This window comes from Streptococcus sp. V913 (assembly GCF_054353455.1).
Genome location: NZ_JBTHHX010000001.1, coordinates 689,511 through 747,181 on the forward strand (window position 1 = coordinate 689,511; position 57,671 = coordinate 747,181).

Annotated in this window: 46 protein-coding genes (2 of these 46 cut by a window edge); 12 read left to right on the forward strand and 34 right to left on the reverse strand. The window is 41.3% G+C overall.

From position 1 onward, the window contains the following. Positions 1-544 carry the 3' portion of a GNAT family N-acetyltransferase gene (locus tag ACXYSL_RS03415; protein WP_000060287.1) on the forward strand. It extends 11 nt beyond the left edge of the window, so only the last 544 of its 555 coding nucleotides appear in the window; its start codon lies beyond the left edge, outside the window; its stop codon occupies positions 542-544. Between the two features lie 119 nt (positions 545-663). On the opposite strand, the gene recA is transcribed toward ACXYSL_RS03415, so the two are convergent. From recA to rpoB, 9 genes are all read right to left on the reverse strand, one after another. Further along, complete coding sequence (recA, locus tag ACXYSL_RS03420) at positions 664-1,812, reverse strand: recombinase RecA (RefSeq protein ID WP_033585774.1); 1,149 nt, start codon at positions 1,810-1,812, stop codon at positions 664-666. Positions 1,813-1,866: 54 nt separating this feature from the next. After that, entirely contained in the window at positions 1,867-3,123 is a 1,257-nt protein-coding gene (locus tag ACXYSL_RS03425) for a competence/damage-inducible protein A (RefSeq protein WP_458623972.1), read from the reverse strand. 73 nt (positions 3,124-3,196) lie between these two features. Then, the gene (gene lytR / locus ACXYSL_RS03430; protein ID WP_000592173.1) at positions 3,197-4,237 is read right to left on the reverse strand and encodes a glycopolymer--peptidoglycan transferase LytR; all 1,041 of its coding nucleotides are present in this window, start codon (positions 4,235-4,237) and stop codon (positions 3,197-3,199) included. Positions 4,238-4,241: 4 nt separating this feature from the next. Further along, positions 4,242-4,763 carry an N-acetyltransferase family protein gene (locus ACXYSL_RS03435; protein ID WP_458623973.1) on the reverse strand — a complete coding sequence of 174 codons (522 nt, stop codon included), beginning with the start codon at positions 4,761-4,763 and terminating at the stop codon, positions 4,242-4,244. Next, positions 4,753-5,196, reverse strand: coding sequence for a tRNA (adenosine(37)-N6)-threonylcarbamoyltransferase complex ATPase subunit type 1 TsaE (gene tsaE, locus ACXYSL_RS03440; protein ID WP_458623974.1), 444 nt, complete (start codon positions 5,194-5,196; stop codon positions 4,753-4,755). The genes ACXYSL_RS03435 and tsaE overlap by 11 nt, the downstream gene beginning before the upstream one ends. An 85-nt stretch (positions 5,197-5,281) precedes the next feature. Beyond that, on the reverse strand, positions 5,282-5,905 hold the full coding sequence (locus tag ACXYSL_RS03445; RefSeq protein ID WP_458623975.1) for a hypothetical protein: 624 nt from the start codon (positions 5,903-5,905) through the stop codon (positions 5,282-5,284). Positions 5,906-6,041: 136 nt separating this feature from the next. After that, complete coding sequence (gene ndk, locus ACXYSL_RS03450; RefSeq protein ID WP_000438306.1) at positions 6,042-6,461, reverse strand: nucleoside-diphosphate kinase; 420 nt, start codon at positions 6,459-6,461, stop codon at positions 6,042-6,044. Positions 6,462-6,569: 108 nt separating this feature from the next. Further along, entirely contained in the window at positions 6,570-10,235 is a 3,666-nt protein-coding gene (gene rpoC / locus ACXYSL_RS03455) for a DNA-directed RNA polymerase subunit beta' (RefSeq protein WP_458623976.1), read from the reverse strand. A 32-nt stretch (positions 10,236-10,267) separates the two neighbouring features. Further along, positions 10,268-13,879, reverse strand: coding sequence for a DNA-directed RNA polymerase subunit beta (rpoB, locus tag ACXYSL_RS03460; RefSeq protein WP_458623977.1), 3,612 nt, complete (start codon positions 13,877-13,879; stop codon positions 10,268-10,270). Between the two features lie 442 nt (positions 13,880-14,321). On the opposite strand from rpoB, the gene ACXYSL_RS03465 reads away from it, so the two are divergent. Continuing rightward, positions 14,322-18,080: a pullulanase gene (locus ACXYSL_RS03465; protein ID WP_458623978.1), complete on the forward strand. Its 3,759-nt coding sequence runs from the start codon at positions 14,322-14,324 to the stop codon at positions 18,078-18,080. 202 nt (positions 18,081-18,282) lie between these two features. On the opposite strand, the gene ACXYSL_RS03470 is transcribed toward ACXYSL_RS03465, so the two are convergent. Genes ACXYSL_RS03470 through ACXYSL_RS03500 form a run of 7 tightly spaced genes read right to left on the reverse strand, consistent with a single transcriptional unit; the run spans position 18,283 to position 23,618 of the window. Beyond that, a complete protein-coding gene (locus tag ACXYSL_RS03470; RefSeq protein WP_458623979.1) occupies positions 18,283-19,047 on the reverse strand; it encodes an amino acid ABC transporter ATP-binding protein in 765 nt (254 codons plus the stop codon). A gap of 9 nt (positions 19,048-19,056) precedes the next feature. Further along, positions 19,057-19,779: an amino acid ABC transporter permease gene (locus ACXYSL_RS03475; protein WP_000350567.1), complete on the reverse strand. Its 723-nt coding sequence runs from the start codon at positions 19,777-19,779 to the stop codon at positions 19,057-19,059. A 3-nt stretch (positions 19,780-19,782) separates the two neighbouring features. Continuing rightward, positions 19,783-20,475 (reverse strand): amino acid ABC transporter permease, encoded by a 693-nt coding sequence (locus ACXYSL_RS03480; protein ID WP_000255460.1) that lies wholly within the window; start codon positions 20,473-20,475, stop codon positions 19,783-19,785. A gap of 32 nt (positions 20,476-20,507) precedes the next feature. Further along, positions 20,508-21,386: a transporter substrate-binding domain-containing protein gene (locus tag ACXYSL_RS03485; protein WP_000037003.1), complete on the reverse strand. Its 879-nt coding sequence runs from the start codon at positions 21,384-21,386 to the stop codon at positions 20,508-20,510. A gap of 11 nt (positions 21,387-21,397) precedes the next feature. Next, positions 21,398-22,396 (reverse strand): uroporphyrinogen decarboxylase family protein, encoded by a 999-nt coding sequence (locus tag ACXYSL_RS03490; protein WP_458623980.1) that lies wholly within the window; start codon positions 22,394-22,396, stop codon positions 21,398-21,400. A gap of 2 nt (positions 22,397-22,398) precedes the next feature. After that, on the reverse strand, positions 22,399-22,602 hold the full coding sequence (locus ACXYSL_RS03495) for a hypothetical protein (protein ID WP_000837737.1): 204 nt from the start codon (positions 22,600-22,602) through the stop codon (positions 22,399-22,401). A gap of 11 nt (positions 22,603-22,613) precedes the next feature. Continuing rightward, positions 22,614-23,618, reverse strand: coding sequence for a uroporphyrinogen decarboxylase family protein (locus ACXYSL_RS03500; protein ID WP_458623981.1), 1,005 nt, complete (start codon positions 23,616-23,618; stop codon positions 22,614-22,616). A gap of 367 nt (positions 23,619-23,985) precedes the next feature. Between ACXYSL_RS03500 and ACXYSL_RS03505 the strand changes: the two genes are divergently transcribed. The 3 genes from ACXYSL_RS03505 (at position 23,986) to ACXYSL_RS03515 (ending at position 29,977) form a co-directional block, all read left to right on the forward strand. Beyond that, on the forward strand, positions 23,986-24,843 hold the full coding sequence (locus tag ACXYSL_RS03505; protein ID WP_000703383.1) for a 5'-nucleotidase, lipoprotein e(P4) family: 858 nt from the start codon (positions 23,986-23,988) through the stop codon (positions 24,841-24,843). A gap of 458 nt (positions 24,844-25,301) precedes the next feature. After that, positions 25,302-27,239 carry a DNA methyltransferase gene (locus ACXYSL_RS03510; RefSeq protein WP_458623982.1) on the forward strand — a complete coding sequence of 646 codons (1,938 nt, stop codon included), beginning with the start codon at positions 25,302-25,304 and terminating at the stop codon, positions 27,237-27,239. Then, a complete protein-coding gene (locus ACXYSL_RS03515; protein ID WP_458623983.1) occupies positions 27,239-29,977 on the forward strand; it encodes a DEAD/DEAH box helicase family protein in 2,739 nt (912 codons plus the stop codon). Before ACXYSL_RS03510 ends, ACXYSL_RS03515 begins: the two co-directional genes overlap by 1 nt. Positions 29,978-30,338: 361 nt before the next feature. Here ACXYSL_RS03515 and glmS read toward each other — a convergent pair whose 3' ends face one another. Continuing rightward, positions 30,339-32,147, reverse strand: coding sequence for a glutamine--fructose-6-phosphate transaminase (isomerizing) (glmS, locus tag ACXYSL_RS03520; RefSeq protein WP_458623984.1), 1,809 nt, complete (start codon positions 32,145-32,147; stop codon positions 30,339-30,341). A 215-nt stretch (positions 32,148-32,362) separates the two neighbouring features. On the opposite strand from glmS, the gene ACXYSL_RS03525 reads away from it, so the two are divergent. Then, complete coding sequence (locus tag ACXYSL_RS03525; RefSeq protein ID WP_250315411.1) at positions 32,363-32,776, forward strand: EamA family transporter; 414 nt, start codon at positions 32,363-32,365, stop codon at positions 32,774-32,776. Positions 32,777-32,814: 38 nt separating this feature from the next. On the opposite strand, the gene ACXYSL_RS03530 is transcribed toward ACXYSL_RS03525, so the two are convergent. The 15 genes from ACXYSL_RS03530 to leuS form a co-directional block, all read right to left on the reverse strand. Next, positions 32,815-34,194 (reverse strand): glycoside hydrolase family 1 protein, encoded by a 1,380-nt coding sequence (locus ACXYSL_RS03530; RefSeq protein WP_458623985.1) that lies wholly within the window; start codon positions 34,192-34,194, stop codon positions 32,815-32,817. A 107-nt stretch (positions 34,195-34,301) separates the two neighbouring features. Continuing rightward, positions 34,302-36,155, reverse strand: a complete 1,854-nt coding sequence (locus ACXYSL_RS03535; RefSeq protein ID WP_458623986.1) for a proline--tRNA ligase — start codon at positions 36,153-36,155, stop codon at positions 34,302-34,304. 16 nt (positions 36,156-36,171) lie between these two features. Then, a complete protein-coding gene (gene rseP / locus ACXYSL_RS03540) occupies positions 36,172-37,428 on the reverse strand; it encodes an RIP metalloprotease RseP (RefSeq protein ID WP_458623987.1) in 1,257 nt (418 codons plus the stop codon). 15 nt (positions 37,429-37,443) lie between these two features. Next, positions 37,444-38,247, reverse strand: coding sequence for a phosphatidate cytidylyltransferase (locus ACXYSL_RS03545; RefSeq protein ID WP_458623988.1), 804 nt, complete (start codon positions 38,245-38,247; stop codon positions 37,444-37,446). 8 nt (positions 38,248-38,255) lie between these two features. After that, positions 38,256-39,014 carry an isoprenyl transferase gene (locus ACXYSL_RS03550; RefSeq protein WP_458623989.1) on the reverse strand — a complete coding sequence of 253 codons (759 nt, stop codon included), beginning with the start codon at positions 39,012-39,014 and terminating at the stop codon, positions 38,256-38,258. Positions 39,015-39,223: 209 nt separating this feature from the next. Beyond that, the gene (locus ACXYSL_RS03555) at positions 39,224-39,808 is read right to left on the reverse strand and encodes a nucleotidyltransferase family protein (RefSeq protein ID WP_458623990.1); all 585 of its coding nucleotides are present in this window, start codon (positions 39,806-39,808) and stop codon (positions 39,224-39,226) included. After that, positions 39,789-40,787 (reverse strand): Holliday junction branch migration DNA helicase RuvB, encoded by a 999-nt coding sequence (gene ruvB, locus ACXYSL_RS03560; RefSeq protein ID WP_458623991.1) that lies wholly within the window; start codon positions 40,785-40,787, stop codon positions 39,789-39,791. The genes ACXYSL_RS03555 and ruvB overlap by 20 nt, the downstream gene beginning before the upstream one ends. Positions 40,788-41,171: 384 nt before the next feature. Then, positions 41,172-41,588, reverse strand: coding sequence for a GNAT family N-acetyltransferase (locus ACXYSL_RS03565; protein WP_458623992.1), 417 nt, complete (start codon positions 41,586-41,588; stop codon positions 41,172-41,174). A gap of 11 nt (positions 41,589-41,599) precedes the next feature. Next, positions 41,600-42,295: a GNAT family N-acetyltransferase gene (locus ACXYSL_RS03570; protein ID WP_458623993.1), complete on the reverse strand. Its 696-nt coding sequence runs from the start codon at positions 42,293-42,295 to the stop codon at positions 41,600-41,602. A gap of 94 nt (positions 42,296-42,389) precedes the next feature. Beyond that, on the reverse strand, positions 42,390-42,809 hold the full coding sequence (locus ACXYSL_RS03575) for a DUF3021 domain-containing protein (RefSeq protein WP_458623994.1): 420 nt from the start codon (positions 42,807-42,809) through the stop codon (positions 42,390-42,392). A 9-nt stretch (positions 42,810-42,818) separates the two neighbouring features. Next, on the reverse strand, positions 42,819-43,274 hold the full coding sequence (locus tag ACXYSL_RS03580) for a LytTR family DNA-binding domain-containing protein (protein WP_000701939.1): 456 nt from the start codon (positions 43,272-43,274) through the stop codon (positions 42,819-42,821). 18 nt (positions 43,275-43,292) lie between these two features. Continuing rightward, the gene (locus tag ACXYSL_RS03585) at positions 43,293-44,135 is read right to left on the reverse strand and encodes an ABC transporter permease (protein ID WP_458623995.1); all 843 of its coding nucleotides are present in this window, start codon (positions 44,133-44,135) and stop codon (positions 43,293-43,295) included. Further along, on the reverse strand, positions 44,135-45,001 hold the full coding sequence (locus ACXYSL_RS03590; protein ID WP_458623996.1) for an ABC transporter ATP-binding protein: 867 nt from the start codon (positions 44,999-45,001) through the stop codon (positions 44,135-44,137). Before ACXYSL_RS03590 ends, ACXYSL_RS03585 begins: the two co-directional genes overlap by 1 nt. Before the next feature lie 511 nt (positions 45,002-45,512). Beyond that, positions 45,513-45,926, reverse strand: a complete 414-nt coding sequence (locus tag ACXYSL_RS03595) for a YjdF family protein (protein ID WP_000407103.1) — start codon at positions 45,924-45,926, stop codon at positions 45,513-45,515. A gap of 257 nt (positions 45,927-46,183) precedes the next feature. Next, positions 46,184-48,685: a leucine--tRNA ligase gene (gene leuS, locus ACXYSL_RS03600; RefSeq protein WP_458623997.1), complete on the reverse strand. Its 2,502-nt coding sequence runs from the start codon at positions 48,683-48,685 to the stop codon at positions 46,184-46,186. Positions 48,686-48,833: 148 nt separating this feature from the next. On the opposite strand from leuS, the gene ACXYSL_RS03605 reads away from it, so the two are divergent. The 6 genes from ACXYSL_RS03605 (at position 48,834) to ACXYSL_RS03630 (ending at position 56,464) form a co-directional block, all read left to right on the forward strand. After that, on the forward strand, positions 48,834-50,483 hold the full coding sequence (locus ACXYSL_RS03605) for a sensor histidine kinase (protein ID WP_458623998.1): 1,650 nt from the start codon (positions 48,834-48,836) through the stop codon (positions 50,481-50,483). Beyond that, the gene (locus ACXYSL_RS03610; RefSeq protein ID WP_021164622.1) at positions 50,476-51,246 is read left to right on the forward strand and encodes a response regulator transcription factor; all 771 of its coding nucleotides are present in this window, start codon (positions 50,476-50,478) and stop codon (positions 51,244-51,246) included. Before ACXYSL_RS03605 ends, ACXYSL_RS03610 begins: the two co-directional genes overlap by 8 nt. A gap of 216 nt (positions 51,247-51,462) precedes the next feature. Beyond that, positions 51,463-52,503: an ABC transporter substrate-binding protein gene (locus tag ACXYSL_RS03615; RefSeq protein ID WP_096421613.1), complete on the forward strand. Its 1,041-nt coding sequence runs from the start codon at positions 51,463-51,465 to the stop codon at positions 52,501-52,503. A 162-nt stretch (positions 52,504-52,665) separates the two neighbouring features. Then, a complete protein-coding gene (locus ACXYSL_RS03620; RefSeq protein ID WP_007520793.1) occupies positions 52,666-53,712 on the forward strand; it encodes an ABC transporter substrate-binding protein in 1,047 nt (348 codons plus the stop codon). A gap of 12 nt (positions 53,713-53,724) precedes the next feature. Beyond that, entirely contained in the window at positions 53,725-54,816 is a 1,092-nt protein-coding gene (locus tag ACXYSL_RS03625; RefSeq protein WP_007520794.1) for an ABC transporter ATP-binding protein, read from the forward strand. Beyond that, positions 54,806-56,464 (forward strand): ABC transporter permease, encoded by a 1,659-nt coding sequence (locus tag ACXYSL_RS03630; protein ID WP_458623999.1) that lies wholly within the window; start codon positions 54,806-54,808, stop codon positions 56,462-56,464. The genes ACXYSL_RS03625 and ACXYSL_RS03630 overlap by 11 nt, the downstream gene beginning before the upstream one ends. A gap of 94 nt (positions 56,465-56,558) precedes the next feature. Here the strand turns inward: ACXYSL_RS03630 and ACXYSL_RS03635 are convergent, their stop codons facing one another. Further along, a complete protein-coding gene (locus ACXYSL_RS03635) occupies positions 56,559-57,260 on the reverse strand; it encodes a histidine phosphatase family protein (RefSeq protein WP_096421609.1) in 702 nt (233 codons plus the stop codon). 236 nt (positions 57,261-57,496) lie between these two features. Continuing rightward, positions 57,497-57,671, reverse strand: partial view of a PFL family protein gene (locus ACXYSL_RS03640; RefSeq protein WP_096421607.1) — the final stretch only. The gene runs 1,163 nt beyond the window's last position; the window shows 175 of its 1,338 coding nt (coding positions 1,164-1,338); the start codon falls outside the window, past its right edge; its stop codon occupies positions 57,497-57,499.

Below are 57,671 nucleotides of genomic sequence, written 5' to 3' on the forward strand. Positions count from 1 at the left end.
CAGTCAATTAATAACCGATGTGTTTCCAGATCTTGATAAAGTTGAAAAGCTAAATAACGAAGCTTTCCCCGAGGAAGAACGGGTCCCCCTTTCTGAGTTTTTGCGCTATCAGGACCGAGATGACGCCCACTTTTTTGCTTTTTATAACGAAGAAGAATTTGTTGGCTTTGCTTTTGCCATCTCCAACCAAAAGGCCTTCTATATTAGCTTTTTTGCCATCATGCCTCACTTAAGAAGTCATGGGTATGGGAAGGAAATTATCGACAAACTAACTGATTTTTACCAGCGAACCATGTTGCTTGAAGTAGAGCGACTGGATGAAGAATGCGATAACTTGGAACAAAGAAAAGCTCGTATGAGCTTCTATCAACAAAATGGCTTCAAAACAGCTAACGCTTTTCTAGAGTATGATGGCTTGAGTTTTGAAATTCTCTACCGCGGTGACCATTTCGACGAGGAAGCCTATCGCGACATCTTCCAAAAATTACAAGATGAACATTATTTTGACTTTCACATCAAATACAGGCGCTTTAGTGATCATTAGTTGTTTCAAGGAAGAGAAATCTAGAGAGTTTTCTCACGATAAAAACGCATAATACCAAGGTTCTGAATACCTGATATTATGCGTTTTTATGATTTTGAAAACTTTCCCTAGTTTTATCTTTAATCTTCAATTTCGATTTCAAGTCCATCACCTAGGTCAAGCGTCACTTCTTGGTTAGGTGCCAAATCTTCAGCGACAGAAGTAGGAGTGGATCCCTCTTCATCTTCAATCAAACCATATTGAACACGAACCTGATGGTCAATCTCATCAAAAATCTCTGGGTGATCTGCCAAGTATTTCTTAGCATTCTCCGATCCTTGCCCGATTTTTTCACCCTTGTAAGAGTACCATGCTCCTGCTTTTTGGATGATATCGAGATCACTTGCGATCTTCAAGAGTTCACCAGTCTTAGAAATCCCTTCTCCGTACATGATTTCAACGAAGGCTTCCTTAAATGGTGGAGCCACCTTGTTTTTCACGACCTTGATCTTGGTTTCTTTACCGACATTGGTATCTTTTTGGTCACCAGTTCCTTTGATTTGTGTGCTTCCACGAACATCCAAACGGACTGAAGCGTAGAATTTCAGAGCACGTCCACCAGGTGTTGTTTCTGGATTTCCAAACATAACCCCAACTTTTTCACGCAACTGGTTGATAAAGATGGCAATTGTTTTGGTTTTATTGATAGAAGCACCAAGTTTACGCATGGCCTGGCTCATCATACGAGCTTGCAAACCAACGTGACTATCTCCAATATCCCCATCAATTTCCGCACGTGGTACAAGGGCCGCAACCGAGTCGATAACGACAAGGTCAACTGCACCTGAGTCAATCAATTTCCCTGCAATTTCAAGACCTTGCTCACCTGAGTCTGGTTGTGACAAAAGCAATTCGTCAATGTTCACACCAAGGGCTGCTGCATAGGCTGGATCAAGGGCATGTTCCGCATCGATAAAGGCAGCGATACCGCCTTCTTTTTGTGCTTGCGCGACAGCGTGAAGGGCAACCGTTGTCTTACCAGAAGACTCTGGCCCGTAGATTTCGATGATACGTCCCTTAGGATAACCACCTGAACCAAGAGCAATATCCAGAGCCAATGAGCCTGAGCTCATGACTTGCACTTTTTGCTCCGCGCGCTCGCCCAAACGCATGATTGAGCCTTTACCAAAGTCTTTCTCAATCAACTTAAGAGCATCGTTCAAGGCTTTTTCACGATCCGCTCCAAACTTTTTTGAAATTTCATCTAATTTTTTTGGTTTTTTCGCCATTCTATTCTCCTATATTCTACTGGTCCTTAGACCTATCCACTATTATATCAAAAGTTAGTCACTTAATAAAGCCTTGCGAACTAGGTTAAAGGCATGCATAGCTGCGATGTGACGTACATCTGCTCGACTTCTGCCTCCAATATTAACTTTGATGACCTCAGTTCCTTGCTCCTGTGCCAATCCTATAAAGACTGTCCCAGCTGGATGCCCCTCTAAGCTATCTGGTCCTGCCACACCCGTCAAACTAACTCCATAGTCAGACTGAGTCTTGAGACGTGCCCGCTCTGCCATTTTTCGAGCTGTAAACTCTGAAACGACACCATGTTTTTTCAGTTCTCGCTCGGAAATATCCAACATCTTGGACTTTTCCTCTAGGCTGTAGGTGACAAATCCTCCATTAAAGATAGCTGACACACCTGAAAAGTCTGCTAATGTCGCTTGAAAGAGACCTGCCGTCAAGCTTTCTGCCGCAGTAATGCTTTTCTGTCTCTTCTTTAGCCCTTCTACAACGACACTTGCGAGACTGGTTTCTTCCCCATATCCATAACAGATGTCTCGCAGTGAATGTCCATCGAAAGTCTGACGATCCAAGATTTGATTTTCTAGGATATCCAGCACTCGATCAGCCTTTTCTTGACTGACTGCTTTTGTGGACAAGCGCAAGGTCACTTCTCCCGTCTTGGCATATGGCGCCAAAGTCGGATCCGTTTGATGGTCAATCAAATCCGCCAAAATGGTCACCAACTGACTCTCCCCAATCCCAAAGAAACGAAGCACTCGGGAATACAGTTTGGTGCCAGTCATCAGCTTGGGTAAAAGTTGATTTAAGACCATGGGTTTCAACTCACTTGGCGGTCCTGGAAGGACTACGTAGGTCACGCCATTCACTTCCGACACTCCTCCTACTGCTAAACCTGTCTCATTTGGCAGTGGGGTCGCCCCTTCTACAATTTGGGCTTGGCGCTCATTATTCGGTGTCCGAGCATAGTCAGGTCTATGAGCAAAGAAAATATCCAATTTCTCTTGTGCTTGAGGGTCAAACACTAGAGCTTTTCCTAAAAATTTTGCCAGAGTTTGTTTGGTCAAATCATCCTCGGTTGGTCCCAACCCCCCTGTCAAAATCACAAGATTGCTACGTTGACTCGCAATCTCAAGCAGGGACAAAAGACGAGCTTCATTGTCTCCGACAGCTGTTTGAAAATAAACATCTACCCCGATTTCGGCTAACTTCTCTGATAAAAACTGAGCATTGGTATTGACGATCTGCCCTGTTAAAATTTCTGTTCCGACAGCAATAATTTCTGCTTTCATTTTTCCTCCTATTTATCTATTCGAATTTTTTTGAAAAAATCGCAGGAAATTTCCCACGATTTGATTCTTTGTTTTATTCTACCTCTTCGTTTGAAACACTAGTACTGGTTGAAGGCGCTGTCCGACCAAAGGCTGTTTCGTACAGTACCGCATTGGTTTCCAATTCTGTCACTGGCTCTTTACCCAGTGAACTACGCAAGAGATTTTGCATTTCGAGCATATGTTCTGAAGTGACAATCTGATAAGAAATCCCTTGTAGCTCAGCATCTTCTCCGCGCAATTGATGCGTCTCAATATTTTTGAAAGAATCTTGATAGCCGAGCAATTGTGGAATGCTCTTAGCTGATAAGTCCACATTGGTCTGCATGTTATCACTCAAAGCTTTGAGGATACCTTGATAATGACTCACACTGTTTAGGCTCAAAACCTTCTCAACGATTTTTTGAATGACTTCACGTTGACGCTTTTGACGGCCGTAGTCTCCTTCAGGGTCTTGGTAACGCATCCGCGAATACACCAAGGCTTCCTCACCATTCAAGTTTTGTTCCCCAACACCAATGGAAATCTTATTAAACTCTTCTTGGTCAGTGATAGAAATTGGAAAACCAAGTGTATTGTTGACGGTGATCCCACCAACTGCATCCACCAATTGTTGAAGGCCTTGCATGTTGACCATTACATAGCGGTCAATGTGGATATTCATCATCTTTTGAATAGTAGAAATTGCAAGTTCCGCACCACCATTAGCATAGGCCGCATTGAGTTTGGCTTCCTGAACTTGGCCATTTTCATTCTCGATCTTGGTCAAAATATCCCGTTCCAAACTCATCATAGTGGTTTTCTTTGTTTTGGGATTAACCGTCAGGAGTATCATAGAATCACTATTCCCTGCCCACGGATCTGTACGTTCCGAATTTCCCGTATCTACCCCCATCAAGAGGATAGTCAGTGGCTCCGTCGCTTCGATAACGTTGGTTTCTTCCCCGATTTTTTTGTAAGTCTTTTTACTTAGGGTTTCTGTTCCCTGCTGGTAGATGGTATAGCCATAAACCGCTACACCTAAAACTGTTACTGCTAGGAAACCTAGAACCATTCCAATTAATTTTTTAATCATCTTGTTATTCATCTATCAATTTGCCCATCAGACAAACATCTAAAAATATCCCTTCTGCTAAATAGGCTCCTCTTTCTTGCAAGCCTTCTATGATAAATCCCATTTTTGAATAGAGGTGGATAGCAGCCTCATTTCGTTTTTGTACACTAAGTTGCAAACGGCGCAAGACACCACTGGCTTTAGCCCACTCGATGCCTTCTTCTAGAAGTATTGTAGCCAATCCTTGGTTCCAGAATTTCTTTCGAACCGCTAAAAAAACATCACCAATATGTCGAACCCTTAAATGTTGATCCGCTGTGATATTTAAGACTCCTGCAATCTCATCATTCAGTAAGGCGAGGAGAGTAATTTGATTCTCTGATGCAGCTTGCTTTTCAATAAAAAGAGCCATTTCAGAAGCTGTCATCATAATACCATTTTTATCTAGGCTAGTGAAGTCTGTCTCTTGACCGACATAATCTAAAAATGCAATCAAAGCTATAGCATCTGAAGTCTCTGCCTCACGAATGCACAACTCATACTCCATCCTGAAGCTCCTTGATGAGTTGTTCAGCCCGAGGGCCATGAGCTGTAAAATGAAGGCAACGACCCTCAGCTTCTTTCAAGATTTTCAATTCCAAGTAAGAATCTGGCAAATCTTCACCCAAAAGATGCCCCCACTCAATAACAGTCACACCACCACCAAAGAGAAACTCATCCAAGTCAATAGAATCAGCGTCTCCTTCGATACGGTAGACATCCAAATGGTAAAGTGGCAGACGCCCTTCATACTCTCTCACGATAGTATAAGTTGGACTTTTAATCATCTGACGGATATCCAAGCCCTTGGCAAGGCCTTTTGTAAAGGTTGTTTTACCCGCACCCAACTCTCCCGTCAAGATCAGAACATCGTCTTTTTGAAGCAAATGACCTAATCTTTCTCCGAGAGCTAGAAGCTCTTCTTCATTTTTTGTGTGCATGTTACTATTATACCAAAAAGTTTTCTTTTGTGTGAATTTTCTTTATAGACTTACTATGCTAAATTTATAGTTCTCCTTTCCTTTCTTAGAAAAAGGTAAAAATACAAATAACAAATAAAACATCGCGAATCACATGTCCGTAAAATGAAATTTCCCTTTGCACGGATTTTGGAAAGAGGAAACGCGCACATAAAAAACCAAGACCGATATAAAGGAGAATGGAGGAGATCGTTACGGGATTTCTCAAGAAAATAATCGTGCCTAAAACGGAAATCACAACCGTTCTCTTCTTGTTGAGATGGTTGTCCATATCCCGAATATATTTATCAAAAGGTAAGAAAATCCATAGATCTACTCCCAGCAAGAAAAAGAATGAAGGCAAAAAGAGGTCAACCAGATCCTGCTGAAGCTCAGTACCAACTTGGATACTTTCTGATAAAATGAAACAGCTGGCTAAAAGATTGATGATTAAAAGAAGATTATGGATAAGCTTCACTTTCTCTGCAGAATGCAAAATACTATGACTTTTCTGACCCAAGGTATGGAAGTAATTAATCCCAGAACAAAAACCAGAAACTCCCACTATGAGAATTAAAAAATAGACATTTCCTTCTCTTAAGGATAAAAATGATTCCTCCCACAATAAACAACTTCCAAATAAAATTTGAGCGACAGCTAATAATAATAAAACACGAATTGATTTCATCATTTCCTTTTCTTCCTCCGTATAAGAAATTATACTCTGACAGGATTAGAAAATGATAAATGACTTCCGAAATGTCACATTAGGACGCTGAACGGTACTAAAAACAGTTCCGTCATTCACAGAACTGTTCTCTTCTAATCTAATCCTTAAACCAGAGGGCGATTTCTCGTTTAGCTGACTCTTCTGAATCTGATCCATGTACGACGTTTTGAATGGCTTGATTTTCTCCTGCCGCCTTAGCAAAATCTCCCCGGATGGTCCCCGGAAGAGCCTCTTCTGGACGAGTGGCCCCCATCATGTCACGCCAGCTTTCAATTACCTTGGGACCTGAAATGATTCCCACAATTATTGGACCTGAGGTCATAAATTGGCGGATAGGAGGATAAAAACTTTTTCCAACTAAGTCGCGATAGTGTTGGTCAATCAAATCTTCTGAAACTGTTGAACGTAACTCTAATTTTTCGAGTTTGAAACCACGTCGCTCAATTCTTTTCAAAACCTCGCCAACTAGACCTCTCTTCACACCATCTGGCTTAATGATAAAGAATGTTTGTTCCATATAAATCCCCTTGTCATTTTAGTTCTTCTATTCTACCACACTTTATGAAAAAGTGGGAAAATTTTCTGAAACAAAGAAAAGAGAACCCGGAGGTTCTCTTATTTGCTTTTATTCTACAGTTTCTTCAGATTGGATTTCCACAGTTTCATCTACTGGAGTAAGTTCTGCCTCTTCTTGTTCAGGAGCCAGATATTCTGCGTCATTGATTGCCTGTGGTTCAAGGTTACGGTAGCGAGCCATACCAGTACCAGCTGGGATGATCTTACCGATGATAACATTTTCCTTGAGTCCAAGGAGATGATCTTTCTTACCACGGATGGCCGCATCAGTAAGGACACGAGTTGTTTCCTGGAAGGAAGCCGCTGACAAGAAACTGTTTGTTTCAAGTGAGGCTTTGGTAATTCCCATAAGAACTGGGCGACCAGTCGCTGGAACTCCACCTGCGATAAGGACATCTTTATTAGCATCTGTAAAATCGTTGATGTCTAAAAGGGTACCCATGAGAAGATCTGTATCACCTGGATCCATGACACGGACTTTACGGATCATTTGACGAACCATAACCTCGATGTGTTTGTCACCGATTTCTACCCCTTGGCTACGGTAAACTTTTTGGACTTCACCGAGAAGGTAGGTTTCAACTGACAAGACATCACGAACAGCAAGGAGATGTTTTGGTTGGATAGAACCCTCTGTCAATGCTGCACCACGAGAAACTTGGTCTCCAACTTCAACACGCATACGTGCTGTAAATGGAACGACGTATTCACCTTCGCCAGTTTCACCCTTAACAAAGACTTTCTTCGTACGAGTTGACGCGTCTTCTTCAATGGCGGTAACTTGTCCCTTGACCTCTGTGATGACCGCTTCCCCTTTTGGATTGCGGGCTTCAAAGATTTCTTGGACACGAGGAAGACCTTGAGTGATATCGGTATTTGAGGCAACTCCACCCGTGTGGAAGGTACGCATTGTAAGTTGTGTACCAGGTTCCCCGATAGATTGGGCAGCGATTGTACCAACTGCTTCACCAACTTCAACCGCATCACCAGTCGCCAAGTTGATACCGTAACAGTGACGGCAGACACCATGACGAGTGTTACATGTAAATACGGAACGGATAGTCACTTCTTCCACACCAGCATTGACAATCTCGCGCGCCTTGTCTTCTGTGATTAACTCATTTGGACCAATGATGACTTCGCCAGTTTCTGGGTGTTTAACAGTTTTCTTAGTATAACGACCATTGAGACGTTCTTCGAGAGACTCGATCATCTCTTTTCCTTCTGCGATAGAGCGGATTAAGAGACCACGGTCTGTTCCACAGTCGTCCTCACGGATGATAACGTCTTGGGCAACGTCAACCAAACGACGAGTCAAGTAACCTGAGTCGGCTGTCTTAAGGGCCGTATCGGTCATACCTTTACGCGCACCGTGAGTTGAGAAGAACATTTCGAGTACTGACAAACCTTCGCGGAAGTTTGAAAGGATTGGCAATTCCATGATACGTCCGTTCGGAGCGGCCATCAGACCACGCATACCGGCAAGTTGTGAGAAGTTCGAGATGTTACCACGGGCTCCTGAGTCCATCATCATAACGATTGGGTTCTTCGGATCTTGATTATCAACCAAGCGTTTTTCCAATTTCTCACGAGCTGCACGCCATTCAGCTGTAACGGCATTGTAACGTTCATCATCAGTGATCAAACCACGACGGAACTGTTTTGTGATCTGCTCTACACGCTTATGAGATTCTTCGATGATTTCAGCCTTGTCTTCAACCACTGGGATATCAGCAATCCCCACTGTCAATCCAGCAAGTGTTGAATGATGGTAGCCTAAGTCTTTCAATCGGTCCAAGAATGCAGAAGTTTCTGTTGTACGGAAACGTTTGAAAATCTCAGCGATGATATTTCCAAGGTTTTTCTTCTTGAATGGAGGATTGAGTTCAAGGTTGCGAATGGCTTCCTTGATATCGCCACCTAGTGGCAAGAAGTACTTAGCTGGGAGTCCTTCTGTCAAGTTCGCATTATTTGGTTCTTGCAAGTAAGGTAGACCCTCTGGCATGATGTCGTTGAAGAGGATTTTACCAACTGTTGTAAGCAAGACCTTGTGTTTTTGCTCTTCTGTCCATGGTTTATTGAGGCTGTCTGTCGCGATACCAACACGTGAGTGGAGGTGAACATAGCCATTGCGGTAAGCCATAACCGCTTCGTCACGGTCTTTGAAGACCATTCCTTCACCTTCACGACCAGCTTCTTCCATGGTCAAGTAGTAGTTACCCAAAACCATGTCCTGAGATGGGGTAACAACTGGTTTACCATCTTTCGGGTTCAAGATGTGCTCAGCAGCGAGCATGAGGATACGAGCTTCTGCTTGAGCCTCTTCTGAAAGCGGTACGTGGATGGCCATTTGGTCACCGTCAAAGTCGGCATTGTAGGCTTCACAGACAAGCGGGTGCAAACGAAGGGCCTTACCATCGATCAAGACTGGCTCGAAGGCTTGGATACCCAAACGGTGAAGGGTCGGTGCGCGGTTCAAAAGGACTGGGTGTTCTTTGATTACTTCTTCGAGGATATCCCAGATACGTTCATCTCCACGTTCTACCAAGCGTTTAGCCGCTTTAACGTTTTGCACGATGTCACGGGCAACGATTTCGCGCATGACAAATGGTTTAAAGAGCTCGATCGCCATTTCGCGTGGCACACCACATTGGTACATCTTAAGAGTTGGACCAACGGCGATAACGGAACGTCCTGAGAAGTCAACACGTTTACCGAGCAAGTTTTGACGGAAGCGTCCTTGTTTACCTTTGAGCATGTGGCTCAATGATTTTAGTGGACGGCTACCTGGTCCTGTGATTGGACGACCACGACGACCATTATCAATCAAAGCGTCAACCGCTTCTTGAAGCATACGCTTCTCATTTTGAACGATGATACCTGGTGCATTCAACTCAAGCAAACGAGCCAAACGGTTGTTACGGTTGATGACACGACGGTAAAGGTCGTTCAAGTCAGATGAGGCAAAACGGCCACCATCCAACTGCAACATTGGACGGAGATCTGGTGGAATAACTGGGAGGATGTTAAGAACCATCCATTCAGGTTTGTTCCCAGACTTGTAAAAGGCATCCAAAACATCCAAACGACGGATAGCTTTGACACGTTTTTGTCCAGTAGCTGTTTTCAACTCTTCTTTGAGTTCAGCAATTTCTTTTTCAAGATCTACTTGTTTCAAAAGGTCTTGGATGGCTTCGGCACCCATCTTGGCAACGAATGATCCATAGCCATACTCACGCAAGCGCTCACGGTATTCGCGCTCTGTCATGATAGACTTGTGCTCAAGTGGTGTATCCTTAGGATCAATCACCACATAAGCCGCAAAGTAGATAACTTCCTCGAGGGCACGAGGGCTCATATCAAGGGTCAAGCCCATACGGCTTGGAATCCCCTTGAAATACCAGATGTGAGATACAGGAGCTTTCAACTCGATGTGCCCCATACGCTCACGACGAACTTTTGTACGCGTTACTTCAACCCCACAACGGTCACAAACAATCCCTCTGTAACGAATGCGTTTGTACTTACCACAAGCACATTCCCAGTCTTTTGTAGGACCAAAGATGACTTCGTCAAAGAGTCCTTCACGTTCTGGTTTCAACGTACGGTAATTGATTGTTTCAGGTTTTTTGACTTCTCCATAAGACCATGAACGGACTTTGCTTGGAGAAGCTAGGGTGATTTGCATACTTTTAAAACGATTTACATCAACCACTATTTCTTCCCTTTCTATTCTAAGTGAACTGCTTATTCTTGTTCAGCAGTTTCTTCTGTTGCTTCCGCTTTTGTTGCTTTCTCTGCTTCTTCAGCTTCAAAGGCTGCTTTAGCCTCTTGGGCTGCTTTTTCGCGGGCTTTTTCAAGGTCATCTACGTGGATGACATCTTCGTCCATTCCTTCATCCAAGTCGCGAAGTTCCACTTCTTGGTCATCTTCGTCAAGGACACGCATGTCAAGACCAAGAGATTGCAATTCTTTCACAAGAACTCGGAATGATTCTGGAACACCTGGTTTTGGAATTGGTTTTCCTTTTGTAATAGCTTCATAAGCTCTCAAACGTCCGTTAATATCGTCAGACTTGTAAGTCAAGATTTCTTGAAGGACATTTGACGCACCGTAGGCTTCAAGGGCCCAAACCTCCATCTCACCGAAACGTTGTCCACCAAACTGAGCTTTACCTCCGAGTGGCTGTTGAGTAACGGTTGAGTAAGGCCCGACTGAACGCGCGTGCAATTTATCATCAACCATGTGGTGGAGTTTAATCATGTACATGACACCAACTGATACACGGTTGTCAAATGGTTCACCAGTACGTCCATCATAAAGGATAGTCTTGGCATCGCTATCCATACCTGCTTCTTTGACAGTGTCCCAAAGATCTTCAGAACTTGCTCCGTCAAAGACTGGTGTTGCGATGTGGATACCAAGAGTACGTGCTGCCATACCAAGGTGAAGCTCCATAACCTGACCGATATTCATACGTGATGGTACCCCAAGTGGGTTCAACATGATATCAACTGGAGTTCCGTCTGGAAGGTAAGGCATGTCTTCTACAGGAACGATACGAGAGACAACCCCCTTGTTTCCGTGACGTCCGGCCATCTTATCTCCGACCTTGATCTTACGTTTTTGAGCGATGTAGACGCGAACCAGCATGTTAACGCCTGATTGCAACTCATCTCCATTTGCACGTGTAAAGATCTTAACATCACGAACGACACCATCGGCACCGTGTGGTACACGAAGAGAAGTATCACGTACTTCACGAGACTTGTCTCCGAAGATAGCGTGCAAGAGGCGTTCTTCAGCTGAAAGATCTTTTTCACCCTTAGGTGTGACTTTACCTACAAGGATATCGCCTTCTTTAACCTCGGCACCAATACGGATAATTCCCATTTCGTCAAGGTTTTTAAGGGCATCTTCCCCAACGTTTGGAATCTCACGAGTAATTTCCTCAGGCCCAAGCTTTGTATCGCGCGTTTCTGATTCGTATTCTTCGAGGTGGACAGATGTGTAGACATCGTCTTTCACCAGGCGTTCGCTCATGATAACGGCATCTTCGAAGTTGTAACCTTCCCAAGTCATGTAGGCAACGATTGGGTTTTGTCCAAGCGCCATTTCTCCATTTTCCATAGAAGGTCCGTCAGCGATAAAGTCGCCTTTTTCAACGACATCACCAACTTTAACGAGGGTACGTTGGTTGTAGGCAGTACCTGAGTTTGAACGGCGGAATTTTTGAATGTGATAAACATCTAGGGAACCATCTTCACGGCGAACTTCTACCTTGTCCGCATCTGCGTAGGTAACTTTACCATCATGCTGAGCAATAACCGCAGCTCCAGAGTCATGGGCTGCTTGGTATTCCATACCAGTACCAACGTAAGGTGCTTTTGGATCAATCAATGGCACAGCCTGACGTTGCATGTTGGCACCCATGAGGGCACGGTTGGAGTCATCGTTTTCCAAGAAAGGAATACATGCAGTCGCAACGGCAACTACCTGTTTTGGTGAAACGTCCATGTAGTCAACTACTTCTGCTGGATACTCTTGGTTGACCCCTTGGTGACGTCCCATGACAACCTTCTCAGCAAAAGTACCATCTTCGTTGAGGCGAGAGTTAGCCTGTGCTACAGTAAATTCATCTTCTTCATCGGCTGTCAACCAAACGATTTCGTTTGTGACTACACCAGTTTCACGGTCAACCTTACGATATGGTGTTTGAACAAATCCATACTTGTTCAAGTGACCGTATGATGACAAGTTATTGATCAAACCGATGTTAGGTCCTTCAGGTGTCTCGATTGGACACATACGACCGTAGTGAGTGTAATGCACGTCACGTACTTCATATCCAGCACGGTCACGAGTCAAACCACCAGGTCCTAAGGCTGACAAACGACGTTTGTGAGACAACTCAGAAAGTGGGTTGTGTTGGTCCATGAACTGGGACAATTGTGAAGAACCAAAGAATTCTTTGATCGCAGCTGTCACCGGGCGGATGTTGATAATTTGTTGCGGTGTCAAAACTTCATTGTCCTGAACAGACATACGTTCACGGACATTACGTTCCATACGAGAAAGTCCAAGACGTACTTGGTTTGCAAGCAATTCACCAACTGCACGGATACGACGGTTTCCAAGGTGGTCGATATCATCCACACGTCCGATACCTTCCGCCAAGTTGAGGAAGTAGCTCATCTCTGCAAGGATATCCGCAGGAGTTACAACACGAACCTTGTCGTCAGGATTGGCATTTCCGATGATGGTTACAACACGGTCTGGGTCCGTTGGGGCAACAACCTTGAATTTTTGAAGGACAACCGGTTCAGTCAAAACAGCTGCATCGTTTGGAATATAAACAATCTTGTTCAAGTCGCCATCCAAGTGGTGCTCGATGCTTTCAATCACGCTACGAGTCATAACTGTATTAGCTTCTACCAAAATTTCACCGGTTTCAGGATCTACCAATGGCTCAGCGATGGTTTGGTTGAGCAAGCGTGTTTTGATGTTCAATTTTTTATTAATCTTGTAACGACCAACGACTGCTAAGTCATAGCGACGTGGATCAAAGAAACGTGCCACAAGCAAGCTACGTGAGCTTTCAGCAGTTTTAGGCTCACCTGGACGAAGGCGTTCGTAAATTTCTTTCAAGGCTTCGTCTGTACGAGAGTCCATTGGATTCTTGTGGATATCTTTTTCAACAGTATTGCGAACCAATTCGCTATCACCAAAGATGTCAAAGATTTCATCATCACCTGAGAAACCAAGCGCACGAACCAAGGTCGTAAATGGAATCTTACGAGTACGGTCGATACGAGTATAAGCGATGTCTTTTGAGTCGCTTTCAAGTTCCAACCAAGCTCCACGGTTAGGGATAACAGTAGAACCGTAACCCACTTTACCGTTCTTGTCTACTTTGTCATTAAAGTAAACACCTGGTGAGCGAACCAACTGAGAAACGATAATACGTTCACCACCATTGATGATGAAAGTACCCATCTCAGTCATGATTGGGAAATCACCAAAGAAGACTTCTTGAGTCTTGATTTCGCCTGTTTCTTTATTGATCAAGCGGAAGGTTACAAAAATTGGGGCTGAGTAGCTAGCATCGTGGATACGAGCTTCTTCGAGCGTGTATTTTGGTTCCTTGATTTCATAGCCAACAAATTCCAACTCCATTGTGTCTGTGAAGTTTGAAATTGGCAATACATCTTCAAATACTTCCTTAAGTCCGTGGTCTAGGAAATCTTTGAATGAATCCGTTTGAATTTCAATCAAATTTGGTAAGTCAAGAACTTCTTTGATTCTTGAAAAACTACGACGGGTACGATGTTTCCCGTATTGAACGTCATGTCCTGCCAAGATGATTCTCCTTTGTAAATAAATTCCAAGCCTTATCAATCAGGCTTTTCTAATCGTCATATGGTTTTAAAAACCCCTATCACCGTGTCCCTTTGATGAATTTTCAGAATCTTTAAATCTTTGTTACAAACACTCAAAAACCTGAAAAAAAGCACAAAAAGAGCAGCTAAATCTGACTTTTTCAGAAGATTTAACTGCTGTGAGCCTTGTCTGGACAATATTTCAGACAAAACCTACGACAAATGATTACTCATATTATACCTTATTTAGCCAGATTTTTCAAGGTTTTTTTACTACTTTTTAAACAATCTTTTCCTATATATTATTTTAAAATTTCAAGAGAATGAAGCATTATATTTTCTCTTAAAAACTAGGAAAACGCTTGCACCAATGTTTACCTCGTGCTATACTGTTAGGGAACAACTACACAAGGAGAATTGTGATGAAAAAGATCCCATCTCAAACTGAGAAAAAAATGATTTATGGTATCCGTTCCTTGAAGAACGGAACTGGTTCTGTCCTTATTGGTGCCAGCATTGTCTTGCTTTCTGCTACAATGCCAACTATTTCAGCTAACGAAAACCTTCCTCAAACTCAGGAAAATACTAGCGCTGTGACCAAGGCTCCTACTGAGACTGAAACGAGTCAAACTCAAAAGGAAACGCCTATTTCTGAGCAAAAGAATGCAAACGCTTCCCTTGATACTAAAAAGGACGCCCCAGCAACTGACGCTGTTCTAGCATCTGAAACACCTAAAAAAGAAGCTCCTGCTGTGGAAACTACTACAGCACCAGAAACACCTAGAACAGAAGATGCTAGCACAAGCCAGGCTAACAGCAAGGGAGAAAAGGCTGATACTCCGACTTCGACGCCAACTTCAGGCCAAAAACCACAAGCAGACACATCTTCTGAAGAACCCATCGCAGACAACTACTTCCGCATTCATGTGAAAAAACTTCCTGAGGAAAACAAGGATTCTCAAGGTCTTTGGACTTGGGATGATGTTGAAAAGCCGTCTGAAAACTGGCCAAATGGAGCCAAGTCCTTCAAGGATGCCAAGCAAGATGACTACGGCTATTACCTTGATGTCAAACTCAAAAATGAGCAAGCCAAGAAAGTCAGCTTCCTTATCAACAATGCCAAGGGGGATAACCTGACAGGGGACCGTTCGGTAGAGCGCCTCTCTCCAAAAATGAACGAGGCCTGGCTAGATGAAAACTACAAGGTATACAACTACCGCCCTCAACCAGCAGGAACTGTCCGTGTCAACTACTATCGCACCGACGGGAACTATGACAAAAAATCTCTCTGGTATTGGGGCGATGTCAAAAACCCAAGCAGTGGAGAATGGCCTGACGGAACAGACTTCACTGCAACTGGAAAATATGGCCGTTACATTGATATTCCACTCAATGAAGCTGCAAGAGAATTTGGATTTTTATTACTAGACGAAAGCAAGAAAGGCGATGATGTGAAAATCCGAAAAGAGGATTACAAATTTACAGATTTGAAAAATCACAGTCAAATCTTTCTCAAAGATGATGACGAAACCATCTACACCAACCCCTATTATGTGCACGACATCCGCATGACTGGTGCTCAACACGTAGCTAAGTCTCGTATTGAAAGCAGCTTTTCTACCCTAGTCGGAGCCAAGAAAGAAGATATTCTTAAGCACTCCAACATCACTGACCATCAAGGGAACAAAGTAGCCATCACAGACGTGGAAGTAGATGAAGCTGGTAAGAAAGTGACCTACATTGGCGACTTCTCTGATACCCAACACCCTTACACTGTCAGCTACAATTCAGACCGTTTTACCACACGTTCAAGCTGGCGCCTCAAGGATGAGACCTACAGTTATGACGGTCCACTCGGCGCAACCCTAAAAGAAGATGGCAAGCGTGTCGACCTTACCCTCTGGTCTCCAAGTGCTGATAAGGTTTCCGTTGTCGTCTATGACAAGAAAGACCCTGAAAAAGTGGTCGGAACTGTCGCTCTTGAAAAAGGAGAAAAAGGAACCTGGAAACAAATTTTGGACGCAAACTCAGGTCTAGGTATCAGCAACTACACTGGCTACTACTACCACTACCAAATCGAGCGCCAAGGTAAAACTGTCCTCGTTCTTGACCCTTATGCCAAATCATTAGCGGCTTGGAATAGCGACCTAGCAAAAACAGATGCCGCTCATAAGGTCGCTAAAGCTGCCTTCGTCGATCCAGCAAAGTTAGGTCCGCAAGACTTGACCTATGGGAAGATTCGAAACTTCAAATCGCGTGAAGATGCCGTTATCTACGAAGCTCATGTTCGTGACTTCACTTCGGATCCTGCCATCGCAAAAGACTTGACCAAGCCATTTGGTACCTTTGAAGCCTTTATCGAAAAACTAGACTATCTAAAAGACTTGGGTGTGACTCATATCCAACTCCTTCCAGTCTTGTCCTACTACTTTGTCAACGAATTGAAGAACCAAGAACGTTTGTCTGCCTATGCTTCAAGCAATAGCAATTACAACTGGGGATATGACCCTCAAAACTACTTCTCCTTGACTGGTATGTACTCAAGCGATCCTAAGGATCCAGAAAAACGTATTGCCGAATTCAAAAATCTCATCAACGAAATCCATAAACGTGGTATGGGGGCTATCTTGGATGTGGTCTACAACCATACTGCCAATCTCGACATCTTTGAAGACTTAGAGCCAAACTACTACCACTTTATGGACGCAGACGGAACTCCTCGTACTAGCTTTGGAGGTGGCCGTTTGGGAACAACCCACTACATGTCTAAGCGTGTCTTGGTAGACTCCATCAAGTATTTAGTCGAAACCTACAAAGTGGATGGTTTCCGTTTCGATATGATGGGTGATCACGATGCGGCTTCAATCGAAGAAGCTTACAAGGCTGCACGCGCCCTCAATCCAAACCTTATCATGCTAGGTGAAGGCTGGAGAACCTATACTGGTGATGAAAATACGCCTGTACAACCTGCTGACCAAGATTGGATGAAACATACCGATACTGTCGCTGTCTTTTCAGATGATATCCGTAACAACCTCAAGTCTGGTTATCCAAACGAAGGCCAACCTGCCTTTATCACAGGTGGAAAACGCGATATCAATACCATCTTTAAAAATCTGATTGCTCAACCAACTAACTTTGAAGCAGACAGTCCTGGAGATGTTATCCAGTATATCGCAGCCCATGATAACTTGACCCTCTTTGACATCATTGCTCAGTCTATCAAAAAAGACCCAAGCAAGGCTGAAAACTACGCTGAAATCCATCGCCGTTTGCGACTTGGAAACCTCATGATCTTGACTGCTCAAGGAACTCCGTTTATCCACTCTGGTCAGGAATACGGACGTACCAAACAATTCCTTGACCCAGCCTACAAGACTCCTGTTCCTGAAGATAAGGTTCCAAACAAGTCTCACTTGTTGCGCGACAAGGACGGCAAGCCATTTGTCTATCCTTACTTTATCCATGACTCTTACGACTCAAGTGATGCTGTCAATAAGTTTGATTGGACCAAAGCAACTGATGGCAAAGCATATCCTGAAAATGTCAAGAGCCGTGACTACATGAAAGGATTGATCGCTCTTCGTCAATCTACAGACGCCTTCCGACTCAAGAGTCTACAAGATATCAAAGAACGCGTCCAACTCATTACTGTCCCAGGCCAAAATGGTGTTGAAAAAGAAGATGTGGTCATCGGCTACCAAATCACTGCTCCAAACGGTGATGTCTACGCTGTCTTTGTCAATGCAGATGATAAGGCTCGCGAATTTACTCTAGGAACTGCCTTTGCTCACTTGAGAAAGGCTGAAGTCCTGGCAGATGAAAATCAAGCCGGACCAGTAGGAATCGCTAAACCTCAAGGTCTCGAATGGACTGAAAAAGGCTTGAAATTGAACGCTCTCACTGCCGTTGTTCTCCGCTTGTCTCAAGGTGGTGCCATCGTTGCCCCAGCTGTGGAAGAAAAACCAGAATTTAATCTTTCTAGCTTGGAAACCCAACAAGACCAAGCCCAAAACCTAGTAGCCAATCCTGACTCTCAAGAAACTGCTACAGAGGCTCTTGCTCAGAAAGTCCTTCCAAACACAGGTACTGAGAGCAAATCCCTTCTTGCCCTAGCTGGATTCAGCATCCTCGCCCTTCTCGGACTTGGATGGTTGATGAAAAACAAGAAAAAGAACTAATACTCAATGAAAATCAAAGAGTAAACTAGGAAGCTAGTCGCAGGCTGCTCAAAGCACTGTTTTGAGGTTGTGGATAAGGCAAAGCTGACGTGGTTTGAAGAGATTTTCAAAGAGTATAACCTAGCCCTCCTATAGAAACAACACCCCATGGTCAGAGGAATCTTCTAGTCATGGGGTGTTGTTTTTATGATACACTTATCTATCAAATCATATATTCTACACTATAGCTAGCGTCTGATAAGATACGAGCCAGGAACTGCTTGGTTCGTTCTTCCTGTGGACGACTAAAGAAATCGTGGGGATTATTCTCCTCTACGATACGGCCTCCGTCCATAAAAATAACGTGGTTGGCGACATCTCTAGCAAATCCCATCTCATGCGTAACGACTACCATGGTCACACCTTCTCCCGCCAACTGTTTCAGAACATCCAAAACATCTCCAACCAACTCAGGGTCTAGTGCAGATGTTGGTTCATCCAGCAAAATGACCTCGGGCTTGACGGTAATAGCACGCGCAATTCCTATTCGTTGTTGTTGTCCTCCAGATAGTTGTGAAGGGTAGTAGTCTTTATAGGCAAGTAAACCAACTTTTTCCAAGGCAGATTCTGCACGTTTGAGCGCTTCTTCCTTGGGAACTTTACGAGCTACGATTAGGCCTTCTAGAATATTTTCCAGAGCAGTTTTATTCGCAAAAAGATTGTAGTGCTGGAAAACAAAGGCTGTTTTTTGGCGAATTTCTAGAATGTCTTTCTTGCTCAATTTGGATAAGTCATAGGTTTTTCCTGCCAAGGTCAAACGGCCACTATCAGCTTTTTCTAAGTGGTTGAGACAACGGAGAAAGGTCGTTTTCCCCGAACCTGATGGTCCTAAGATAACGACGACATCCCCTTGGTTAACCTGGAGATTGACATCCTCCAGCACCTGCCTCTCACCAAATGTTTTTGCGATATGTTCTACTTGTAACATCCTGTCCTCCTATACAAAACGCGCGCTAGATGCTTTTGCACTCTTTTCTTTTTTCAAATAGCCTTTCTCCAGTAGGGAGAAGCCCCACTGAATCAAACCACAGATCAAAATATACTGCAAAAAGATCACAAAATAAGACTCGAAATACTGGTAGCCGTAGGATGCTTCCACACGGGCAATAGCGGTGATGTCCTTGATGGTCATGACAAAGACCAGGGAGGTCCCTTTGACGATATTGATCACCAGATTGGCCAAGTTAGGCAAGGCTGAGCGCAAGGCTTGAGGAAAAACAATCCTTAGATAGGCCTGGGTTGTAGTCAGCCCAATCGCATGCGCTGCCTCTAGTTGTCCCTTGTCCACCGTCAAGATAGCTGAACGCAAAATCTCCGATAAACTCCCGACTGTCATCAAACTATAAATGATAAAGGCATAGTAGAGAGGATCAAGCTTGAAAATATTAAAGTCACTTCCTATGCTTTTGAGAAATTGATTCAGCAAACTTGGAAACAAACTATAAAAGAAGAGAATCAATAAAATCGGAGGAGTCGCTCGGATAAAAGCCAGATAGACCAGAGAAAAACTCCTCACCCCTCGAACCTTGTAAATCTGCCCCAAGGCTAAAAATAGAGCTGGTAAAAAGCTTAGGACCATAGCCACAATCATGATAATCAAGGTGATTGGCACACCCTTCAAGGTCTCCAGAAAGGTCTTTACAATATAGTCTATATCCATTTCTTACCTCCCTTTTGTTTCCAAAGACTTCTCAAGCAAACGACTCAAACTAGAAATAACCAAGGCAATCCCCCAATAAAGAAGTGCAACTGCCGTATAGGTTTCCAGAGAGTAGTTCCCTAAATTGCGACTAATCAAGAGATTGCCTGCCCCCATAACATCAACGAAACCAATCGTATAAGCCAAGGCAGCATCCCGCATGAGATTGAGAATAGCAGTCGTTATATTGGGAAGAGCAACTTGAAAAGCTTGAGGAAAAATGATTCTCCAAAAAGTCTGACTTGGAGTCAAACCAATACTAAGCCCAGCCTCTGTCTGCCCCTTTGGAATAGCTTGATAGGCCGCCTTGAAAACCTCGGCAACAATAGCGGCAAACAAGAGAATCATCGTCAAGAGAACAAAAATAGTTTTAGACCAGTTGTTGATATCTAAACCAAGCCACCATTTCAGAAATTCTGGCAAGCCATAAAAGACTAGAAAAAGCAAGACAATCGGCGGTGTACAACGAAGGGTAAAGATATAGCCTTTGGAAATCGCTGCAAAACTCTTGTCTTCTCCTACTTGTGCCCAGGCCAAGAGACCTCCAAAAAGGGACCCAAGAAGAGTGGTAAAAAAGAGAATGGACAAGGTCATAGGAAGTGCCTGCCATAAGGTCGGCAAAAACTGAAAGACCTTGGAAAAATCATAAGAAACCATGCAAAACCCTTTCTAGTCTTGGAATTTCTGTCCTAGTCTTTGTCTACATAACTAAAGACATCTTCTTTAAAGTATTGCTGAGATAGCTTAGCAAGCGTACCATCTTCTTTCAACTCTTTGATTGCTTTTTCATATTCTTTAGCGAATTTCTCACCCTTTTCATCACGGTGAATCAAGGGATAAGTTGGGATGCCCTTGTATGGGAACCAGCTGAGTTTATCCGCATATTGGTGGTAAGGGCCATCTTCTGCAGTAACTGCTTTTTCAAAGGACAGTTTGATATCAAAGAAGGCGTCATAACGTCCTTCTAAGACCCAGGCATAGGCATCTGCCACTTTAAAGGATTCAGCAGCTGTTAGCTCAATCGGTGCATCCTGATGTTTTTCATTGTAGCTGGTGATGACATTCCATTGAGCATTCTGTGGAGAGATGGGAACCAATTTCCCTTTATTCTTAGCAAAGTCATCAATGGTTTTGTATTTCTGTTCATCTTCTTTTCTGACCGTAAATCCGATGATGCTCGCTCCGACTGGTTCAGATGGAATGACAAACTTTTTAGCTCGTTCATCTGTGTACCAAGCTCCCTTGGTTCCGATGTCATACTTACCTGATTCCAGACCAATCAAGAGGTCATCATCACTGGTACCCGTATATTCAAATTGATAGTTTGCCAACTTCTCATCAACAGCCTTCAAAACAGCTACTTCATAACCATCTGATTCCCCTTTTTCATTTACAAAGTCATAAGGTACGTAGTTTTGTGTATGGGCAACCTTCAAGGTTATGACTTCAGCAGACGAAGCCGTTTCTCCCTCTTTGGCTGGAGCACCAGCTAAACTTCTCCCGATAATCGTCGCCCCAATTACTGCAACAACTGCTACACCACCGATAATCCATGCTTTTTTACTCATCTTTTTCTCCTTTAGTTTTCAAGCGCTTCTCTCACCCACTGGATACGTTCAACTGCGATATCACTTGGAATGGTACAATCTGCCCCAAGTACCAAGCCCTGTTCCCCAGCTTCTGCAACTAGTTTCTTTGCCTCAGCCTGAATGGCATCCTTGCTACCAGTATACAGCAAGCCTGTCTTGCCATTTTCAAATCCTCCAAGAACCGTACGTCCTTTGAAAACCTCACGACCTTCCTTGAGAGTGATTCCCTCTGGCCCTACAGCCCAGTTAAAGACTTGGGCTGGATAGTCTGCAAAAAGGTGAATATCATTTCGCGCTCCCTCGTAGCCACAGATATGAAGAACAGTGACACCACCAACAGCACTAGCTGCTTCCAGAACAGTTATCTCGCTAGGTGCAATGACGGCTTGATAATCTGCTGCCGACACTCGTTGATCTTGGATACTTTGCACGCTGAGGTAGATTCCATCAGCACCAGCCTCCTCGATGACAGCTCGGCTGAGACTCGCAATATCCTCTGCAATCACATCCAACACCTTCTTAAGAGCTTTAGGATCTTCCACCAAAAAATCAGCAATGAGGTCATCTCCACCAGACACTTCCCCAAGCAACCACTTGAGATAGGTCACAGGAGCAAAAATATTGTAAATCGCAACGATATCTTCTGTAAACTCTTGCTTGATTTTCTTAACCAAGTCAACCTGCTCTTTTATCCAAGCGTGATCTGGTCCGAGTGGTTGAATGGTCGCCAATTCTTGAAGTGATTTTCCTTTGGTAATCGCTGGATTTGGATAAGCAAAGTAGCCATCACTCATGAGTTTGATAAAGTCTGGCTGAACTTCTCGGATAAAGCGCTTATGGCCCTCGATATTCTTCTCGATAATGGCTGGATTTGAGAAACCGTGTAGCCATTCGTCTTCGGATGTGAAATGGTGCCAAAAGCCAACTGGCACATGATCAACTTTTTCTCCTCTAAATGCTTTTAAAACCCATTCTTTTTTTTCTGACATTCTTATTCTCCATTTCTTACTTTTTCAACTAATAAACTGCTTGCGATATCATTCGAGCGGAGAAAGGGGAGACTGGACTTGGAAAAATCCTGAACTCCACGACATCTCTCTCCATTTTTGCAGTGCCCATTTTTTACGACGCTTATGGCGACCAAGGCCAGCAAACCGACAACTGCAATGAAGATGCCCCATCTTTTACTTTTCATAGCTCCTCCTTTTAGAGAACAGCTGCCTGCCGAATCCAGTCCAACCTCTCTAAGTCAAAGTCATCTGGAACAGTACAGTCAGCTCCCAGAAGAACGCCTTTACTACCAGCTTCAGCTAGCAACCGTCTTGTTTCATGTTGCAATTCCGCTTTAGAACCTCGATAAAGCAAGCTTTTCTTACCATTTTCAAATCCACCTAAAACGGCCTTTCCTTGAAATAACTCCTGACCCTGTGTCAAACTAACTTCCTCATGGTGGGTCGCCCAGTTGACAACTTGCGCTGGATAGTCCTTAAATATCGTCACATCATTACTCGCACCTTCAAAACCACAGATATGAAGGATATTGGTCCCACCAACCTGATTGGCTGCCTCCAAAACTGCTATGTTGCTCGGTTCGATATAGGTTTGGTAGAGTGCTGGTGTGATGCGCTCATCTTGAATTTCCTGGGTGCTGAGATAAATCCCATCAACTCCACCTTGCTGGATGATTTTCTGAGTTAGGATAGCAATATCTCCTGCAATCACATCTAGAATCGCTCTGAATTGCTCAGGATTTTCAAGCAATAGGTCAGCCACTTCCCTATCTCCTCGAGAAGTTTCTGTACGGAACCAGCGCTTGAGGTAGGAGATCGGTGAAAAGATATTGTAGAAAGAAGCAATCTCTTCGGTAAAGGTCTCTCGAATCGCTTGTACCACTTCCACCTGTTGCTGAATCCATGGGTGTTCCTCACCAATCGACTCAATAGAAGTCAGCTCCTGAATGCTTGCAATCTTAGTACTATAGACATTACTTGGATAAAGGAAAAAACCATCGCTCATAATTTTGACAAAATCAGGGTGAATCCTTTCCACATAGTTGCGATGCCCATCAACACTTTTTTGAAAGATACGTGGATTATTTAATCCCTGTCCCTTTTCTTCAAGTGTTACAAAATGAAACCAAAATCCCACAGGAACTCTTTCCACTTCATCGCCTCGAATCGCTCTAAAGACTATATCTCTTTTACTTGCCATACCTTTCTCCTTCCATTTGGATTGAAACCATCTTACCACTCCTTTTTCCCTTTTCCCAATATATATTGACTATCAACATGATTGGAAATTTTTATATCTATAAAGAAAAAAATCTCTGGAAAACTTGATTTTACAAGCCTTTCAGAGATTCTCTTTATTTTCATCTGTTTTTCAAAAAGGAGCTGATATAGATTTTCTATCAAGCCGATTGGATTTTTTTATAACCATCTTCATTCCCAAATTAAGTACATAATTTTATCCTAATACCAAATTACTACTGAAAAATCTATTTTCTCCCGATATTCCCTTGCACAAATCCCATGAAAACGCTACAATATTAATAGACTATTATTAGGAGGATGGGATTATGAAAATATCCAAAGTTACCATTACAATTGCTTCTACACTTGCTTCCGTCATTTTACTGACTGGCTGTGGCACAAATTCGGCAAATTCACAGACAACACAAAGTAGTACATCTGATAATCAGGTTACAATGACCTATGATCAGTTGCGTTCAAGAGAAAATACTATGTCAACTCTTTGGTATCAAAAAGCAGCTGAAACCAAGGCACTCTATCTACAAGGTTACAATGTCGCTACTGATCGTTTGAAAGAACTACTAAAAACACAGACAGATAAACCCTACTCTATCGTTTTGGACTTGGACGAAACCGTACTAGACAACAGTCCTTATCAAGCACAAAATGTCAAAGACGGAACAGCATTTACCCCAGAAAACTGGGATGTCTGGGTAAAAAAAGCCGCAGCCAAGGCTGTACCAGGTGCTAAAGACTTCCTCCAATTTGCAGACCAAAACGGTGTCCAAATTTACTATGTATCTGACCGCACGATAGATCAGGTAGATGATACAATCAAAAACCTAGAAAATGAAGGGATTCCTGTACAAAGCCGCGATCATCTCATGTTCTTAGAAAAAGGCGTCAAATCTAAAGAAGGTCGTAGACAAGCAGTCCAAGAAAAAACCAACTTAGTCATGCTACTAGGAGACAATCTTGTGGACTTTGCAGAGTTTTCAAAGACCTCTGAAACTGAGCGCGACCAAAAATTAGAGGAATTACAAAAAGAGTTTGGTGAGAAATTCATCATTTTCCCTAACCCAATGTACGGATCATGGGAAAGCACTGTCTACAATGGTAATAAATTGGATGCCAAGGGTCAAACTGAAGAGCGCCAAAAAAACTTACAAGGTTTTGATAAATAAAATAAGGGAGCTATATACCAGTTTACACCAACCACAAGATATCGTATTTGCAAGAATATCAAAAAAAGACGACTTCCAAGCGGAAATCGTCTTTTAATAGGACAGACTTCTCCAATTCAAAATGTACTTCATTTAGTATAGATGTAACCATAAATCATATTTTCTAAGTGGTTTATACATGACTGTTCGTCAGGGAAAGCAAATCTGCAAAATTTAGAAATTTTGATATAATAGAACTATCAAAAAGTAAAGGAACGATTGGTATGAAAGCAATCACAGCTCACAGCTCACAGCTCACAGCTCACAGCTCACAGCTCACAGCTCACAGCTCACAGCTCACAGCTCACAGCTCACGCTGATTATGTAATCAAGCGTATTTTTTGTCAAGCCCTAAAACAGACTTTTTCACATTTTTGTGAGAAGGTCTTTTCTGTTGTGTATGAAAGTGAGGGACTTGTATGAGTCAGGCATTCGAAACAGCGATTCAACAAGCCCTACGAGAGGTGGTAGAAAGCTTTGATGAACAGTATGTAGCTGAAGGACTATTAAAAAAAGATGCTATTATAGTAGATTTAGATAATTATAAACCTGAGTTGGTTGAAAAGATTTTGACAAATGCAATTCTAAATGAAGCATTTACCGAGGATATTGCTAGTGCGACAATTTTGAAAATCAATGATATCATTCAAATGCTTGAAGTTGATGAATATTGGTCAAACTCTTACACACGTTACACCAACAAAATCGGATTAGCGGTAAATAATCGCTATTTAGATGAAACAACAGATGTTGTCCTAAATTTCCCTTACAAAGATAGTATCTTAAAAGCTGGTATGACTAAAGATGATGTATCGAGGGAAGATGCTGAAGAATCCTTTTTAAATGAGATAGTTGCTAGAGAGGAGATTGATGTCCTCCTTGATGAAAAGATTTTTAAAAATGCTAAGAAATATGACAAAAACGGTTCTTCCCCTGTATCAGAAATCAAGGATACGGATAACCTGATTATCAAGGGAAATAATCTATTAGCACTCCACAGTTTGAAAAAACGATTTGCAGAGAAGGTGAAATTGATTTATATCGATCCACCGTATTATTTTGAGGGGACAAAAGACGCCGATACCTTTTCTTATAATTCGAATTTTAAGTTATCCACTTGGTTAACGTTTATGAAGAATAGACTAGAAGTTGCAAGAGACTTATTGGACGACGGTGGAGTGTTGCTTGTTTCTATGGCAGAAGATGGTCAAGCCTATTTAAAAGTGTTGATGGATGATGTTTTTGCGAAGAATGATTTTGTTGAAACTTTTATTTGGCGGAATACTGATAACGCTGACTCACTTGGGAAAAAAAGTCGTAGCGGTGTAGAATATATCCATGCTTATGAAAAGAAGAAAGACCCAAGTGTTCGTTGGATTGGTAAGGATGCAGAAAATGGAGACGCACCATTATTAAATTCAAGTAATTCTATTGGAACACTTAACTTCAAAGCAGGAGTTATTCGATTTAATATTCCAGATGGACATTATTTTGCTGGGCAAAAATCGTCAGTAGTTCTTGAGGACGATTTAATAATTGAAAATGGTAAAAATAAAAATGCCATTCGGTTGACTGGTAAGTTTAAATGGGGACAAGACTATCTTGATAACGAAGTTTCAAAAGGAGGAGACTTTGTTATTAAATCAGATAAGTTTTCTATTCGATATCAAAAAGCAGAAGCAGGCAATGTTGCCCCAGAAAAATTTATTGATGAACGCTATCTATCAAAAATTTTTGGAGTGGGCACAAATGAGGATGCTAAAACTCATTTGAAAGAATTAGGTTTTGACTTTTCATACTCTAAACCAGAAAGTTTATTAGCATTTTTTATTAGAGCGGTAACTTCTGAAAACGATATTGTCCTTGACTTCTTCATGGGTAGTGGGACAACACAAGCAGTTGCTCACAAGATGAATCGTCAGTACATCGGTATTGAACAAATGGATTATATTGAAACCGTAGCGGTAGAGAGATTAAAGAAAGTTATTGATGGAGAACAAGGTGGCATTTCTCAAGATGTTGCTTGGTCTGGCGGTGGTTCATTCATTTATGCTGAATTAATGGACAAAAATGCAACCTTTATTGATGCTGTTCTTAACTCTAAACATTCTGATGAATTAAAGGCTATCTTTGACGACATGAAAGCCACACTTGATTTTGATTTCAGAGTGGATTTACAAGAAGTTGACCAATCTATCTGGGATGAAGATTTTGAAATGCAGAAAAAAATTCTTGTGAAGATTATTGACAAAAACCAGCTCTATCACAACTACTCTGAAATTGATGATGAAACCATTAAATTGCAATTATCCCAATCAGATTATGATTTCAATAAGAGTTTTTATGGAGAGAAATGATGGTTAGAAAAGCAAAGAAAAAAGAACTGATCTTTGAACTCTTCGATGAATTGAAACAGCTGGATATGGATATTTTGAACGAACAGCATGGTTGGGAATTACCACAGTATATTGTAGAAAATCTCAAGCATGAACCACGTTCTTATCAAAGTGAAGCTATTCGCTATTTTCATTACACTCAAGCATCAGATACTTTCAAGTTTCGAAAACCAAGACAGCTGATGTTCAATATGGCAACTGGTTCGGGAAAGACTGATTTGATGGCTGGTTTAATCCTCTATCTTTATAAAGAAAAAGGGTATCAAAATTTTCTGTTTACAGTGAATACAAATGGTGTTCTGAGTAAGACCATTGATAATCTAACGAATGCTCAATCTACTAAGTTTCTTTTCAATTCTAACTTAGAAATTGATGGGGAACATATCTTTATCAACCAGATTTCAGGAAGATTTCCAGATTTTCCTAATAAAAATGTAATTAATATTAAGTTTGTTTCAATTCAAACATTGACAAATGACCTCTTCACACAGGCAGAAAATATCATGTCATTAAAAGATTATCAGAAGACAAAAATGGTTATTCTGGCGGATGAAGCCCATCACTATTCTGCTTCTACGAAAAAGAAAAATAAAGCAGAATTGGAAAAAATCTCATGGGAAAAAAGCCTACTTTCTCTTCTTCACGCACATGCTGATAATCTCTTGCTAGAATTTACCGCAACACTTGATTTTGACGATGAGACCATTTATCAAAAATATCGAGATAAGATTATTTACCGTTATACCTTGGATTCATACATCAAAGAACGATATTCAAAAAATGTAAGACGCATTCAGACGGGTAATTCCAACGAAGATAACATGCTTAGCACCGTTCTTCTGAGTGAATATCGTCGCAAATTTGCTCTAGAAAAATTTGGGATTGAGATAAAACCAGTCATTCTTTTCAAATCACATAAAATTGATGCTTCCTATGAAGCAAATAATCTATTCAATGAGATGATTGATAGTCTGACTGTGGAAAGTTTAAGGTCGTTCCTTATTTCACAATTGAGAGGTGTATCAGAAGAGCAAAGCCATACCCTACAGCTAGCTTATCAGTATTATCTCAAGAAGGATGACCTTTCAACTGTTGTTCAAGAAATTAAGCGTGGTTTTTCACCAGCTAGAATTCTAAATGCAAATGATTCAGATAGTGGCTCAAAAGGGTTGCTAGAAACAGGACAGTATCAAGCCCTCAATTCGCTTGAATCGCCCAATAATCTGTACCGTGTAGTCTTTGCCGTAGCAAAATTAACAGAAGGTTGGGATGTCCTCAATCTTTACGATATCGTTCGTATTAGCAACTTGGGAAAAATGAATGATAAAAGAGATGCTAAATCAACCAATTCCGAGGCTCAGTTGATCGGACGTGGGGCGCGATACAATCCTTTCTCCTTAAATCAAAAGATTTCTTACCAAAGACGATTTGATGAATCAGATGAAACAGCAAGTCTTTTGTTGGAAACACTACACTACCATACCCTTAATGAGCCACAATACATTAAGAATTTGATGGCATCACTTGATAAGATGAATCTTGCGACTGGGACTGATGAAAAAAATCCTCCAATTGAAATCAAACTGAAACCCTCTTTCAAGAAAACCCAAATCTTTAAAACAGGTAAGCTTTACTATAATGAAACTGAGGAAATTCCTGACAGTCACTATGTAAATTTACGTGCATATGGTATTGAAATTTCTAAGCTAGCCAATGTAACCTATTTTAAATCCACCTATGAAACAGCTTACCTTTCAGCTGAAGCAATAGAGTTAAAAACGTCCCAATTGAGGGGAGTTGATATTCGTTATTTTAAAAAATCAATTAGCCGCTCTAACTTTTTCCGATTTGAAAATCTGAAAAGATATCTTCCAAATCTCAAGTCCATTGAAGATTTTTGGGGCGAAAATTGGCTAGATTTGCAAAATCTTACACTCTCTGTCACAACAGAAAAAGAAACCATTATAGAAGATTTTTCCGCTATGGAAAAGCTGAAAATTGTTGATAACTTTTTTAACCTACTGGCTGCCAAAATAAAGGCAGGTTATCGCAAAGCAAGAGGTACGAACCGCTTTATCGGATATCCAATTACAGAATATCTCGTTGATTATCGCAAACGAATACCTAATTATGATACAGCTAAACATAGTGGCTCCTTCATCGAACAAAAAGTAGCTAATATTAGTTTTGAAAAATTTGACTTTTTTGCTTATCAATCAGCTATAATCAATAGAAATGAAGAAAATCTAGTTAATGCTATTGCCAACCATATTGATGAACTAAGAGAACAATACGGTGATGTTTTCCTCATTCGAATGGACGAAAACATGCTAAAGGGGACAGATAAAGTTGAACGATTGAAATTGCACCAATTTGAAGAGAATCCACGGGAAATCAATTTTTCAGGATTTCAACCAGACTTTATCCTACTTCTTCAAAATAAGGATTACTATCTTCAAATCTTCATTGAACCCAAAGGTGAACAATTGGCAGAAAAAGATAGATGGAAGGAGGAACTCCTTTCATACATCAACGACCATCAAGAAGATTTGATTTTCGAGGATGAAGTTGATGGAGTTATCATCAAAGGACTTAAATTCTATAATCAAGAAAATAGTAAGCAAACACTCAATCAATTAGCACAGATAGCTCTTGAAAAACCACATTTTGGTGGAAATATTAGGCTGGACTTATTCTAAATATCAAAAAGACGATTTCCGCTTGGATAATCGCCTTTTTGCTATTTTATCTTGTAGTTGGTATAAGCTGGTATATATTCCCTAGAAAGTATGCTCTATCCCTTGTACCAAAACTGTAGTCCCCATTAATCGGTGTGTAGCTGTCATAGTCTTTCATCTGAATGGAAGTTCTATCTGCACTATCAAAAATCGTTCTCTCTGTTCTTTTGATTCCCTCCGAGTTTGGGACTGATCCAGACTAGCATAGCAATAATACTTGATTTCTTTTCAGGATAAATAACTTAGTCATTAATACAGTGCCTCCTTACCCAAGGATACCAAGACAGAGCAAAAAAGCCTAGATCAACTAGACTTTCTTTGTTTATTCTACTGTTACTGACTTAGCAAGGTTACGTGGTTTGTCCACATCAAGGCCACGGTGAAGTGTTGCAAAGTAAGCGACCAATTGCGTTGGTACGACCATTGAGATTGGTGAGAGGTAAGGGTGAACGGTCGTAAGGACGATATCGTCTGTCTCTTTAGCAACATTTTCTTCTGCAATAGTGAGAACCTTGGCACCACGGGCAGCGACTTCTTGGATATTTCCACGAGTATGGTTGGCAAGGACTGGATCTGATAAGAGGGCCAAAACAGGCGTTCCTTCTTCAATCAAAGCAATGGTTCCATGCTTGAGTTCTCCTGCCGCAAAACCTTCACATTGAATGTAAGAAATCTCTTTGAGTTTGAGACTGGCTTCCATGGCAACATAGTAGTCCTGACCACGTCCAATGTAAAAAGCATTACGAGTGGTTTCAAGAAGCTCTCGAACCTTACTATCAATTAATTCTTTTTCTGAAAGAGTTGATTCGATAGACTGAGCTACGATTGACAACTCATGAACCAGGTCAAAAGCTTTGGCTTTTTCATTCCCATTTGCTTCTCCGACAGCTTTTGCCAAGAAGGCAAGAGCTGCGATTTGTGCTGTGTAGGCCTTGGTTGATGCCACGGCAATTTCAGGACCCGCGTGAAGAAGCATAGTATGGTTGGCTTCACGAGAAAGAGTTGAACCTGGCACGTTTGTCACTGTCAAGCTTGGAATGCCCATTTCATTAGCTTTAACCAAAACTTGACGGCTGTCAGCTGTTTCACCAGACTGGCTGATAAAGATAAAGAGTGGTTTCTTGCTGAGAAGTGGCATCCCATAGCCCCACTCAGATGAGATACCAAGTTCAACTGGTGTATCTGTCAATTCTTCCAGCATTTTCTTAGAAGCAAATCCTGCGTGGTAGGATGTTCCAGCTGCAAGGATGTAGATGCGATCTGCGTCTTGAACAGCCTTGATGATAGCCGGATCTACTACTACTTGACCTGCCTCATCTGTGTAGGCTTGGATCAACTTGCGCATCACCGTTGGTTGCTCATCGATTTCCTTGAGCATGTAGTAAGGGTAAGTTCCCTTACCGATATCAGACAAGTCAAGCTCCGCAGTGTAGCTAGCGCGCTCACGGCGATTGCCATTATAGTCTTGCACTTCAACGCTATCAGCCTTGACGATTACCAACTCTTGGTCATGGATTTCCATGTATTGGTTGGTCTCACGAATCATAGCCATAGCATCTGAGCAGACCATGTTATATCCTTCCCCAAGACCAATCAAAAGTGGTGATTTATTCTTAGCCACGTAGATGACATCTGGATTTTCAGAGTCAATCAAGGCAAAGGCATAAGAACCACGGATGATGTGAAGAGCTTTTTTGAAGGCTTCAAGAACTGAGAGACCATCTTCTTCTGCAAATTTCCCAATCAAGTGAACAGCGATTTCCGTATCGGTTTGCCCCTTAAAATGGTGACCTGTAAGGTATTCTTCCTTGATTTCAAGGTAGTTCTCAATCACCCCATTGTGCACCAAGACAAAACGTCCAGTCTCAGAGCGATGTGGGTGAGCATTGTCTTCAGTTGGTTTACCATGAGTCGCCCAACGCGTATGTCCGATACCAGTTGTTCCCTCAATACCAGCTGTCTTAGCAGATAATTCTGCGATACGACCGACAGCCTTGACTAGATGATTTTCAGCACCACCTAGGACAAAAATCCCCGCAGAATCATAACCACGGTATTCGAGCTTTTCAAGCCCCTGAATCAAAATATCAGTTGCATTTGTGTTTCCAACAACACCAACAATTCCACACATAGTATATACGACACAGACCAGCTGTGCTTTCTCCTTAAATTGGTATAGTCTGATTTCCCTTTTACAGAATCAGCAAAAACAGTATATACTTGTTTTTCTCACTTGTCAAGGATAAAAATTGGTATAGTTTTTCTATCTGGTATTTTATCAAGATTTCACTTGATACCTGACAAGTCAGCATCAATTACTTATAATAAAAAGAGGAGGTATTTGCCATGTGGTTTTTCTTCGCACTTTTATCAGCTGTCTTTGCAGCCTTAACGTCAATTTTAGCCAAGATTGGGATTGAGGGAGTTCCATCCAATCTAGCAACTGCTATTCGTACGGTCGTCGTCATTCTTATGGCCTGGGCCATGGTTTTCTTGACCAATAGTCAGACCGAAATTTTCAACATCAGTAGAAAAAGTTGGCTCTTTCTCATCTTATCTGGTTTAGCCACTGGCGCCTCCTGGCTCTGCTACTACAAGGCCCTACAGATGGGCAATGCGACTGAGGTATCTGCTGTCGATAAATTCAGTCTCGTCATTACCCTCGTTCTAGCCTTTTTCTTCCTACAGGATATCCTGACGTTTAAAACAATTATTGGCTGTATCCTGATTACGATTGGGACCTTGGTGATGATATTGTAATAAAAAGTGAGATGAACACCATCTCACTCTTTTTATTCTTAAAATCCATTACGATCGCTGAGTTCTTTGAACCAGTGGCCTGATTTCTTCAGGCGACGTTCCTGTGTTTCCAAGTCAAGCTCCACTAGACCGTAGCGGTTTTTATAACTGTTGAGCCATGACCAACAGTCGATAAAGGTCCAAATCAAGTAGCCCTTACAATTGGCTCCGTCTTCAATCGCACGATGGAGTTCACGAAGATGCCCTTTGACAAAGTCGATACGATAGTCGTCTTGAATCATGCCGTTCTCACGGAACTTGTCTTCACCTTCAACACCCATCCCGTTTTCGGTCAACATCCACTCAATATTGCCATAATTTTCCTTGATATTTTGGGCGATATCATAAATCCCCTGCTCGTAGATTTCCCAACCGCGGTGAGGATTGATCTTACGGCCCGGCATGACGTAAGGCTCATAGAAATGCTCTGGCAAAAGCGGGCTATCAGGATGTTTAGCAAAACGTGGAGCCATGACGCGCAAAGGTTGGTAATAATTGACTCCAAGAAAGTCCACAGTATGCTCCCGAATAAGATCCAACTCTTCAGCTGTAGAATCTGGCAGCAAATCATGCTCAGACAAGATTTCTACCAACTCCTGTGGATAAGCCCCCAAGACAGACGGATCTAGGAAAGATTGGGCTTGGAAGAGGTCGGCAATGCGAGCAGCCTTGACATCTGCAGGATGCTGACTACGTGGGTAGGCTGGTGTCAAGTTAAGGACAATCCCAATCTTAGAGCCAGGTAAAATCGCATGACAGACCTTAACCGCAAGACTACTAGCCAGTTGCGTATGATAAGCAACCTTAACCGCTGCTTTGGCATCTACCTTATGAGGATAGTGGGCATCATAGAAATAGCCAAACTCTACGGGGACAATGGGCTCGTTAAAGGTAATCCATTGGTCCACCAAGTCACCGTAAGTCTCAAAACAAAAACGAGCATAGTCTTCATAAGCCTTGATAGTGGTCTTATTTTCCCAACCATCCCCATCTTCTTGGAGGACAAAAGGCAGGTCAAAGTGATAGAGATTGACTAAGAGACGAATCCCCTTGGCCTTAACGGCTTCAAAGACCTGACGGTAGAAAACCACCCCTTGCGGATTGACCTCTCCACGGCCCTGTGGGAAAATACGAGACCACTGGATAGAAGTTCGGAAGGCTGTATGCCCAGTCTCTACCAAAAGCTCAATATCCTTCTCCCAGTTTTCGTAAAAGGTCGATGTTTTGTCAGGTCCAATTCCATTGTAGTAGCGATTTGGTTCTACTTGGAACCAATAATCCCAGAGATTGTCTCCCTTTCCGTCACCAGGTACACGACCTTCTGTCTGTGGTCCAGAAGTAGAGGAACCCCAGACAAAATCCTTTGGAAATTTTAACATTATTATACCTCTTAACTTGATGATGTATTTCTTCACTCTCATTATATAGAAAAAACAAGGTAAAAACTAGTTACATTTTTGCCTTGTTTTTCTTCTGATTATAGTTTTTATTTCTTGCTTAGGATTTCAAGGGTTTCGAGCAAGTTGTCTGCGTGAACTTCAATTGTGTCACCAGTTGCCTTGATCTTAACTTCTACAATACCATCAGCCGCTTTCTTCCCGACAGTGATACGGATTGGAAGACCAATCAAGTCGCTATCGCTGAATTTAACACCGACACGTTCGTTACGGTCATCTGTCAAGACTTCGTAACCAGCCTCCATTAAGTTGGCTTCTAATTTTTCTGTCAAGGCTTGCGCTTCTTCATCTTTAACATTGACAGTAATCAAATGCACATCAAATGGCGCCAATTCTTTAGGAAAGTTAACTCCCCAAGCATAACGGTATTCACCTTTTGGCGTTTTGTTAACAAAGAGGCGAGCGTGTTGTTCCATAACTGCTGAGAGGAGACGACTAACACCGATACCGTAACAACCCATGATGATTGGCACAGCACGACCATTTTCATCCAAAACATCTGCACTCATGCTTGCTGAGTAACGAGTTCCGAGTTTGAAAATATGGCCGATCTCAATACCACGCGCGAAGTTAAGAACCCCTTGTCCATCTGGTGAAATTTCACCCTCACGAACTTCGCGAATATCCACGTATTCTGCAGTGAAATCACGACCTGGGTTCACACCCGTCAAGTGGTAACCATCTTCGTTGGCCCCCACAACAGCATTGCGAACATCTTGTACCTTACGGTCTGCAATGATTTTCACATTTTCTGGCAAACCAACTGGACCAAGCGAACCAAAGCCAGCTGAGATAACATTTGCCACTTCTTCTTCACTAGCAACATCAAAGAAATCTGCACCCAAGTGGTTTTTTAACTTGACTTCATTGAGTTGGTCATTTCCAACTAGAAGGGCTGCAACAAGCTCACCATCTGCCATGTAAAAGAGAGTTTTAATCGTTTGCTCTTCTGGCACGTTAAGGAAGGCTGCCACTTCATCGATGGATTTAACATCTGGAGTTTCCACTCGAGTAACTTCTTCTTCCGCAACAACACGGTTGCTTGGTTTGTACTCGTTTGTTGCCATTTCTAAGTTAGCCGCATAGCTAGACTCACTTGAGTAGGCAATAGTGTCTTCACCAGAAACCATCCATTTGAGCAATTCTGCTTTGATTTCTTCTTGCACTTCTGCAGGAATTTCATCAAATGAGGCAACTGACTTGTCCAAGACAACCCAGCGGTCAAGGTCTGTACGAGTAGGAGTGATGGCCATAAATTCTTGGCTATCCTTACCACCCATGGCACCACCGTCACCGATGATAGCCTTGAAATCCAAGCCACTACGAGTGAAAATACGTTCGTAGGCCGCCTTGTACTCGTCATAAGTCACATCCAAACTATCGTAATTAGCATGGAAACTATAGCCGTCTTTCATGATAAATTCACGCGTACGGAGAAGTCCGTTACGTGGACGTTTTTCATCACGGTACTTAGGCTGAATTTGGTAAAGGTTAAGTGGCAATTGCTTGTAAGACTTGACAGAGTCACGAACAATGGCTGTGAAGGTTTCTTCGTGTGTTGGACCTAGGATAAAGTCCGACTTTTCACGGTTTTTCAGTTTATAAAGGTCTTCACCATAGGTTTCATAACGACCTGATTCACGCCAAAGATCGGCACTGAGAAGGGCAGGAGCCAACATCTCCACCGCACCAATCTTATCAAACTCTTGGCGCATGATGTTCTTAGCCTTTTCAATCACACGGTTAGCAAGTGGTAGGTAAGAATAAACACCGGCAGAAACTTGACGAACATAGCCAGCACGCAACATAAGGGCATGGCTGATAACTTGAGCATCACTTGGCATTTCGCGAAGCGTTGGGATTAGCATTTTACTTTGTTTCATAATATTCCTCGATTATCTAAAAGAAGAGTCGCATAATGTCATTCCAGGTCACAGCTAGCATCAAGGCAACCATGATAACTACACCAGCCATGGTGACATAGGTTTCAATTTCTTGTTTAAGGGGTTTCCGGCGGATAGCCTCTAAAATATTGAGCACAATCTTTCCACCATCCAAAGCTGGGATAGGGATCAAGTTAAAAATCCCGATATTGATGGAAATCATAGCTAAGAAGTAAAGGACATTCTCAATTCCATTTTTAGCAGCATCGCTACTTGCCTTAAAAATGGCCACGGGACCACCGAGTTTGTTCAAATCTGGATGGAAAATCAAGTTTTTCAGAGCCGAAAGGATACTGAGTCCTGAGTCAGCAGCTGTCGTAAATCCACCAACAAACATGGATAGAAAGTCTGACTTGACTTCCGGTTGAACCCCGAGAATATAACGTCCTTGATTCTCTTCTGGAGTCACCGTGACTTGTTTTTCGCTACCATTTTCAGAAATGGTCACATCCAAGGTCGGAGCAGTCTTGTCCTTGGTATCTGCTTCCACAGCCTGGGTCAAGTCTTGCCAATTCTTAACCTCATGCGAGCCGACCTTGGTGATTTGAGCTGTCTCAGCCACACCTACCTTAGCCAAAGCTCCCTCTGGCATGACATGAAAGAGATTTGTCTGAGTATCTCTAACACCGCCTTGCAAAAAGATCAGGATCCAAAAAACAACAACACCTAAGATAAAGTTATTCATGGGACCTGCAAAGTTGGTGATGAGCTTACCCCAGGTAGAAGCATTTTGATACTGTACATCCAGAGGAGCGATGCGTACTTCGGTTCCGTCTTCTTCAACAACCGTCGCATCATGATCCACTGCAAAAGTCTTTTCTTCTTCCAAGACCAAACCCTTGATAAAGAGCTTGTCTTCAAAGTCAAACTGGGTTACCTGCATAGGAAGGGCCGTTTGATCCAACTTCTTTCCTGAGAGGTTAATCCGTTTGACCTTGCCATCGTCGGCAAGTGTTAAACTGACTGGAGTTCCTGTCTTGATTTCTGTTGCATCATCACCCCAGCCTGCCATACGAACATAGCCTCCTAGAGGAAGGATCCGAATGGTATAAGCAGTACCATCCTTACCGATATGGGAAAAAATCTTGGGCCCCATACCAATGGCAAATTCACGAACTAGAATGCCTGATTTCTTGGCAAAATAAAAATGTCCAAACTCATGCACCACCACTATAATCCCAAAAACGAGGATAAAGGTTAGCAATCCAATCATTCAATCTTCCTTTCTTTAAAACAGGCCAAATAAGTGCATCATTGGAAACACAATCAGCATGCTGTCAAAGCGATCCAACACACCGCCATGTCCAGGGATAAATTTTCCAGAATCCTTGACACCAAAATGGCGTTTCATGGCACTCTCAATCAAGTCACCAAACTGGCCTGCTACACTGAAGAAGGCGGCAAAAAGACTCATCCTATAAATTCCATAGGGAAGAGCAACTGTACTGTCCACTAGCATGAAGAGTACTGTTATCAGTACCGCACCTAGAATACCCCCAACAAAGCCCTCAATACTCTTATTAGGAGAAACTCTCGGGGCTAACTTATGCTTGCCAAAATTCACCCCCGTCAGATAAGCTGCACTATCTGTCGCCCAAACGATAAAGAGAGCCAGAAGAACCTTATCAAATCCAGCTATACGAGCATCTAGTAAGGCATTGAAGCCAAAACCAACATAAAAACTCACAGCAATCGGAAAGGCGGCATCTTCAATCGTATAGCTTTTACTGAAAACGGTCGTCCCTAACATAATTGTAATCAAAACACTGTAGGCAACTACATTGCCATCAACCGGCAAAAAAGTTAGGTAATTTTCTAAGGGGATTGTGAGGGCAAAGGTTGCAAGGAGGGTCAAGGTGCCCTCAATGGTCATAGTCTTTAGTCCCTTCATGTGCAGGAGCTCATGGACGCCTAGCATTGCTAACAAGCCAATCCCTATCTGCAACAGGAGCCCGCCAACAAACAAGACGGGAAGGAAGATAAGCAGAGCCAGTCCAGCAAATAGTGTTCTCTCTTGTAAATCCTTGGTCATATTTTCTCCTAAACTCCTCCAAATCGGCGATGACGACGATTATAGGCAAGAATTGCTTCCTGTAAAGCTTCCTCGTCAAAATCAGGCCACAAGGTATCCGTAAAATAGAGCTCACTATACGCCCCCTGCCATGGAAGGAAATTGCTCAAGCGTAATTCTCCACTGGTACGAATAATCAAATCTGGATCTCGCACATCCTTAGGCAAATGTTGGGTGAAGAGATAGTTGCCAATCAATTCCTCTGTGATATCACCTGGATTGATTTTCGCATCTAATACATCCTGAGAAATCAGCTTAACAGCCTGTGTAATCTCTGCACGTCCACCATAGTTAAGGGCAAAATTAAGAATCAAACCCGTATTGTTCTTGGTCAATTCCTCTGCTTTTGTCAAAGCTTCAAAAGTCGGCTTAGGCAGACGGTCCGTCTCCCCAATCATTTGAATCTTAACATTATTTGCATGTAATTCGGGGACGTAGTTATCATAAAACTCGACTGGCAAGTTCATGATAAACTTGACCTCTTGATCTGGGCGCGTCCAATTTTCCGTTGAAAAGGCATAGACTGTGATAACCTTAACTCCCATCTTGTTAGCTGCCTTGGTCACCTTTTGGAGGGCTTCCATCCCCGCCTTATGACCAAAAACCCGTGGTTGCATCCGTTTTTTAGCCCAGCGACCATTTCCATCCATGATGATGCCAATGTGAGCAGGAACCTGTGTTGGAACCTCAACTTCTACAGCTTTATCTTTCTTAAAAAATCCAAACATGTTCTTATTCCTATTCAAAAATCTATCGTTTCATTATACCATATTTCCCTATTTTCTTCTATTGCTAAGTTACTATCATTACTTGTAAGTAACAAAAAATAAGCCGCCTGATTGGGCGACTTTATTTTATAGGGAGATTATTATGAAAAAGTTTTAGGAGTTTAAGTTAAGTTTTTCTTAACTTATGGGTTTAGTATACACCTCCTAGCTTAAATTTTTCTTAAGTTTTTTGAGAAAGTGAGATTTTTCCATTTTTCTTGCCAATTTTTCTTGGACAAGCGTTCTTGATAGAGCTTCATTCGGTCCTCATTCTCTAAAAAATGAGGAGTTGGGGAAATCTGAAAGTTCAAAATATCCTCTAAACCATAGGGCGCAAAGAGCTCTAAAGTTGCATCAGCATGCAAGCGAAGACCTATCGCCGTACACTGTTCCGGATATTTACTCATGGCATCACAAGAACTCGTGTAAGGCACAGTGTGGGGACTGTGCAGATGCATATAGACCTGATTTTTCAACTCCCAATGATATTGAGGGAAATCTTCTCTCAGCTTTTTCTCTAGGGATACTGTTTCCTCATAAGAAACATCTGGATCAAAGAAAATCACATCCACATCCGTTTCATGATCAAAAGGGGATTTGTCTGACAAGAGATTCCAGATGAAATTCCTGACAGAACCTGCTGCTAACCAAGAGTCTTTCAGACCAAGGTTACGGATGATGGTCAGAATAGCCATTATATCTGGATTTCCTCTGAAAGCATCTAGAATTTCTTGCTTATTTTTCATTGTATTCATAGCCTAAATGCTCATATGCCTTAGATGTCGCCACCCGTCCTGAACGGGTTCGCATGATAAATCCTTTTTGGATCAGGTAGGGTTCGTACATGTCTTCGACCGTTTCGCGCTCCTCGGCAATATTAACAGAAAGAGTTCCTAAACCGACAGGACCACCACCGTACATCTCAATCATGGTGCGAAGGATTTTCTGATCCACATAGTCCAATCCTTCATGGTCAACATCTAGCATGGTTAATGCCTTATCGGTAATGACATCATCAATTAAGCCATTCCCCATTATCTGTGCAAAGTCGCGCACGCGCTTAAGGAGACGATTGGCGATACGAGGAGTTCCTCGACTACGTAGAGCCAACTCTAAAGCCGCCTCATGAGTGATTTCCATCTCAAAAATATCTGCCGTTCGTTCGACAATTTCTGTCAAGTCAGCATGGGCATAGTATTCCATATGACCTGTAATCCCAAAACGTGCCCGTAGAGGATTTGAAAGCATCCCCGCCCTTGTCGTCGCACCAATCAAAGTAAAAGGTGGCAAGTCCAAATGAACACTGCGACTGCCTTCTCCAGCCCCAATCATAATGTCAATGTAGAAGTCCTCCATGGCGCTGTAAAGCACCTCTTCCACCGACATGGGCAGGCGATGAATCTCGTCAATAAAGAGAACATCTCCCGGCTCCAAATCATTCAAAATCGCTACCAAGTCACCTGCTTTTTCAATGACAGGACCAGACGTTTGCTTGAGATTGACTCCCAGTTCATTGGCAATGACAAAGGCCATGGTCGTTTTCCCCAAACCTGGAGGCCCAAATAAGAGTACATGGTCCAGCGCTTCATCCCGCATTTTGGCAGCTTCGATAAAGATTTGCAGCTGGTCCTTGACCTTGTCCTGACCGATATATTCACGTAAATATTGAGGACGGAGCGTACGTTCTACCGACTCCTCATCACCCATGATTTCATTATCTAAAATTCTACTCATGGCTCTATTATATCAAAAATCCAAGCCACAAACAAAAAAGCCACCTGATTGGGTGGCCTCTTTAGGGAGATTATTATGAAAAAGACAGGATTAGGATTTCATTAAATAAAGTTAGGAGGTCTTTATTTAATGGTTATATGATACACAAGGAGACTTAAAATTCCCTTAATTTTTTCTCTGATTGATTATTTTTTTAAAAAATTTTTCCAAATGGAATTTCCTTTCTCAAGCAACAAAAAAGCCACCTGATTGGGTGACTTCTTTAGGAGATTATGATGAAAAAGAAAAGTTTGGGATTTCATTAAATAAAGTTAGGAGGTCTTTATCTAACAACTATATAATACACGAGGATACTTAAATTTTACTTAAGAAAAAATAATTATTTTATTTTTTTCGATCTACCCAAATCATTCCTGTGCAATCATAAGTAGATAAGGTTTCAAAACCCAGTGAACGATAGAATCCCAAGGTTTTCTCTGTTTGGTCTGTCACTAGTTGAACTTGATAGGCATCTTTGTAATCACCTAAGGCCTCTTTCATCAAGTCGCTACCAATCCCTTGGCGCTGATAGCTAGGCAAAACGATCAAATCCTGGACAAAAATCGATGAAAAACCATCTCCGACCAAACGGACCAAGCCCACTACGGCATCGCCATCATGTGCCAGATAAATCGCTAATGAATGAGACAAGGCCTTCTCCAGCATCTGAGGTTGATGGGTATAATTTGTCCAACCGACTGCCTGATAGAGATGCAAAACATCCTCTAGCTTGACAATTTCTTGCTTTCTAATAGTTATCATCTCAATACCTCTCAGAATTCTCTCAAGCTCTTGTACTGCCGTCCATTTTTATCAAAATTTTCAGGAGCCAACCATGTTTCCAAACGAGCTTTAACTTGAGGCCAGTCCTTATCAATCATAGCGAGCCAATCCGTATCCCTCGTGCGCCCCTTATAAACAACTGCCTGGCGGAAGGTTCCTTCATAGATAAAGCCCAAACGTTCCGCAGCTCGTCTTGATGGCAGATTTAGAGCATCGCATTTCCACTCATAGCGACGATAGTTAAGCTCTTCAAAAACATAGCGAGCTAGGAGATATTGAGCCTCTGTCCCTATACGTGTTCCCCTGAGTTCTGGAGAAAAAGTGACAGCTCCCACTTCTATTACTCGGTTATTCTGGTCAATACGCATGAGAGAAAAAGTCCCCAAAGCCTTACCAGTTGCCTTGTCTATAATCGCATAGTAAAAACGGTCCTTACGAGCCAACATCTGATTTAAGACGGCAACCAGTTCCTCCATATCTGCCACTGGTTCCTGAAAGAGGTAGGTCCACATCTCCCGAGGAGTATCTGGACCATAAACAGCTAATAAATCCTCCGCATGCTTTTCCACCGAAAGAGCCTCTATCCGAGCGTAGCGCCCTTCTAAGAAATTAATAGAAGGCAATTCACCTGGTGTATAACCTTCCATTGACTCACCAATTATCTGACCATATTCATTTACTGGCATCGTTTTTCTCCTTGTTTTACGCTGAAAATACTATATCATAATTTGCTCTATATGGAAACTAGCACTCTCCCCAAACCTCATCCTCAACACTACATTAGTGATTCGTTTTCTTTCTTTTATCTTCTAAGGCTTGATTAATTCGTTGGGTGAGCTTGTGAGTTTGCCAGATCTGGTACAACCATATCAGTCCATAAATTAACAAGAAAAAGAACCACAGCAAGGGACTCAACAATGCTGAACCCCAGCCAAAAAATAGGTAGGTCAATGCTAAGATAGTAGCTGTCGCTAACAAATGAACTCCTACACGCATACTATAAGCAAGAAACTCTAGTCTTTCAAGGATTAAGGTCAATACCCCCATAATTCCACTCATCAAAAACAAAGCTAGAATATTTTTTGTCGTTGGTGCGGGATAGGTAATACCTGAATAAAACTGAGCCAATAACACCAAACTCAAATAAACAAAGGAGGCCGTACGCATTCCCGATACAAAATAAGCAATCAATCGCTTCATGATTTTCTCCTATAAACCTAGATAATCCATTAAGGACTTAACGTATTTCCGACTCACACTCGATTTGAGACCCCGAGTCATCTTAGCCATCATGTTCCCTGAAAAGCTATCCGATAATGACTCTAAATGGTCAATGTTTATAACTGAATGACGCGATATCTGTATAAAGTTACGTCGATTAATTCGATTCTGAAAGTTTGTCAATGTTTCCTTAGTTTTATAAATCCCATCTACCGTATAAATGGTCAACAAATTCTTATCGATATCTGCTAGAATAAGATCCTCAATTTTCACCATAACCAGATGATCATCCGTTCGAATAGGAATGACCACCTGATTAGTCGTTGAAAATTGTTCTAAATACTCCATGACTTCTCTTGCTTGGTCGGTTAACTGAGCTGCCTGAATTAAAATGTGTGGGTCTTTTTCTGAAAACTCTGTCTTCATTTCAAAACGAATCTTCATTTTCTCTCCAATACACCTTTATTTTCTCTTGCTAAACACTTTAACAAATAAAATCCAAAGAAGAATAGCGACGAGACTGATAATAACCACTATAAAGTATGTTTCTTCCTTTGTCAATAGTTCTTGCCAGTTGATTTGGATTCCCATTTTTTCTTGAAATTCCTGTAACAGACTGTTATTTCCTGAAAATGCAGTCTCTAACCGCTCTTTCATCAAGACTTGTCGATAGAGAGAAGCAATATAAGTTGCAGGGGTACATTTCATGAAAAGCTGTGCAGAATCAGGTAGTACTCCAATGGGGATATAAGTTCCTACTAAAAATCCAGAAGCAGTTCCCACTATCGTTGCCAGTTTCCCAAGGCTATCTACAGATTGAAAACGGTAAATCAAGAGAACATTTACCAAACTTGAAAGCAGACTGCTTAACAACATAATCAAAGCGATTTCCGGTAAATGACTGATAACTGGGCTCTCTTTAAAATAAAAACTCATAACAGCATACATAAACACCTGCATGACAAAAGAAATAACAATACTACTGATTAGATAGGACGTCTGTAAGCCCCAGTTACCTAAATCTGTCAAGAACAGATCTTGATCCACTTGATTTTCGCGGTCCTGTACCATTTGTTTAAGAGCCGTAAAACTGGTTGTCATCCCAGTCACAGCCAAGGTCCCACCCATCAGCCAGTTATTTAAAAGGTTCGTACTATCAGGGAGTTGGGACCAAGAATCCGTCAGGTTCTTCTGCAAAAAAATGATATAAAGGAGGAAGGAAATCAATGCCCCCAATAATGAGAAAAATACTCCCGAACGATTACGAAAATATAAGATAAAATTCCGTTTCAATAAAGCTAGCATTAGCGAACCTCTCTTCCTGTAAGTGCAATAAAGGCATCATCCATAGTACCTGGGCGAAACTCAAAAGAATCAATTTTTTCTCGAACTTTTGCCAAATATTCAATGGCTTCCTGTGACGTCCTTGGATAAAAAAGATATTCCAACTCGTTTTCTTCCTCTACTGTCATTCCAGTCTGTAGCAACTTTTCTAAATCCTTCATTTCCTTAAAACGAATTTTTAGGATATTAGATGCATACTGACTTTTGATAGCAGTCGCAGAACCTTGCGCGATCACTTTTCCATGATCAACGATATAGATCTGATCCGCTTCATCTGCTTCATCCAGATAATGAGTCGTTAAGATAATAGTCATCCCTTCATCCTTTTGTAGTCGATACAGCAGATCCCAGATGGATTTGCGAGTCTGAATATCAAGACCTGTCGTTGGTTCATCCAAGAAAAGAATATCTGGTCGCGAAAGAAGAGCACGCGCAATATCAACCCGACGTTTTTGTCCACCTGACAAGGTTCCATAGAGTTGTTTCTGGAAAGCCGTCAAACCCAGTTGATGAATCAAATCATCCACACGACTTGCTGCAATCTCCTTATACTGTTGAGCACGAATCGTGAGATTTTCCCTAACCGTCAACATCTCATCCAGTACACTAGCTTGAAAAACAACTCCGATTTTCGTATTTGGCGCATATCGAATTTGACCTTGTGTCGGCTTTTTCAAACCGATTAACATGGAAATAGTGGTTGATTTCCCTGCACCATTGGGTCCCAAAATAGCATTGAAACTTCCTTTTTCAAACTCTAACTGAATATCATCGACAGCCATATGATTGCCATACCGTTTAGTCAAATGTTTAGCTTGTAAAATCATATTTTTCCCTCCTCTTTACCTCACTAGTTTAACAAAAAGAATGAAAGAAAAATCGACTTTTGAGATAAGCAGTTAAAATGAAAGGCCAAGTGGTAAAATAATGGGGGCTAAGTTAAAGTGGTTCAGGCTGCAACCGTTTTTCTCCTATCGAATCACTAGAGGAAGTGGAAAATCACTTACAACCACACATTATATTTTTAAACATGCACTATAAAAGAGGTGTTTTATAGCATCCGGCAGAAAAATCCAAGAGTCGGTAGTATTGTTCTCGCTAAACCAAACAATAAAAAATGAATCAGAAATCATGACACACACTCCCTTCTAGCAAAATGAAACTGCTGAATAGGACAGGATTGAATTTAAAGCAAGCAAGTATTGTCCTGAATTTGAAACTGCCATTAGTAAAATTTTTGACGATAAGTAGAGCTATTAGGAGAGGAATTTTCAATACAAGCAAAAACAGCTCTTGTTATCCAAGAAGAGCTGTTCTATTTTATGAAAGAGAGAGTCACTAGTGACCCTTGTGCTTCTCTCTACGTTTTTGCTGTTTGCGTTCAAATTTCTCTTGCTTGAGCAATTGCTTTTGGAGACTAGACTGTTGTTTTGAATGCTTTTTTCGTTCCTCAAACTGCAACTGTAAAAGTTCTTGTGACTTAGAAGAAACTTTCTGCTTCACCTGTTTCTTTACAGCTCGCTGCAGACGCTTCGGATTCTTAATCTTCACATGCTGTTTGACTGTTGCCTCTGGACTAAAAGATAACCGAACAAACTGAGTCTGTAAAAGTTTCAAAATTTCATCCTCTTTTGGTTCCTGACCAAATGTCACTCGACAAACTTGATAAGTTCCCTCGTACTCTTGTTCAAACAATCCATGCCAAAATCCATCTTCAAAATAAACTGTCAAGCCAATTGAAACGATTTCCACGACAGCACCTCCTTAAATCTATCCCTAAGAATGGACAACCAAGGAGGAAGGTTACTGATAGGCTTGCCTACGTCTGGACTACCAACCAGAACTGTGTTTTTATCTTAGTTGGGACTATTATAGCATAATCCAATTTAAAAATCCTCCAGATTCTACTCTGAAGGATTCCTATCTTATTTCACAACGATATTAACGAGTTTAGTTGGCTCAAACAGTTTGGGGAACTGTTTGAGGTTGCAAATGAGCAAATAAATTGGTTATTTCACCACAATATTCACAAGCTTGTTAGGGACACTAATCACTTTCACGATTTCCTTACCGTCAATTTCTGCTTTGACTTTTTCGTCAGCGAAAGCAATTTCTTGCAATTCTTCGCGTGACAGGTCTTTAGCGACCATGAGTTTGGCACGAACTTTACCTTTGATTTGGACGACGATTTCGATTTCGTCTTCAACCAATTTGCTTTCGTCCCATGTTGGCCAAGCTACATAAGAGATGGACTCACCTGTTGCTGCGACTGTTTGCCAGAGTTCTTCTGCCAAGTGAGGCGCAAATGGGGCGATCAATTGGATAAAGCCTTTAGCGTAGTCTACATAGAGTTTGTCTTCCTTGTTAGCTGCGTTGACAAAGACCATGAGCTGGGCAATGGTTGTGTTGAATTTCATGGACTCGATTTGCTCTGTGACAGCTTTAACAGTTTCGTTGTAAACCTTGTCAAGAGCGCCATTGTTTTCCCCAACGATTTCCTTACTTGTGATCAAACGGTACACACGGTCAAGGAATTTACGACTTCCTTCCAAGCCTTCTTCTGACCAAGCGATCGAAGCATCGAGTGGTCCCATGAACATTTCATAAACACGAAGGGTATCGGCACCATATTGTTCCACCACATCGTCTGGGTTCACCACGTTTTTGAGAGATTTAGACATCTTGGCTGGCGCTTGCTCCAACTCTTCTCCTGTTTCCACATGGAAGAAGGATCCGTCACGTTTTTCAACCTTATCAGTCGCCACAAGAGCCCCACGGTGGTCACGGTAGCTTGTTCCCAAAATCATTCCTTGGTTAAAGAGTTTTTGGAATGGTTCCTTAGTCGGAACAACACCGAGGTCATAGAGGAATTTGTGCCAGAAACGAGCGTAAAGCAAGTGAAGCACGGCGTGTTCTGCACCACCCACGTAGATATCGACTGGCAACCATTGTTTGAGGAGATCCTCATCAGCCAATTTCTCAGTATTGTGTGGGTCAATATAACGGAGGTAGTACCAGCTTGAACCAGCCCATTGTGGCATGGTGTTGGTTTCACGACGACCTTTGACACCATCTTCACGAGTCACTTCAAGCCAGTCAGTCAAGTTAGCCAATGGGCTTTCCCCAGTACCTGAAGGGCGGATATCCTTGGTTACTGGTAAGACAAGTGGCAATTCACTTTCAGGAACGGCTGTTGAAGTTCCATCTTCCCAATGAATGATTGGAATTGGCTCACCCCAGTAACGTTGACGGCTAAAGAGCCAGTCGCGGAGACGGTAGGTGACTTTTTCTTGACCGCAGCCTTTTTCTTCCAACCAAGCCACAATTTTAGCAATCGCTTCTTCTTTGTTAAGGCCATCTAGGAAGTCTGAATTGACATGAAGACCATCTTCAGTATAGGCAGCTTCTGCTACATTTCCACCTTCAAGCACTTCTACGATTGGAAGGTCAAATTGTTTGGCAAATTCCCAGTCACGTTGGTCGTGGGCTGGCACAGCCATAACCGCACCTGTTCCATAACTAGCAAGAACATAGTCGGCAATCCAGATTGGAATTTCTTTGCCATTGACAGGGTTGAGGGCATAAGCACCCGTCCAAACCCCTGTTTTTTCCTTAGCAAGGTCGGTACGAGCCAAGTCTGACTTGAGGCTAGCTTGGTGTTTGTAGTCTGCTACGGCTTCAGCTTGTTCTGGACTGACGATAGCATCTACCAAATCATGCTCAGGTGCCAATACAGTGAAAGTCGCACCGAAAAGCGTATCAGGACGAGTGGTAAAGACGGTAAATTTCTTGTCTGTTCCCTTAACTTTGAAAGTTACATTAGCACCAGTTGATTTACCAATCCAGTTGCGTTGCATGTCCTTGATAGACTCTGGCCAATCCAACTCATCCAAGTCATTGAGCAAGCGCTCTGCATAGGCCGTGATTTTAAGCATCCATTGGCGCATTGGTTTGCGGACAACGGGATAGCCACCACGCTCAGAAGTTCCGTCAGGAAGGACTTCTTCGTTGGCAATGGCCGTTCCCAATTCTTCCACCCAGTTTACTGGTACTTCGGCTTCATAGGCCAAGCCTTTTTCGTAAAGTTTGGTGAAAATCCACTGCGTCCATTTGTAGTAGTTTGGATCTGTTGTGTTGACTTCACGATCCCAGTCGTAAGAGAATCCAAGCGCATTGATTTGGCGTTTGAAGTTAGCAATGTTTTCCGCTGTAAATTCTGCTGGGTCATTCCCCGTATCCATAGCGTATTGCTCTGCAGGCAAACCAAAGGCATCCCATCCCATTGGGTGAAGGACATTGTAGCCTTGCGCACGTTTGTAACGGCTGAGAATATCTGTTGCTGTATAACCTTCTGGGTGTCCTACGTGCAATCCGGCTCCTGAAGGATATGGGAACATGTCGAGAGCATAAAACTTCGGTTTTGACGCATCTGTTCCTGTCTTAAATGTATGATGTTGGGCCCAATAGCCTTGCCACTTAGGCTCAATTTCTTTATGATTGTAAAAACTCATGGTCTCTCTCCAATTTTGTGATGTTACTATTATACCATTTTTGGGGGAATTTGGTCTCGTTCTATTCTACACTTTTCTATTTTACCTTGCTCTAGAATTTTTAAACTGCTATACTTATAACAGAAACCCCTTCCAAAGGAGGTAACGGATGTCTCATTCCTTTAAAAAATCTCTTCAAAAAGAAATTCTTCATAGAAGCTCTATAGCAGCTTTTATATCCTCTCTTTTATTACTAATTTTTCTTTTTGGTTTTTCCTATTTTTTACAAAAACAACAACTAGCTAAAGATACTCAACAAATTGCTCAACATGTTCATGACATGAAACAAGCGAATTATGAATTGTTGGAAACTATGAATAAAAAGATGGTTCCAGAATTTATAGAAGGTAAACACACTGACAGAGAATTATTTAGTCTATTTTATGAAACAAAAGCGCAACTAAAACTTAGTTCTGATTTTGTCATTCTCGATGATACTGGCGAACTTTTATTTAGCACTAATCGCAATCATAAAGAAACTCTTTTAGCTCCCTATTATTTAAAATTATTAATTCAGAATCCTACCCAAGGATCCATTTCAGAGAAAGTTGCTCTATCTATGGATAAGCAGCATTATGCTGTCTTTATTATGCCCATAATTCAAAATCAACGAGCAATAGCTTACAGTATTTCTTTTGTTAATGAGAATGACTTCGTATCAAGTATCCCTCTAATTAATTCAAAATACGTCATCACAGATACCTTTGGTAATATATACTCTAGTAATACTAATCAATTTACACAATCTACTCTGGAAAAATTTGATGAGAAATCGCTCCGTTCAAAAACACATTGGTTCATTGAAAATCCACTATTGATCGAAAAACATAAAGTTGATTTAATTTTTTCAATTTACACTTTCCAATCATTCTTTCCTATTCCTAGTTTACTTAGTCTTGCTTCCATACTAACAATTTGTATCTTTCTATTATATTTTTGGCAGGCTAGGAGAATCGCCCATAAAATCGCAACTCATAATGCTGGTCCTATTGAAAGTTTAGTCTTTCAATTACATGCAATTCCTAAGAAAAAAGAAAAGAAACTCAGGCTCCATACAGGGGATGAATTTGAACTGATAGCTGAGAAAATTAACAACATGCTACAGGAGTTAGATGAGCTTCATCAAAAGATGTTGACCATTGAAAAGGAAAAATGGGTTTTTGAAAGAAAAATGCTAGAAGCTCAGTTCAATCCTCATTTTCTCTACAATACACTTGAAACGATTAAAATCACTTCTTTAATGGATGCAAGTCTCACACAAGACCTAATCCAAAATCTCACGCGCATTCTTCGCTACAGTATCACCGATTTAGAAAAAGAAACAACCATTTGTCAAGATTTAAAGATTATAAAGGATTACCTTATTATTCATAAAATTCGTTTCGAGCACTTTTCCTATGATATTGTCTGCCCAGAAACTGTCGATAATCAGCCTATCCCTAAACTTTTCTTGCTTCCCTTAGTAGAAAATGCTATAAAATATGGGATGCAATACCGTATTGATCTTCATATTGATATCCAAATTACCTTGGAAGCAGATTCTCTAACTTTTTTAGTCAAGGATAATGCTGGAGGACTCACAAAACAAGAGCGAGTCGCTATTTTAGACTCTTTAGATAGCCCTCATACCCAGCATGGCATTGTTAACAGCTACAAACGATTGAGCAATTTCTTTCCTGATGTTCAGCTAGATTTAGGAGTCAATCGTCAAGGAGAAACTTGGGTCAAATTTGTAACGAAAGGACTAACTCATGTTTAAGCTCATTATCGTAGAAGATGAACACCTCATTCGAAAATGGCTAGAGATTGCCGTAGACTACTCTGCCTTAGGCATCCAAGTTGTAGGAACTGCCAGTCACGGTCAAGAGGGAATGAAACTCATCCAAGAAAAAGAACCTCATATTGTCTTAACAGACATCACAATGCCAATTATGGATGCTTTTATGATGTTCGAAGCCACTCGTACCCTTTCTTATGAAAAAGTTATCTTATCTGGTTATAACGATTTTCAAAATGCAAAAAAAGCCATGCAATATGGGGCAGTTGATTTCTTATCCAAACCAATTGACACAAAGGAATTGACAGAATGTCTTCAAAACATTGTTTTGCGATTACAAGTTAGCACCTATCAAGAAACTCCTTTTTTAGAAGAATATCAAACTTTACTCTCCTCTATCCAACAAGTTGATACACAAAATCAAATCATTCAGCAAATTATTTCCTTTGTCCACAACCACTATGCAGAACATTTTACTATTAGTAAGCTAGCAGAATCGCTGGGATATAGTGAAAGTTATCTATATAAGGTTATCAAAGAAGACTTCCCCATGACACTAAATGAATATATCTTACGCTACCGCCTCAAGCAAGCTATAGATAAAATGGCCGAGTCCCCCAATGCCCCCTTAAGCGATATCTCTGAACAAGTTGGATTTTCAGACTATAAATATTTTGCCAAAGTCTTTAAAAAGTATCTCCATATTTCTCCAAAAGAATTAAAACTTATGGATAAAAATCATTGATGTAAAAGGATTGCTTAACTTTATTGTAGCAATCTTTTTATTTTATACTTACCATCAAAATCCTATCCACAGTTCACGCATCCTTACTCTAGGAGCTTAATTCCTATTTTCTATTTTAGATTTCTTTAAGGTTTTTATTATATTCTGTAGGACTCTACAAATTATAAACGTTATAAAAGTTGTAGAGCAAAAACGTTCGTAAAAAAGGAGACTCTTATGAAAAAACTACTATTCTTTCTCTCTTGTGGTTGGATATTTCTTACTTTATCAGGATGTTCTTCAGCTATAGGAGCGGAAACTAGCACTGAAACAGATTCGAATAACACTTTGGTTGTATACTCGCCTAACCCTGAAGATCTTATCGAAGAAACAATCCCAGCCTTCGAAGAAAAATATGGCATCAAGGTTGACTTAGTCCAAGCTAGTACTGGTGAATTATTCAAGAAAGCAGAAGCTGAGAAAGAAGCTCCCGTAGCCGATGTCATTTTCGGAGGTTCCTACGCACTCTTCTCTTCTAACGAAAAACTCTTTGAGCCCTATATCTCCCAAGAAAACGACCAAATTATCCCTGAATATCAGAATAAAACAGGATTCTACACTCCATACACTCTTGATGTCAGTGTTCTAATTGTCAATTCAGCTTTAACTAAAGATATTAAAATTGAAGGCTATAATGATTTACTTAATCCTAAATTAAAAGGAAAAATTGCTACTGCTGATCCAAGTAATTCTTCTAGTGCCTTTGCTCAATTAACAAACATGCTTGTGGATCAAGGTGGCTATGAAAATGAGCAAGCTTGGACATATGTGAAAAATCTATTTAGCTTAGTAGACGGGAAAATTGCTTCTAGTTCTTCAAATGTCTACAAATCTGTCGCTGACGGAGAAATGGCTGTAGGACTTACCTATGAAGATCCTGCATTGAAACTCTTAAACGATGGCGTTGATGTAAAAGTCATTTATCCAAAAGAAGGAACCGTCTTTTTACCTGGTAACGCAGCTATTATCAAAAATGCCAAACACATGGAAAATGCTAAAAAATTTATCGATTTCCTTCTTTCTCAAGACATTCAGGATAAACTAGGAACTGAAACAACCATCAGACCCATTCGAAAAAATGCTAAAACCAATAAAAATATGAAATCAATGACAGAAATCAATATCGCTACTGAAGATTCAGATTATGTCATCCAAAATAAATCAGCTATTCTTAAAAAGTACAATGATATTTTTACAGATATCCAATCTAAAAAATAAAATTTGACTTTTCAATTATTAACTGTCGAACCCTACTATAAAATCAAAAAGATTACTTCCGTTTTTGTAGAGAATTTTACTCTAATAGAATAGAATTATTAGTTTTAAAAACGCTTACATTGTTTTAAAATAAACTTAAATAACATAACGGAGGTATCCATCATGAAAAAGAAATGGATGTATTATGCTGCTTGCGGACTAGCTCTTTTTGGTCTTGCTGCTTGTTCTTCTAATGAATCTGCCGATGACAGTTCATCTGATAAAGGAGACGGCGGTTCGCTAGTCGTTTATTCACCAAACTCAGAGGGCTTAATTGGAGCAACTATTCCTGCCTTTGAAGAAAAATATGGTATCAAAGTAGAACTGATTCAAGCTGGTACTGGAGAACTTTTCAAAAAACTAGAGTCAGAAAAAGAAGCTCCTGTCGCCGATGTCATCTTTGGTGGTTCTTATACACAATATGCTACCCACGGAGAACTCTTTGAAAACTATACTTCAAAAGAAAATGATAATGTTATCAAAGAATATCAAAACACAACTGGCTACTCTACTCCTTATACGCTAGATGGTAGTGTTTTAATCATCAACCCTGATTTAACTAAAGGCATGAACATTGAAGGATATAGTGACCTCCTCAAACCTGAACTAAAAGGAAAAATCGCAACTGCTGACCCAGCAAACTCTTCTAGCGCCTTTGCTCAATTAACAAATATGCTCCAAGCTCAAGGTGGCTACAAAGATGATAAAGCTTGGTCTTATGTAAAAGATCTCTTCACACTTATTGACGGTAAAATCGGTTCAAGCTCATCTGGTGTCTATAAAGCAGTAGCTGATGGAGAAATGGCTGTTGGTCTCTCTTATGAAGATCCAGCGGTTAAACTCTTAAATGATGGAGCTAACATCAAGGTAGTCTATCCAAAAGAAGGAACTGTTTTCTTACCAGCGAGTGCTGCTATCGTTAAAAAAGCTAAAAACATGGAAAATGCTAAGAAATTTATCGATTTTATTATCTCTCAAGAAGTACAAGATACCCTTGGTACAACCACTACTAACCGTCCTGTTCGTAAAAATGCTAAAACAAGCGAAAATATGAAACCAATTGACAAAATCAAAACACTCACTGAAGATTATGATTATGTTATCAAGAATAAATCAGATATCGTTAAGAAATACAACGAAGTCTTTACAGATATCCAATCTAAACAGTAAAAGAGGTTCACTATGAGTGAGATCAAAATTATTAACGCAAAAAAAATCTACCACGACGTCCCTGTTATTGAAAACTTGAATGTTACTATTCCCAAAGGAAGTCTCTTTACTCTCTTGGGACCTTCAGGTTGTGGGAAAACGACTCTTCTTCGTATGATTGCGGGTTTTAACAGTATCGAAGGTGGAGAATTTTACTTCGATGATACAAAAATCAATAATATGGAACCCAGCAAACGCAATATTGGAATGGTTTTCCAAAACTACGCTATTTTTCCACATTTGACTGTTCGAGATAATGTTGCTTTTGGTCTCAAGCAAAAGAAAGTTCCCAAAGAAGAATTGATCCAACAGACCAATAAGTATCTTGAACTCATGCAAATTGCTCAATATGCGGATCGAAAGCCAGATAAACTCAGTGGTGGACAACAACAACGTGTCGCCTTGGCACGCGCCTTAGCTGTTAATCCAAGTGTTCTCCTCATGGACGAGCCACTTAGTAATCTGGATGCCAAACTGCGCTTGGATATGCGTCAAGCCATTCGAGAAATTCAACACGAAGTGGGAATTACAACTGTTTATGTGACCCACGACCAAGAAGAAGCTATGGCTATTTCAGACCAAATTGCTGTTATGAAAGATGGGGTTATCCAACAAATCGGCCGACCAAAAGAACTCTATCATAAACCAGCTAATGAATTTGTTGCAACATTTATTGGTAGAACAAATATAATCCCTGCTCGTCTAGAAAAACAAGCTGACGGAGCTTACATAGTCTTTGAAGACGGCTATTCTCTTCGTATGCCAACTCTTGATCAAGTTGACGAGCAAAACATCCGTGTTAGCATTCGTCCTGAAGAATTTATCCGTGATGAAAATGGTCCAATCAATGGAACAATCACCGACAGTGTTTACCTTGGTCTTAACACTGAATACTTCATTGAAACTGGATTTGCTCCAAAACTTCAAGTAAGTGAAGAATCAACATTCGAAGAAGATTTAGAAAAAGGAGATTGTGTTCGTTTGAGAATCAATACTCAAAAACTCAATGTCTTCTCTGAAGACGGTTCGCGCAATCTCATAAAAGGAGTCAGCCATGGAACGTAAAAAACTAAATATTTGGACAGCCTCCTCTTTCTTCATCTTTCTTTCCTACCTTGTATTTCTCGTTTATCCTATCGTTACTGTTCTCAAGCAGGCACTCATACATGAAGGACAATTCTCACTAGCTAATTTTGTTACTTTCTTTAGTAAAGCATATTACTCTGAGACACTTGTCAACAGTTTCAAGGTTTCCATTACCGCTACTGTCACTTCCTTAGTTGTAGGAACCTTATTAGCTTATCTCTTCTCTATGTATGACTTCAAGGGGAAGAAATTTCTACAAATATTGATTATCATTGCTTCCATGTCAGCTCCTTTCGTGGGAGCCTACTCCTGGATTCTCTTGCTGGGACGAAATGGGGTTATCACTAAATTTCTGACAAATTCCCTTCATCTTCCAGCTATCGATATTTATGGATTCAAAGGAATTGTACTTGTCTTTACACTGCAACTATTCCCACTGGTATTTCTATACGTTGCTGGGACAATGAAAAGTATTGACAATTCTCTACTTGAAGCCGCTGAAAGCATGGGGTCCTTCGGATTTAAACGTATCGTAACGGTTGTTTTACCTCTCCTAGTTCCAACCTTACTAGCTGCTGCCTTGCTTGTATTTATGAGAGCATTCTCAGACTTTGGAACGCCTATGTTGATTGGTGAAGGATATAGGACTTTCCCTGTCCTGATTTATACCCAATTTATTAGCGAGGTTGGAGGAAATTCTGCTTTTGCATCTGCTTTAGCAATTATGGCGATTATCATTGCCTTAGCAATTTTCCTTATCCAAAAATACATTTCAAATCGCTACAGTTTCAGCATGAATTCGCTCCATCCAATCCAACCTAAAAAAACTACAAAAGGAAAAATGGCTGCTATTTATGCAACAGTCTACGGAATTATCTTGTTCTCTGTTCTACCTCAAGTCTACTTGATTTATACTTCTTTCCTAAAAACATCAGGTATGGTATTTGTCAAAGGCTATTCTCTAAACAGTTACAAGGTAGCTTTCAATCGCATGGGGTCTGCTATTTTCAATACCATTCGTATCCCTTTGATTGCCTTAGTTCTAGTTGTCCTATTTGCAACATTTATCTCCTACCTAGCCGTTAGAAAACGAAATTTGTTTACAAACTTAATTGACAGCCTCAGTATGGTACCTTATATCGTACCAGGAACTGTTCTCGGTATTGCATTTATCTCTTCTTTCAATACAGGAATCTTCGGAAGTGGCTTCCTTATGATTACAGGAACAGCCTTTATCCTAATCATGTCCTTATCTGTTAGAAGACTCCCATATACTATTCGATCTTCAGTAGCTAGCTTGCAACAGATTTCTCCGTTCATTGAAGAAGCTGCAGAAAGTTTAGGAAGTAGTCGTCTTAATACCTTTACTAAAATCACCACCCCAATGATGCTTTCAGGTATCATCTCAGGTGCAATCTTATCATGGGTAACAATGATTTCAGAACTTTCTACTTCAATTCTCTTATACAATGTTAAGACTAGAACAATGACTGTAGCTATCTACACTGAAGTACTTCGTGGAAATTATGGTGTGGCAGCTGCTTTGTCAACTATCCTCACTGTCTTGACAGTTACTTCATTATTACTATTTATGAAAATTTCTAAAAACAATAGCATTACCCTCTAGTTTTCCTCTATCAAAAACAGCCGAAAGGATATCCCTTGGCTGTTTTTTCTTATTTTGATATGGTTATCAAATCTCTAGTTTATAGCAAGCCGTTCTATTTTGACTGAATAGAGATTTCTCCCATCTTCTCACGCCCTAGTTCTCGGTAACTACGGTCACCAACGACATCGACTGTAAACTGACCGTTCTCGTATTCTAGAACGGTCACACTACCATTATCTAGACCATGCGGATGCATGCCATTGATGAGATAAACCATCGTACCAATGGTCATCCCGTGACTCACAACCAGGGCATTGCCACCACCTTGTTCTTCCATTTCTTTGGCAATCGTTTCGAAACCTTCTCTGATACGACCACTGAGTTTTTCCCAACCTTCAGCCCAACCAGCAGTATCAACCTCTACCAAACCTTCTGCTAGCTCCGCATAGGATAACTGATGAACATGATCCACCTTGAAAACACGAGGAATGACCCCCATAAAGAGGTCTCCATCATAGGCCCCATCAAAACTACCAAAGCACCACTCACGGATTCGCTTATCCATGCGGTAAGGGATTTTCCCTTGTAAGCCCAGTTCTTCTAGGATAATTCCCATGGTCTGAATGGTACGCCCTGAATCACTGGAATAAGCTCGGTCAAACTGCAAACCAGACTCTCTCAAGCCAATTCCCAACTCATGAATTCCCAACTCACCTTCTGCAGTTAGAGGCGTATCACTCCATCCTTGAGCACGTCCAATCGTGTTAAACATGGTTTTCCCATGACGGACTAAGTACAATCTTACTTTAGACATTTTCTATCCTCCATTTTCTTCTATTATATCATGGATCAAAGAAATATTTGGCTTTCAAAAGCAAAGCTCCTTCTCCTAATTTTACCACAAGAAAAGCTACCCTCACGGTAGCTTCCCTAGGAGATTATTATGAAAAAGTTTAGGATTTCTATTAAATAAAGTTAGGAGGTCTTTATTTAATGATTATAGTATACACAGTCATCCTTAAACCCAACTTAAATCCTCTCTCTTTTTTATTAATTTTTAAAACTATGGATTGGAGCTGGAATTTGGCCACCACGAGAGATGAAATCAACAGACGATGCTCCGTTGACCTTCATAACTGGAGCTGTTCCTAGCAAACCACCGAACTCAATCATATCGCCTTCTTTGCCCTTTGGAATAATACGGACAGCCGTTGTTTTCATGTTA

Bases quoted from the DNA above. Each gene is read 5' to 3' on its own strand.
- recA (WP_033585774.1), bottom strand. From the start codon at position 1,812: ATGGCGAAAAAACCAAAAAAATTAGATGAAATTTCAAAAAAGTTTGGA.
- ACXYSL_RS03425 (WP_458623972.1), bottom strand. From the start codon at position 3,123: ATGAAAGCAGAAATTATTGCTGTCGGAACAGAAATTTTAACAGGGCAG.
- lytR (WP_000592173.1), bottom strand. From the start codon at position 4,237: ATGATTAAAAAATTAATTGGAATGGTTCTAGGTTTCCTAGCAGTAACA.
- ACXYSL_RS03435 (WP_458623973.1), bottom strand. From the start codon at position 4,763: ATGGAGTATGAGTTGTGCATTCGTGAGGCAGAGACTTCAGATGCTATA.
- tsaE (WP_458623974.1), bottom strand. From the start codon at position 5,196: ATGCACACAAAAAATGAAGAAGAGCTTCTAGCTCTCGGAGAAAGATTA.
- ACXYSL_RS03445 (WP_458623975.1), bottom strand. From the start codon at position 5,905: ATGATGAAATCAATTCGTGTTTTATTATTATTAGCTGTCGCTCAAATT.
- ndk (WP_000438306.1), bottom strand. From the start codon at position 6,461: ATGGAACAAACATTCTTTATCATTAAGCCAGATGGTGTGAAGAGAGGT.
- ACXYSL_RS03465 (WP_458623978.1), top strand. From the start codon at position 14,322: ATGAAAAAGATCCCATCTCAAACTGAGAAAAAAATGATTTATGGTATC.
- ACXYSL_RS03470 (WP_458623979.1), bottom strand. From the start codon at position 19,047: ATGTTACAAGTAGAACATATCGCAAAAACATTTGGTGAGAGGCAGGTG.
- ACXYSL_RS03475 (WP_000350567.1), bottom strand. From the start codon at position 19,779: ATGGATATAGACTATATTGTAAAGACCTTTCTGGAGACCTTGAAGGGT.
- ACXYSL_RS03480 (WP_000255460.1), bottom strand. From the start codon at position 20,475: ATGGTTTCTTATGATTTTTCCAAGGTCTTTCAGTTTTTGCCGACCTTA.
- ACXYSL_RS03485 (WP_000037003.1), bottom strand. From the start codon at position 21,386: ATGAGTAAAAAAGCATGGATTATCGGTGGTGTAGCAGTTGTTGCAGTA.
- ACXYSL_RS03490 (WP_458623980.1), bottom strand. From the start codon at position 22,396: ATGTCAGAAAAAAAAGAATGGGTTTTAAAAGCATTTAGAGGAGAAAAA.
- ACXYSL_RS03495 (WP_000837737.1), bottom strand. From the start codon at position 22,602: ATGAAAAGTAAAAGATGGGGCATCTTCATTGCAGTTGTCGGTTTGCTG.
- ACXYSL_RS03500 (WP_458623981.1), bottom strand. From the start codon at position 23,618: ATGGCAAGTAAAAGAGATATAGTCTTTAGAGCGATTCGAGGCGATGAA.
- ACXYSL_RS03505 (WP_000703383.1), top strand. From the start codon at position 23,986: ATGAAAATATCCAAAGTTACCATTACAATTGCTTCTACACTTGCTTCC.
- ACXYSL_RS03510 (WP_458623982.1), top strand. From the start codon at position 25,302: ATGAGTCAGGCATTCGAAACAGCGATTCAACAAGCCCTACGAGAGGTG.
- ACXYSL_RS03515 (WP_458623983.1), top strand. From the start codon at position 27,239: ATGGTTAGAAAAGCAAAGAAAAAAGAACTGATCTTTGAACTCTTCGAT.
- glmS (WP_458623984.1), bottom strand. From the start codon at position 32,147: ATGTGTGGAATTGTTGGTGTTGTTGGAAACACAAATGCAACTGATATT.
- ACXYSL_RS03525 (WP_250315411.1), top strand. From the start codon at position 32,363: ATGTGGTTTTTCTTCGCACTTTTATCAGCTGTCTTTGCAGCCTTAACG.
- ACXYSL_RS03530 (WP_458623985.1), bottom strand. From the start codon at position 34,194: ATGTTAAAATTTCCAAAGGATTTTGTCTGGGGTTCCTCTACTTCTGGA.
- ACXYSL_RS03535 (WP_458623986.1), bottom strand. From the start codon at position 36,155: ATGAAACAAAGTAAAATGCTAATCCCAACGCTTCGCGAAATGCCAAGT.
- rseP (WP_458623987.1), bottom strand. From the start codon at position 37,428: ATGATTGGATTGCTAACCTTTATCCTCGTTTTTGGGATTATAGTGGTG.
- ACXYSL_RS03545 (WP_458623988.1), bottom strand. From the start codon at position 38,247: ATGACCAAGGATTTACAAGAGAGAACACTATTTGCTGGACTGGCTCTG.
- ACXYSL_RS03550 (WP_458623989.1), bottom strand. From the start codon at position 39,014: ATGTTTGGATTTTTTAAGAAAGATAAAGCTGTAGAAGTTGAGGTTCCA.
- ACXYSL_RS03555 (WP_458623990.1), bottom strand. From the start codon at position 39,808: ATGAATACAATGAAAAATAAGCAAGAAATTCTAGATGCTTTCAGAGGA.
- ruvB (WP_458623991.1), bottom strand. From the start codon at position 40,787: ATGAGTAGAATTTTAGATAATGAAATCATGGGTGATGAGGAGTCGGTA.
- ACXYSL_RS03565 (WP_458623992.1), bottom strand. From the start codon at position 41,588: ATGATAACTATTAGAAAGCAAGAAATTGTCAAGCTAGAGGATGTTTTG.
- ACXYSL_RS03570 (WP_458623993.1), bottom strand. From the start codon at position 42,295: ATGCCAGTAAATGAATATGGTCAGATAATTGGTGAGTCAATGGAAGGT.
- ACXYSL_RS03575 (WP_458623994.1), bottom strand. From the start codon at position 42,809: ATGAAGCGATTGATTGCTTATTTTGTATCGGGAATGCGTACGGCCTCC.
- ACXYSL_RS03580 (WP_000701939.1), bottom strand. From the start codon at position 43,274: ATGAAGATTCGTTTTGAAATGAAGACAGAGTTTTCAGAAAAAGACCCA.
- ACXYSL_RS03585 (WP_458623995.1), bottom strand. From the start codon at position 44,135: ATGCTAGCTTTATTGAAACGGAATTTTATCTTATATTTTCGTAATCGT.
- ACXYSL_RS03590 (WP_458623996.1), bottom strand. From the start codon at position 45,001: ATGATTTTACAAGCTAAACATTTGACTAAACGGTATGGCAATCATATG.
- leuS (WP_458623997.1), bottom strand. From the start codon at position 48,685: ATGAGTTTTTACAATCATAAAGAAATTGAGCCTAAGTGGCAAGGCTAT.
- ACXYSL_RS03605 (WP_458623998.1), top strand. From the start codon at position 48,834: ATGTCTCATTCCTTTAAAAAATCTCTTCAAAAAGAAATTCTTCATAGA.
- ACXYSL_RS03610 (WP_021164622.1), top strand. From the start codon at position 50,476: ATGTTTAAGCTCATTATCGTAGAAGATGAACACCTCATTCGAAAATGG.
- ACXYSL_RS03615 (WP_096421613.1), top strand. From the start codon at position 51,463: ATGAAAAAACTACTATTCTTTCTCTCTTGTGGTTGGATATTTCTTACT.
- ACXYSL_RS03620 (WP_007520793.1), top strand. From the start codon at position 52,666: ATGAAAAAGAAATGGATGTATTATGCTGCTTGCGGACTAGCTCTTTTT.
- ACXYSL_RS03625 (WP_007520794.1), top strand. From the start codon at position 53,725: ATGAGTGAGATCAAAATTATTAACGCAAAAAAAATCTACCACGACGTC.
- ACXYSL_RS03630 (WP_458623999.1), top strand. From the start codon at position 54,806: ATGGAACGTAAAAAACTAAATATTTGGACAGCCTCCTCTTTCTTCATC.
- ACXYSL_RS03635 (WP_096421609.1), bottom strand. From the start codon at position 57,260: ATGTCTAAAGTAAGATTGTACTTAGTCCGTCATGGGAAAACCATGTTT.